Source organism: Streptococcus sp. E17BB (assembly GCF_041807725.1).
Classification (GTDB): domain Bacteria; phylum Bacillota; class Bacilli; order Lactobacillales; family Streptococcaceae; genus Streptococcus; species Streptococcus entericus.
On the sequence record NZ_JBGTZC010000012.1, the window covers coordinates 1 to 51,073 of the forward strand.

The 51,073-nt window shown below is 42.0% G+C and carries 51 protein-coding genes, 3 tRNA genes and 1 pseudogene; 30 read left to right on the forward strand and 25 right to left on the reverse strand.

Translation table 11 applies throughout. The annotated features are described in order from the left end of the window. The first annotated feature begins 319 nt into the window (after positions 1-319). Positions 320-874, forward strand: coding sequence for a hypothetical protein (locus tag ACERC7_RS04205; RefSeq protein WP_373666215.1), 555 nt, complete (start codon positions 320-322; stop codon positions 872-874). A 130-nt stretch (positions 875-1,004) separates the two neighbouring features. On the opposite strand, the gene ACERC7_RS04210 is transcribed toward ACERC7_RS04205, so the two are convergent. The 12 genes from ACERC7_RS04210 to ACERC7_RS04265 form a co-directional block, all read right to left on the reverse strand. Beyond that, the gene (locus ACERC7_RS04210; RefSeq protein WP_373666216.1) at positions 1,005-1,409 is read right to left on the reverse strand and encodes a hypothetical protein; all 405 of its coding nucleotides are present in this window, start codon (positions 1,407-1,409) and stop codon (positions 1,005-1,007) included. Positions 1,410-1,546: 137 nt separating this feature from the next. Next, on the reverse strand, positions 1,547-5,056 hold the full coding sequence (mfd, locus tag ACERC7_RS04215) for a transcription-repair coupling factor (RefSeq protein WP_373666217.1): 3,510 nt from the start codon (positions 5,054-5,056) through the stop codon (positions 1,547-1,549). Further along, complete coding sequence (pth, locus tag ACERC7_RS04220) at positions 5,049-5,618, reverse strand: aminoacyl-tRNA hydrolase (protein WP_373658723.1); 570 nt, start codon at positions 5,616-5,618, stop codon at positions 5,049-5,051. Before pth ends, mfd begins: the two co-directional genes overlap by 8 nt. A 1-nt stretch (position 5,619) precedes the next feature. Then, positions 5,620-6,159, reverse strand: a complete 540-nt coding sequence (locus ACERC7_RS04225) for a histidine phosphatase family protein (protein WP_373658722.1) — start codon at positions 6,157-6,159, stop codon at positions 5,620-5,622. Positions 6,160-6,323: 164 nt separating this feature from the next. Beyond that, positions 6,324-7,439: a redox-regulated ATPase YchF gene (gene ychF, locus ACERC7_RS04230; RefSeq protein WP_373666219.1), complete on the reverse strand. Its 1,116-nt coding sequence runs from the start codon at positions 7,437-7,439 to the stop codon at positions 6,324-6,326. Positions 7,440-7,516: 77 nt separating this feature from the next. Further along, positions 7,517-7,894: a helix-turn-helix domain-containing protein gene (locus ACERC7_RS04235; RefSeq protein WP_373666221.1), complete on the reverse strand. Its 378-nt coding sequence runs from the start codon at positions 7,892-7,894 to the stop codon at positions 7,517-7,519. Positions 7,895-7,989: 95 nt separating this feature from the next. Continuing rightward, positions 7,990-8,187, reverse strand: a complete 198-nt coding sequence (locus tag ACERC7_RS04240; protein WP_373666222.1) for a DUF951 domain-containing protein — start codon at positions 8,185-8,187, stop codon at positions 7,990-7,992. A gap of 11 nt (positions 8,188-8,198) precedes the next feature. Next, positions 8,199-9,080 carry a diacylglycerol kinase family protein gene (locus ACERC7_RS04245; RefSeq protein WP_373666223.1) on the reverse strand — a complete coding sequence of 294 codons (882 nt, stop codon included), beginning with the start codon at positions 9,078-9,080 and terminating at the stop codon, positions 8,199-8,201. Positions 9,081-9,114: 34 nt separating this feature from the next. Next, a complete protein-coding gene (gene dnaN / locus ACERC7_RS04250) occupies positions 9,115-10,251 on the reverse strand; it encodes a DNA polymerase III subunit beta (protein WP_373666224.1) in 1,137 nt (378 codons plus the stop codon). Between the two features lie 154 nt (positions 10,252-10,405). After that, positions 10,406-11,755 carry a chromosomal replication initiator protein DnaA gene (gene dnaA / locus ACERC7_RS04255; protein ID WP_373658710.1) on the reverse strand — a complete coding sequence of 450 codons (1,350 nt, stop codon included), beginning with the start codon at positions 11,753-11,755 and terminating at the stop codon, positions 10,406-10,408. 184 nt (positions 11,756-11,939) lie between these two features. Further along, a complete protein-coding gene (locus ACERC7_RS04260; RefSeq protein ID WP_373666225.1) occupies positions 11,940-12,719 on the reverse strand; it encodes a ParB/RepB/Spo0J family partition protein in 780 nt (259 codons plus the stop codon). Between the two features lie 65 nt (positions 12,720-12,784). Next, positions 12,785-14,005 (reverse strand): S1C family serine protease, encoded by a 1,221-nt coding sequence (locus ACERC7_RS04265; protein ID WP_373658708.1) that lies wholly within the window; start codon positions 14,003-14,005, stop codon positions 12,785-12,787. 138 nt (positions 14,006-14,143) lie between these two features. On the opposite strand from ACERC7_RS04265, the gene rlmH reads away from it, so the two are divergent. Further along, positions 14,144-14,623, forward strand: a complete 480-nt coding sequence (gene rlmH, locus ACERC7_RS04270) for a 23S rRNA (pseudouridine(1915)-N(3))-methyltransferase RlmH (protein WP_026216570.1) — start codon at positions 14,144-14,146, stop codon at positions 14,621-14,623. 9 nt (positions 14,624-14,632) lie between these two features. Next, positions 14,633-15,286 (forward strand): YoaK family protein, encoded by a 654-nt coding sequence (locus tag ACERC7_RS04275; protein WP_373666226.1) that lies wholly within the window; start codon positions 14,633-14,635, stop codon positions 15,284-15,286. Positions 15,287-15,318: 32 nt separating this feature from the next. Here ACERC7_RS04275 and ACERC7_RS04280 read toward each other — a convergent pair. Then, positions 15,319-15,392 (reverse strand) — tRNA-Arg (locus ACERC7_RS04280). 124 nt (positions 15,393-15,516) lie between these two features. On the opposite strand from ACERC7_RS04280, the gene ACERC7_RS04285 reads away from it, so the two are divergent. Then, positions 15,517-15,588: transfer RNA gene (locus ACERC7_RS04285), tRNA-Glu, on the forward strand. A gap of 5 nt (positions 15,589-15,593) precedes the next feature. After that, positions 15,594-15,666 (forward strand) — tRNA-Asn (locus ACERC7_RS04290). 312 nt (positions 15,667-15,978) lie between these two features. Here ACERC7_RS04290 and ACERC7_RS04295 read toward each other — a convergent pair. The 3 genes from ACERC7_RS04295 to ACERC7_RS04305 all read right to left on the reverse strand — a co-directional run bounded on the left by ACERC7_RS04295 (position 15,979) and on the right by ACERC7_RS04305 (position 21,015). After that, complete coding sequence (locus ACERC7_RS04295; RefSeq protein ID WP_373666227.1) at positions 15,979-18,522, reverse strand: YfhO family protein; 2,544 nt, start codon at positions 18,520-18,522, stop codon at positions 15,979-15,981. 90 nt (positions 18,523-18,612) lie between these two features. Next, entirely contained in the window at positions 18,613-20,235 is a 1,623-nt protein-coding gene (locus tag ACERC7_RS04300) for an ABC-F family ATP-binding cassette domain-containing protein (RefSeq protein ID WP_373660195.1), read from the reverse strand. 156 nt (positions 20,236-20,391) lie between these two features. Then, positions 20,392-21,015, reverse strand: a complete 624-nt coding sequence (locus ACERC7_RS04305; RefSeq protein ID WP_373658704.1) for a hypothetical protein — start codon at positions 21,013-21,015, stop codon at positions 20,392-20,394. Between the two features lie 79 nt (positions 21,016-21,094). Between ACERC7_RS04305 and ACERC7_RS04310 the strand changes: the two genes are divergently transcribed. Then, entirely contained in the window at positions 21,095-21,403 is a 309-nt protein-coding gene (locus tag ACERC7_RS04310) for a hypothetical protein (protein ID WP_373666228.1), read from the forward strand. Between the two features lie 199 nt (positions 21,404-21,602). Here ACERC7_RS04310 and ACERC7_RS04315 read toward each other — a convergent pair whose 3' ends face one another. Then, entirely contained in the window at positions 21,603-22,478 is an 876-nt protein-coding gene (locus ACERC7_RS04315) for a YitT family protein (RefSeq protein ID WP_373658702.1), read from the reverse strand. A 388-nt stretch (positions 22,479-22,866) separates the two neighbouring features. Between ACERC7_RS04315 and ACERC7_RS04320 the strand changes: the two are divergent. The 4 genes and pseudogenes from ACERC7_RS04320 to ACERC7_RS04335 all read left to right on the forward strand — a co-directional run bounded on the left by ACERC7_RS04320 (position 22,867) and on the right by ACERC7_RS04335 (position 26,817). Next, positions 22,867-23,451: pseudogene (locus ACERC7_RS04320) on the forward strand (GNAT family N-acetyltransferase). Between the two features lie 17 nt (positions 23,452-23,468). Continuing rightward, on the forward strand, positions 23,469-24,491 hold the full coding sequence (gene trpS, locus ACERC7_RS04325) for a tryptophan--tRNA ligase (RefSeq protein WP_373658701.1): 1,023 nt from the start codon (positions 23,469-23,471) through the stop codon (positions 24,489-24,491). Positions 24,492-24,715: 224 nt separating this feature from the next. After that, a complete protein-coding gene (locus tag ACERC7_RS04330; RefSeq protein ID WP_373658700.1) occupies positions 24,716-25,267 on the forward strand; it encodes a lanthionine synthetase LanC family protein in 552 nt (183 codons plus the stop codon). Beyond that, positions 25,267-26,817: an ATP-binding cassette domain-containing protein gene (locus tag ACERC7_RS04335; RefSeq protein WP_373666229.1), complete on the forward strand. Its 1,551-nt coding sequence runs from the start codon at positions 25,267-25,269 to the stop codon at positions 26,815-26,817. The genes ACERC7_RS04330 and ACERC7_RS04335 overlap by 1 nt, the downstream gene beginning before the upstream one ends. Before the next feature lie 160 nt (positions 26,818-26,977). On the opposite strand, the gene ACERC7_RS04340 is transcribed toward ACERC7_RS04335, so the two are convergent. Further along, complete coding sequence (locus ACERC7_RS04340) at positions 26,978-27,118, reverse strand: hypothetical protein (RefSeq protein ID WP_373658698.1); 141 nt, start codon at positions 27,116-27,118, stop codon at positions 26,978-26,980. Positions 27,119-27,133: 15 nt separating this feature from the next. Beyond that, a complete protein-coding gene (locus tag ACERC7_RS04345; protein ID WP_373658697.1) occupies positions 27,134-27,328 on the reverse strand; it encodes a hypothetical protein in 195 nt (64 codons plus the stop codon). 129 nt (positions 27,329-27,457) lie between these two features. On the opposite strand from ACERC7_RS04345, the gene guaB reads away from it, so the two are divergent. Together guaB and ACERC7_RS04355 are read left to right on the forward strand one after the other, a co-directional pair. Next, positions 27,458-28,942 carry an IMP dehydrogenase gene (guaB, locus tag ACERC7_RS04350; RefSeq protein ID WP_373666230.1) on the forward strand — a complete coding sequence of 495 codons (1,485 nt, stop codon included), beginning with the start codon at positions 27,458-27,460 and terminating at the stop codon, positions 28,940-28,942. A 147-nt stretch (positions 28,943-29,089) separates the two neighbouring features. Next, positions 29,090-29,956 (forward strand): GRP family sugar transporter, encoded by an 867-nt coding sequence (locus ACERC7_RS04355; protein ID WP_373666231.1) that lies wholly within the window; start codon positions 29,090-29,092, stop codon positions 29,954-29,956. Positions 29,957-30,001: 45 nt separating this feature from the next. On the opposite strand, the gene recF is transcribed toward ACERC7_RS04355, so the two are convergent. Further along, a complete protein-coding gene (gene recF, locus ACERC7_RS04360) occupies positions 30,002-31,093 on the reverse strand; it encodes a DNA replication/repair protein RecF (protein ID WP_373658694.1) in 1,092 nt (363 codons plus the stop codon). Then, positions 31,069-31,542 (reverse strand): S4 domain-containing protein YaaA, encoded by a 474-nt coding sequence (gene yaaA, locus ACERC7_RS04365; protein ID WP_373658693.1) that lies wholly within the window; start codon positions 31,540-31,542, stop codon positions 31,069-31,071. The genes recF and yaaA overlap by 25 nt, the downstream gene beginning before the upstream one ends. A 122-nt stretch (positions 31,543-31,664) precedes the next feature. Between yaaA and yfmF the strand changes: the two genes are divergently transcribed. From yfmF to ACERC7_RS04410, 9 genes are all read left to right on the forward strand, one after another. Further along, positions 31,665-32,915 (forward strand): EF-P 5-aminopentanol modification-associated protein YfmF, encoded by a 1,251-nt coding sequence (gene yfmF / locus ACERC7_RS04370; protein WP_373658730.1) that lies wholly within the window; start codon positions 31,665-31,667, stop codon positions 32,913-32,915. Then, positions 32,915-34,189, forward strand: coding sequence for an EF-P 5-aminopentanol modification-associated protein YfmH (yfmH, locus tag ACERC7_RS04375; RefSeq protein ID WP_373658692.1), 1,275 nt, complete (start codon positions 32,915-32,917; stop codon positions 34,187-34,189). The genes yfmF and yfmH overlap by 1 nt, the downstream gene beginning before the upstream one ends. Before the next feature lie 62 nt (positions 34,190-34,251). Continuing rightward, positions 34,252-35,175: a helix-turn-helix domain-containing protein gene (locus ACERC7_RS04380; RefSeq protein WP_373658691.1), complete on the forward strand. Its 924-nt coding sequence runs from the start codon at positions 34,252-34,254 to the stop codon at positions 35,173-35,175. Between the two features lie 9 nt (positions 35,176-35,184). Next, positions 35,185-35,724, forward strand: a complete 540-nt coding sequence (gene pgsA, locus ACERC7_RS04385; RefSeq protein WP_373666232.1) for a CDP-diacylglycerol--glycerol-3-phosphate 3-phosphatidyltransferase — start codon at positions 35,185-35,187, stop codon at positions 35,722-35,724. Then, a complete protein-coding gene (locus tag ACERC7_RS04390) occupies positions 35,724-36,545 on the forward strand; it encodes an energy-coupling factor transporter ATPase (RefSeq protein WP_373658689.1) in 822 nt (273 codons plus the stop codon). Before pgsA ends, ACERC7_RS04390 begins: the two co-directional genes overlap by 1 nt. Further along, positions 36,521-37,369 (forward strand): energy-coupling factor transporter ATPase, encoded by an 849-nt coding sequence (locus ACERC7_RS04395; RefSeq protein WP_373658688.1) that lies wholly within the window; start codon positions 36,521-36,523, stop codon positions 37,367-37,369. The genes ACERC7_RS04390 and ACERC7_RS04395 overlap by 25 nt, the downstream gene beginning before the upstream one ends. Further along, positions 37,357-38,154 carry an energy-coupling factor transporter transmembrane protein EcfT gene (locus ACERC7_RS04400; protein WP_373666233.1) on the forward strand — a complete coding sequence of 266 codons (798 nt, stop codon included), beginning with the start codon at positions 37,357-37,359 and terminating at the stop codon, positions 38,152-38,154. The genes ACERC7_RS04395 and ACERC7_RS04400 overlap by 13 nt, the downstream gene beginning before the upstream one ends. 158 nt (positions 38,155-38,312) lie before the next feature. Beyond that, positions 38,313-38,819 (forward strand): LysM peptidoglycan-binding domain-containing protein, encoded by a 507-nt coding sequence (locus tag ACERC7_RS04405; protein WP_373666236.1) that lies wholly within the window; start codon positions 38,313-38,315, stop codon positions 38,817-38,819. A 296-nt stretch (positions 38,820-39,115) separates the two neighbouring features. Then, positions 39,116-39,658, forward strand: a complete 543-nt coding sequence (locus ACERC7_RS04410; protein WP_373658684.1) for a transglycosylase SLT domain-containing protein — start codon at positions 39,116-39,118, stop codon at positions 39,656-39,658. Between the two features lie 33 nt (positions 39,659-39,691). Here ACERC7_RS04410 and ACERC7_RS04415 read toward each other — a convergent pair whose 3' ends face one another. The 4 genes from ACERC7_RS04415 to sdaAB are packed head-to-tail and all read right to left on the reverse strand — an operon-like array spanning position 39,692 to position 42,477. Then, positions 39,692-40,327, reverse strand: coding sequence for an HAD-IA family hydrolase (locus ACERC7_RS04415; RefSeq protein ID WP_373658682.1), 636 nt, complete (start codon positions 40,325-40,327; stop codon positions 39,692-39,694). Then, on the reverse strand, positions 40,308-40,907 hold the full coding sequence (locus ACERC7_RS04420) for a histidine phosphatase family protein (RefSeq protein WP_373658681.1): 600 nt from the start codon (positions 40,905-40,907) through the stop codon (positions 40,308-40,310). The genes ACERC7_RS04415 and ACERC7_RS04420 overlap by 20 nt, the downstream gene beginning before the upstream one ends. Next, positions 40,904-41,776 carry an L-serine ammonia-lyase, iron-sulfur-dependent, subunit alpha gene (gene sdaAA, locus ACERC7_RS04425; RefSeq protein WP_373658680.1) on the reverse strand — a complete coding sequence of 291 codons (873 nt, stop codon included), beginning with the start codon at positions 41,774-41,776 and terminating at the stop codon, positions 40,904-40,906. Before sdaAA ends, ACERC7_RS04420 begins: the two co-directional genes overlap by 4 nt. A gap of 29 nt (positions 41,777-41,805) precedes the next feature. Beyond that, the gene (sdaAB, locus tag ACERC7_RS04430) at positions 41,806-42,477 is read right to left on the reverse strand and encodes an L-serine ammonia-lyase, iron-sulfur-dependent subunit beta (protein WP_373658679.1); all 672 of its coding nucleotides are present in this window, start codon (positions 42,475-42,477) and stop codon (positions 41,806-41,808) included. A gap of 120 nt (positions 42,478-42,597) precedes the next feature. On the opposite strand from sdaAB, the gene nth reads away from it, so the two are divergent. The 9 genes from nth (at position 42,598) to mnmA (ending at position 50,946) form a co-directional block, all read left to right on the forward strand. Beyond that, positions 42,598-43,227 carry an endonuclease III gene (nth, locus tag ACERC7_RS04435; RefSeq protein WP_373658728.1) on the forward strand — a complete coding sequence of 210 codons (630 nt, stop codon included), beginning with the start codon at positions 42,598-42,600 and terminating at the stop codon, positions 43,225-43,227. A 218-nt stretch (positions 43,228-43,445) separates the two neighbouring features. Beyond that, positions 43,446-44,138 (forward strand): response regulator transcription factor, encoded by a 693-nt coding sequence (locus ACERC7_RS04440; protein ID WP_373658678.1) that lies wholly within the window; start codon positions 43,446-43,448, stop codon positions 44,136-44,138. After that, complete coding sequence (gene pnpS / locus ACERC7_RS04445) at positions 44,135-45,523, forward strand: two-component system histidine kinase PnpS (RefSeq protein WP_373658677.1); 1,389 nt, start codon at positions 44,135-44,137, stop codon at positions 45,521-45,523. The genes ACERC7_RS04440 and pnpS overlap by 4 nt, the downstream gene beginning before the upstream one ends. Before the next feature lie 124 nt (positions 45,524-45,647). Continuing rightward, positions 45,648-46,523: a substrate-binding domain-containing protein gene (locus ACERC7_RS04450; protein ID WP_373658727.1), complete on the forward strand. Its 876-nt coding sequence runs from the start codon at positions 45,648-45,650 to the stop codon at positions 46,521-46,523. A gap of 62 nt (positions 46,524-46,585) precedes the next feature. Further along, positions 46,586-47,458, forward strand: a complete 873-nt coding sequence (gene pstC / locus ACERC7_RS04455) for a phosphate ABC transporter permease subunit PstC (protein WP_373658676.1) — start codon at positions 46,586-46,588, stop codon at positions 47,456-47,458. After that, positions 47,455-48,267 (forward strand): phosphate ABC transporter permease PstA, encoded by an 813-nt coding sequence (gene pstA / locus ACERC7_RS04460; protein ID WP_373666234.1) that lies wholly within the window; start codon positions 47,455-47,457, stop codon positions 48,265-48,267. Before pstC ends, pstA begins: the two co-directional genes overlap by 4 nt. A gap of 1 nt (position 48,268) precedes the next feature. Next, positions 48,269-49,021: a phosphate ABC transporter ATP-binding protein PstB gene (pstB, locus tag ACERC7_RS04465; RefSeq protein ID WP_373658674.1), complete on the forward strand. Its 753-nt coding sequence runs from the start codon at positions 48,269-48,271 to the stop codon at positions 49,019-49,021. Between the two features lie 10 nt (positions 49,022-49,031). Further along, the gene (gene phoU / locus ACERC7_RS04470) at positions 49,032-49,685 is read left to right on the forward strand and encodes a phosphate signaling complex protein PhoU (protein ID WP_373666235.1); all 654 of its coding nucleotides are present in this window, start codon (positions 49,032-49,034) and stop codon (positions 49,683-49,685) included. A gap of 139 nt (positions 49,686-49,824) precedes the next feature. Then, positions 49,825-50,946, forward strand: a complete 1,122-nt coding sequence (mnmA, locus tag ACERC7_RS04475; RefSeq protein WP_373660211.1) for a tRNA 2-thiouridine(34) synthase MnmA — start codon at positions 49,825-49,827, stop codon at positions 50,944-50,946. The last annotated feature ends 127 nt before the right edge of the window (positions 50,947-51,073 follow it).

Here is a 51,073-nt window from a genome sequence, read left to right on the forward strand (position 1 = left end):
AAAATTACTTACTAACGAAGAGTGGAATCTTGTCCAAAAACTCGCTTCCGGAAATGCTTTTAAAGGGAAAAAGAATATCATTACAAAAGTGAAAAAATTAATCAAACAACTTGAAGGTGAGTGATGATCGATTTTCTATGCCAACTCTTGCTGTAGTAACCCCATTTCTTTTTTGAGTCATCCAAGTTTGCTATAAAAACTCCCAGGTTTGTCAACTTTACTTCGATATTGATGTCCGGACACTTTTTAAAAAAGTGTCCTACACAATCTCCTCTAAAAAGATTAAACTAAGTCCATCAAAACGAAATGAGGATACACGATGTATTTGGGACACTATGCTCTAGCAACTGCTGTTAAGGCTAAAAAACCTGAATTGCCTGTTATGCCGATTTTTTTGGCAACAGGAGCCATTGATATTGTTAATGGGATTAACATCATGTTAGGTATCTCAAGGGTAGATCCTAATTTGGAAACAAAACCTTACCTATACTTTGATTTAACCCAAATTGACCGGGATCACTCGCTCTTAATGGGAATCGTTTGTTCCTTAGTCGCAGGTAGCTTAGCCTATTTTTTCTATCGAAAAGATAATACTATTGGCCTGTCAACTACTTTAGTAGCTTTTTCTCACTGGCTACTGGATTTTCCTTTCCATAATGCTGATTTAGTGCTCTATCCTGGCTCTTCACTCAAATTTGGTTGGGGATTATGGAGAGTGATGGGTGAATACGCCTGGCATCTTGAAGTTATCTTTTCTCTTTTCTTATTGATTTACGCCTATCAAACCAGTAAAAAAGAGGCGAAACCATCTGGCCTCAGATCCTCTTTATGGGTCTTCTTATGTGCAATATGTCCCCTTGGTTATCGCCGATGAAAATGGTCGCTAGCTTACCAGAACCTTACACTCACTTACTTCATGGTTTCCTCGTTTTCCTTAGCTTTATTCTGCCTACTTTTATCTTTAAATGGCTCTATCAGCAAACAGGTAAACCCATCAAAACAATTTAATCAATCACTTTAAAAATTAGCTGACCAAGTTCCTCAATACTGAGAGGCGTGGTCGGCTTTTTTAGGAGATAAGTCAAGGTTGACACAACAGCAGATGCTAGTATTTCCAAGGTGATGTCAACTGTTTTGGGGTGGCTGATGGCTAATTTCGGATAAAAATGGTATTTGATAGCTTGTTTCCACTTGTCAATAAAGGCTGGGTTGGGTCTTTTGATCAAGAAAGATTCAAAAAACTCACGGTGTTTGGTCACAAAATCAATCGTCACTGCAACAAATGCCAAATCATCTAGCTTAATCAAGGAACCCGTTCCCTGCATCAACTCAAGCACTATCCTATCTTCAACTTCAACCTTCAGCTGCTCAACATGGTCACAATAGTTATAGAAACTAGACCGTGACAAGGGAGTTGCTTGACAAATAGTAGATACGGTTAGTTTTTACTGGGAATCAGCATAGAGCCCTAAAAATGTCCGATGAAGTGCTAGTTGGGTGTTATTCAGTTCAAATGAAGTAAATGATGGGGTATAGGGATTTATCATCAGTTCGTTTTCTCAGCTTTCCTTGCCCGAATCAATACTAGCTGGTCACCAAAAGCGACTAATTCGCCGAGGATTTGGTGATCCTTGAGTTGTCTGATGTTAAAGACAATCTCGATTTTGCCATCATGCTCACCAATGGTTGCCTTAAGTGTTGTGACTGACAGGGCTTCAAAATAATCTTGAGTGAGGAAGTATTTGAGTGAGGCTTTTTCAAAGACAACCTTGAGCTGGTCCCCCTGTCGATCAACCCTTTCAACAAAGGCAGCATCCAGACAAGCCTTGACCAGACCAATCTCAATCAGATAGGCTACCTGGTCTGGGTACTCTCCAAAGCGGTCAATCAGCTCATCTTGCAAGTCCTGATAATCTGCTCGGCTATTGATTTCACGAATCCGCTTATAAATAGCAATTTTCTGTCGCTCATCAGTGATGTAATCAGATGGCAAGTAGGCATCCATTTGGAGGTTGAGCTCAGCATTGCCCTTCTCTCTGGCAGTTGACTTGCCTTGCTTTTTGGCAATGGCTTCCTCAAGCAATTGACTGTAAAGCTCAAAGCCAACTGAGTCAATAAAGCCAGACTGTGACGCCCCAAGGATATTACCCGCCCCACGAATGGACAAATCCCTCATGGCAATCTTAAAACCAGACCCTAGTTCTGTAAAGCCCTTAATCGCCTCCAAACGCTTCTCTGAGACCTCTGTCAAGACCTTGTCAGGTCGGTACATGAGGTAGGCGTAGGCGATGCGATTGCTACGGCCAACCCGACCTCGAAGTTGATACAAGGTTGACAGACCCATCTTGTCAGCATCCTCGATAAAGAGGGTATTGACGTTAGAAATATCAACCCCTGTTTCAATGATAGTCGTAGCCACTAAAACATCATAAGTCCCAGCGATAAAGTCCAGCAGGGTATTTTCCAGTTGTATCTCCGTCATCTGACCATGGACAAAGCCAATACTTGCCTCTGGCACCAGGTCTTTGAGGTCTGACACTTTCTTGTCAATCGTGTCAACTCGATTGTAAACGTAGAAGACCTGACCACCCCTGTCCATTTCCCGAAGAATCGCTTCGCGGATCATGCCAGGATTAGTCTCCATCACATAGGTTTGAACAGGGTAGCGATTGGTTGGTGGCGTCTCAATCACCGATAAATCACGGATACCAAGCATGGACATGTGAAGGGTTCTAGGAATCGGTGTCGCTGTCAAGGTCAACACATCAACCTTGCTTTTCAACTCCTTTAACCGTTCCTTATGCTTGACACCAAAGCGCTGCTCTTCATCAATGACCAAAAGACCCAAGTCTAGGAAGTCAACGTCTTTTGATAGGAGACGATGGGTGCCGATGATAATGTCAATTTGACCTTTACGCAACTTGTCAAGAGTGTCAACTTGTTCAGCCTTACTTCTGAAGCGACTCAAAACATCCACATTAACAGCAAAATTATCGAACCGCTCACGGAAGTTGTCATAGTGCTGTTGGGCAAGGACAGTTGTCGGCACGAGAACAGCTACCTGCTTGCCACTGTTAACAGCCTTAAAGGCTGCTCGCATGGCAACTTCAGTCTTACCAAAGCCGACATCACCGACCAAAAGACGATCCATAGGCCTATCTTTTTCCATATCAGCCTTGATTTCCTTGATGGAGCGTAACTGATCATCTGTTTCTGCATGAGAAAAATCATCATCAAACTCCCGCTGCTGGTCATCATCTGGAGCAAAGGCAAAGCCCTTGAGCTGGCTACGTTCGGCATACAGTTTCAGCAAGTCATCAGCAATGTCTTCCACCTGCTTAGACACTTTTTGCTTAGCCTTTTGGAAACGACCATCATTGAGTTTATTGATTTTAGGAACTTTGCCATCACTAGCGACGTACTTGGACAAGCTGTCAATCTGATCAATTGGAATGGAAATCCGGTCAGCATGTTGATACTCAATGGTCAAATAATCGCGATGAATTCCCGATACCTTGATGGTCTCAATCCCTAAAAAACGACCGACACCATGAACCTGGTGCACCACATAATCACCTGTTGACAACTCACTGTAATCTTTGATTCGTTCAGCATTAGAGATGTTCTGACGACGCGGACGACGCTTGATTTTTTTATGAAAAATTTCTCGTTCAGTGATGACCACTAAACGCTCATCTGCAAAATAGAAGCCGCTGTTTAGTTGACCAATAGTGGCTTGCACCTGACCTTTTAAAAGCTTGGCAGATTGACAGTATTGTAAATCAAATTGATAATCTTGTAAACTTTTTATTAACTTTTCTAGGCTAGATTCTGTTGTTGCTTGCAAGACAACCGTAGACCCTTGTTTTTGATAACGCGCAATTTCGTCAATCAAGAGAGGGAACTGATTGAAAAATTCCTGCATGGGGTACTGGGTAAAATTGTACAACTGATCGAATTTGATATTGCCCAAGCCCTTATGAAAGGTTGAAAAGAAGGTAGCAGGTTCGTATTTTCTCAACTGTGCGTAGCTATCGGCAAAGTAAGATAAGGTTGACAGAGATTTACCATGTTGTAAATCATCTGTCAAGAGATTGGCGGCTTCTAATTCAAAGCGAGCATGTCGGTCAACTATTTTTTGAAAATTATCAAAGAAAACGGGTGTTCCAGTCGGCAAGTAATCCAGCAAGGTATGAGGATGTTCGTAGAGCAGCGACAGCCATTTTCCAAGATCACGATGGCGATAACCAGCCTCTGTCGTTGACAAGACGTCACTGAAGTAGGGTAGCGCTTCATCAGAAGCCTTCTGGACAGCTGACTGCAAAACCTCCACCAATCGCAAGCGATCCTGCTCATCAAAGAGTAGAGTATCTGCTGGAGTGATAACAACTTGCTCGAGATTATCTAAAGATTTCTGACTGTCAATATCCAAGTATCTAATCCCATCCAGCTCATCGCCAAAGAACTCTAGACGATAGGCCTGATCATCTGTCAACCCATAAATGTCTAAAATATCTCCACGTTTAGCAAACTCTCCTTGGTTGGAGACTTGTGACACCTTGGTATAACCCATAGTTGACAATTTCTTGACAAACGTGTCAAGGTCTACCTCCTGACCAAGCGTTAGCGACAACTGAGCTGACTCATACTGTTGAGGGCTTGGCAGATGAAGTCTGGTGCCAATCAGAGTTGTCACTAAAATACCTGTCGCTGACGGATTTAACAAAAAGTTCAAACTCGTCAAGCGAGACTGGGTCCGGTCTTTTGAGGCAAAGATAAACTCAGCTGCTGGCATATCATCTGCAAAAAAGGTGAAGACATGCTCCTCACCAATAAGGCTGGCTAACTCGTCTGCTATTTTTTCAGCGTCATTCTGACTAGAGGTCACCAGAACCAATTTACCTCTTGTCTGTTCATAGGCAAAGGCAATAGCCAAGCTCTTACTTGACCCTGATAAGCCCATGACAAGCTGACGATTTCTGCTAGAAAGGCTGGATGCCCACTCTTTTAAGGGTTTACTTTGACCAATCAGGTCAATTAAAGTCATCTTATCCATTGTACTGCTGCATTGTCTTTTCAAAGTCCTTGGTTTGCAAATAGAATTTGACAGCACTGTCAACCTTATCCAAGGTATTTAGAATGGTGATGTAATCGTCTTGGTCAAATCTTGTCAAAACATGATTGACCACTGCGACATTCGGTTTTGGACGGCCGATACCAATTTTGATACGGTCAAATTCTTGACTACCGATATGAGCAATGATTGACTTGATACCATTGTGACCGCCAGCTGATCCTTTTTGGCGGAAGCGAATCTTGCCCACTTCCATGTCAAGGTCGTCATAGATGACAATCAAATCCTTGAGGTCAATGTTGTAGAAGGCCAGAATGGCTCGAACGGCAAGGCCACTGTTGTTCATATAAGTGGTCGGCTTGACAAAGTAGACCTTTTGACCATTGATAACACTTTTAGCGATATAGGCTTTGAAGGTTTTATCTTCTGTAAAGGTGGCGTCAAGGTCCTTGACAAGTCTGTCAATGGCCATAAAGCCGACATTGTGGCGGGTCTGGTCATACTTGCTGCCGACATTACCCAACCCAACGATGAGTTTTACCATGCTAGTCTCCTATTTCTATAATTAAGTATTCACCATGTTCCAAGCTAATCTCTTGGTACTTATTGGTGTGTGGAATTTGTTTATTGAAGCAGTAAAGGGCATTGATAACCCCACCATGAGTAATAATTAGAACTGTTTGATCCATTGTTTTTAGTTTATCGTAAAAACGAGAAACTCTCTTGAAAAAATCTGCTGGGCTTTCCCCATTTGGATAGGCTTCTTGATAGGAAAGGGTATTGTAATAGAGACCTGGGTACCATTTTTCTGCCAGCTGATTGTCTAATCCTGATAGGTCACCATTATTGATTTCTCTCAAGTCACTATCAACTGAAAATGATAGTTGGCACTTTTTTGCAATGATGTCAGCAGTCTCTAGGGCACGTAGCAAATCACTAGAAATCATCTGGTCAATCATCAACTGAGTGAGAGATTCAGCAGTTTTAGCAACCTGCTCTCTTCCTAGTGCTGTCAATCCTTGCGAACTCCAGCCACCACGATAGCCTTGCTCATCTTGTCCGTGCCTCATAAGAATAACTGTCATCTTTTTTACCTCAATATCTAAACACCAAAAGGGCTGGAAAAAGGTTCCAGCCGATTTAAGCATCAAATGTCTATCTTTTTCTTGAGAGATAAGTAGGCAAGCCTTAGTCATTAAACGCGTGGTTTATCAAAACAACTTAACACCTAATAGCTCTAAGAAAAATGCTAGACGTTAAATCTAAACTCCATGATGTCACCATCTTGGACAATGTATTCCTTGCCTTCTTCACGCAGGCGACCAGCTTCTTTGACTGCCTTCTCGCTACCATAGTGCATGAGATCGTCGTAACTCATGGTCACCGCACGGATAAAGCCTTTTTCAAAGTCGGAGTGAATGATACCAGCTGCTTGTGGCGCCTTAATCCCCCGCTTGAAAGTCCAAGCACGCACCTCTTTTTCACCAGCAGTAAAGTAGGTGCCAAGCCCTAATAAGTGATAGGCAGCACGGGTCAACTTATCTACACCTGACTCAGTCAAGCCGATGGCTTCTAAGAACTCTGTCTTATCTTCATCTTCCAGTTCAGAAATTTCTTCTTCGGCACGTGCTGAAATGACCACCACTTCTGCATTTTCGGTCGCTGCAAAGTCACGAATTTGCTGGACATAGCCGATATTGTCAGGGTCTGCGACCTTGTCCTCATCGACATTGGCCACATAGAGGATAGGCTTGGTGGTCAAGAGGAAGAGCTGCTTGACAATCTTTTGCTCGTCATCAGTGAAATCAACCGTCCGAGCTGACTTCCCGTCTTCAAGGACAGGCTTGATTTTTTGCAAGATAGTGAACTCCGCAACGGAATCCTTGTCTTTTTGGGTACGCGCCATCTTCTCTACACGCGCATAGCGTTTATTGACACTTTCAAGGTCAGCCAAAATAAGCTCCAAATTGATGGTTTCAATATCCGCAATCGGATCGACAAAGGCGTCTTCACGGCCTTGCTCGCGCATGACATTTTCATCATCAAAAGCACGCACCACATGGACAATAGCGTCCACTTCACGGATGTTGGCCAGGAATTTATTGCCCAGCCCCTCCCCACGAGAAGCGCCTTTCACGATACCGGCGATGTCGGTAAACTCGAAGGTCGTCGGTACTGTCTTTTTCGGTGTGATCAGGTCGGTCAACTTTTGCAGACGATCATCTGGCACCTCCACCATGCCGACGTTTGGATCAATGGTCGCAAAGGGGTAGTTAGCCGCCTCCGCACCAGCTTTGGTAATTGCGTTAAAAAGAGTGGATTTGCCGACATTTGGAAGACCGACAATACCTGCTGTTAAAGCCATAATTTTTTTCTCCATCTAAAAATTCAATCATGATTATTATAGCAGAAAATCAACAAAAAAGCTTGCTCGGTGCAAGCTTATTTTTTTAGCATATTGATAATTGTCACTAACCAAGGGAAAAGCATCAAAAGAACATACCAATGCTCAGATAAGAAATCCCAAAATGTTCGACCTGGACCATCAGATATCGGCCACCAATCTTCCTCATCCTCTTCATCTGAATTAATCACTTTTTCGATGATGACTGGCTCAGGTTTGATTCCTGTCACCAGCTCGTCAAGGGTTACCTCAAAGATTGACGATAGCTTGACAAGGGTGTCAAGGTCAGGTGCCGTTTCACCGTTTTCCCACCGTGAGATGGCTTGACGTGAAAGATGGAGTTGATTAGCTAAGTCATCTTGCGATAGACCTTTTTGATGACGGAAATCTTTTAATTGCTCTGCAAATTTGTTCATACTAGAACCTCGCTTTCTTTTCTCTAGTATAGCTCAAGTCCCATGAGCAAGCAAGAAACAAGAAAAGGAAGTTCGCAACAAAAGGTGGCGAATACTTAAAATTGTAGCACTTTCTTCATCTTCCGCTCAAAATCATGGCGGCTCATCATAACGATGTGCTCGCAGTTGGTGCATTTAATTTTGATGTCAGCTCCTACACGCACAACCTCCCAGCTGTTGGCTTTTTTACCAGTTGATTTGACGGTGCAGGCGTGGGGCTTTTTCATTTCCACAAGGGATCCTAATTGATACATCTGATTCTCCTTTAACTATAAATCCACCTGGTCTGACAGATCAAATTAATACTTGACAACTCTGTCAAGTCACCGTCAATCTGAACAAGCTCAGGCTTTTCAAATTCTATCTCCACCTCTTGCACTACTAAGTGAGAGAGGTGTTTGCTTTTCTCATGACCTTTCAAAAGAATGGTGACTAAGGTCAATAAATTGCCAAAAATCCCTCTATCCTTTGCCCAAACACAGACCATTTCCTTTCTTGTCACATGACTGCTCGTCCAGATGGTCACCCCACCACCGAAAAAGGTGTTATTAGACACAGAGAAGAAAAAGAGATTATCAAGGTCAACAAGTTGACCGTTAACCCTCAGACGGACAGACACAGGGCGAGTGACAAAGAGGGCTTTAATTCCTAGTAAGATATAGACTAACTTGCCCATAGAAAAACGGTTCAAGCCCTTTTTAAGTCCTGATTGCTCAGATAAAGCCACAGTCTGAGCAGCATAGGTAGCGTCTAGGCTGTTCACCACCACTTGCTGGTCATTGGCTAGAACAGTGGTGGCTTTGGGAGCATGGTTGAGCAGTGACCTCATGACCTGTGCCATCGTGAGACCACCTAGCGAACGAGCAAAATCATTACCAGAACCTGCTGGTAAGTAGGCAAAGGGAAGATCAGCTGGCCAGTAACTCAAAGACTTGGACAAGGTTCCATCTCCACCGATGATGAGGAAACGGTCCCTAGACGGCTCAAATTGGCTCAGAATAGTCTTGATATGTCTTTTCTCATCAGTTGCCTTATCTGTGGCAAATAAAGCGTAGGAGAGCTCTGGATAGGCCTTCTTGAGGGTAGCAACCAGCTGAGTAGCTCTGCCATTGCCAGAAGAGGGATTGTAAAGAATATATACTGTCATCTATCTACCAAAAAAGCCCACGAGGAGCTTTTGTTTAATTGGTGCGCACAGGCGTCACGAGTTGGATAAAGTTCTCACTATCATCAGCAGGAGTGAGGGTAAAGGGACGAACAGGAGAGATAAAGCGAATAGTGACCTGTTCACTCTTGATGGCTTTGAGGGCATCAATCAAATAAGTCGGGTTGAAACTGATGGTCAACTTACTGCCTGAGATACTCTCGGTATCAAGTTCCTCGTGAACCTGACCAACCTCTGGCGAATTAGCATGGGCAGCGACAGCCTTACCTGTGATTTCAAGTTTTACTGTCCCATTTTGAGTCGCATTAGACATGAGGTGAGCACGCTCCATAGCCTGACGAAGTTTGCTAGTGGTGAAGACCACTTCTGTGTCGAAAGTCTTTGTCAAGAGGCGGTCGGTATCGGGATAATTCCCCTCAAGCAGGCGCGTGTAAAAAGAAATAGTTTCTGTTCTAAAAAGCATCTGGCTGCTAGAGAAGAAGACTTCAACTGTCTCAACCTCATCATTAAAGACTGCTGAGAATTCTCTTAAGGAACGACTAGGAACAACCACATCAAAGTTATCGCTGGCTTTTTCCAAGTTGATTTGACGTTGGCTCAAGCGGTGAGAATCTGTTGCGACAGCCTTGAACTCTTGATGATGAGATAACACCAGATGCACACCAGTCAAAATCGGACGACTTTCTTGAGTGCTAGCTGCGAAGGCTGTTTCTGCAATCAACTGACGTAACACTTTGGTTTCAAAAACGAGAGGGTTGCTGGTTGAAATTTCTTGCAGACGAGGGTAGAGGTCAACATCCTTACCTTTTAGAATAATTTCAGACTTACCGCTACGAATAACAACTTGTTTTTGTTCAATTTCAGTGACCTCGAGGCTGACATCAGGCAGACTTGACACAACATTGATGAAAAAGTTAGCTTCAAGTAAGATGGCACCTGGTGTCGTAATTAAAAGTCCTGCATCTTCTTGAGAACTTGCAATGGTATGCTCAATTGAAATTTGACCATTTGACCCTGTCAGGGTCAAATAATCTTTCTTAACCTCAATTTTAATTGTAGACAAAATAGGGATAGCATTTTTACTTGAAATAGCTCGCTTGGTGGCATTTAAGGCTTGTAGGAAAAAAGCTTTATTGATGGAAAATTGTAGCATGGCATCTCCTTTATTTTATAAGTATTAGAATTAGTAATAGTAGTAGGTCTTGTTGATAATGGGGAAAAGACAATTATTTATTGAATTAACTAAGCAAAAGCACTGTGGATAACTTGTGGAAAAAGGGTAACTTAGAAAGAAAGTTTTACACAGCCTAGGTCAGTTTACTTTTGATGGTATTGATTTCGATTTCCAGATTGACATCTTGTTCAATCATGTCTTTGATTTTATTATAGGAATGTAGGACTGTTGAATGGTCTCGTCCACCGAATTCTTTTCCGATTTTTGGTAAGCTGTAGTCTGTCATGACACGGGTCAGATAAATGGCAATTTGACGAGCTAAGACAATATTTTGTTGTCGTTTAGTTCCTTTTATATCTTTAACAGCAATGTCATAGAATTTCCCAACTTGTTCTTGAATATCACCAATAGCGATGACTGTTTTTTTGATTTTGTCCGGCTTAATGGCACGAAGAGCCTCAGCAATCAAATCTACGGTAATGATTGTTGCACCTTTAGCATTAGCCACAAGGCTAATATTTTTTAAAGCCCCTTCTAGCTCACGCACGTTAGAATCAAATTGATTAGCGAGATATTCAATAGCTTCTGTCGGGAAATCAAAGGCATAATCTTGTATTTTATCAAGGAGGATAGCCACACGTGTTTCGTAGTCAGGAGGTGTAATGTCCTGTGTTAACCCCCAACTGAAGCGCGTCACAAGACGTTCTTCCAAGTCATTTAGCTGGTCAGGCGCACGGTCACTGGTCAGCACAATTTGCTTGTTATTAGCGTGAAGGGCATTGAAGGTATTAAAAAATTCTTCCTGCGTCCCTGTTTTTTTGGCCAAGGATTGAATATCATCGATGAGAAGGACATCCAGCTCTCGAAATTGATTTTTCAATTCTTCCATGCTGGATAATTTGATGTGGTTGACAAATTCATTGACAAAATCTTCAGTGGTGATGTATTTCACCTTTGCTCTCGGGTTGTCTTCCGATACCTGATTGCCGATGGCATTCAGAAGGTGTGTTTTTCCAAGTCCAGGACCGCCCCAGATAAAGAGGGGGTTATAAACTGTTCCTGGGTTACTGGAAACAGCTAGAGCAGCCGCAAAAGCCCAAGCACTGCCTTTTCCTTGGATGAAATTATTAAAGCGGTATTTTGGATTGAGATTGGCTTGTTGAGGTGAGTGATAGACCTCCTCAACAACTGTTGGTTGAGCTAAGCTAACCTGTCTAAACTCATCGTTTGTGATGTCCTCATCAGTGAGGTAGTTAATCTTAATTTCATCATCATAAACCTCAAAACCAGCTGTTAAAATAATTGATTCAATATTGGTTTGCCAGAAATTTTGTTTGACTTTTGGGACAAGAATTTGGGCAGTCTTATCCTGAACCTTTATCAATTTAGAATCAAGTATAAAATATTCAAAGGTTTTTTCAGTGAATTCTTTTTTTGATAAGTCTAGTATCTTATTCCAAAAGAGATGTTCTTGTTCAGTCATTAGTGTCTCCTTGGTTGCTTGTTCTTCTATTTTAGCATATTTTAATAAAGTTTTCCACAAGTATATTAGTTTCCTTCCACATTGTTAAAACAACTTTTCCACAAGATGTGGAAAAGTTGTGAATTCATTTGATAAGCTGGTTATTTAAGATGAATGACTTGTGGAAAAAGGCTGTTTTTAAGATTTACTTATCAACAGCAATCGTCAACCTGTTGATAAAATTGTCGATATCATCAAAAGAAGAAAATTCAATTTTGAGATGGCCTTTGCCTGCTTGATTGAGAGTGAACTGACAATTTAATCCCAGTTGTTGTTTTAAAAGCATTTCTTGTTCTTTGATAAAACGATCTGATTTTTTTGATGCTTTAACAGGTCTTGTTTTTAATTGCCTTTCGAGTTGGCGCACGGTCCAATCCTTTGCAATGATCGTCTCAAGCCAATTATTTTGGTTTTGTTTAGGGAGGCTTAGTAGCAGTCTAGCATGCCCAGAACTGATACGCTTAGTGATGAGAGCTTTTTTTGCCTGTTCGGTTAAGTTAAGCAGTCTCAGGCTATTTGAGACATAAGGACGAGATTTTCCTAATGTGTTAGCAATCTCGTCATGGGTAACACCTAGTTTATCAATCAATTGCTGATAGGACAGGGCTTCTTCAATGGGATTAAGATCATAGCGCTGAAGATTTTCAATGATAGCTTGCTTCATGCTTTCTTCATCAGTTAGCTCTTTCACAATAGCTTGAATATGCGTTAACTCAGCTAACTGACAGGCCTTAAAACGACGTTCACCAGCAATCAATTCATAGCCAGCAAGAGGTGATTTTCGGACAATAATAGGCTGAATTAAGCCATTTTCTCTGATGGATTGGGCTAGTTCTTCCAATTCTTGTTCTGAAAAGTTCAAGCGTGGTTGATAGGGATTTTTTGAAATGCTATTGATAGGAAGATTGACCAGTTGCTCTGCCATATGACCTGCTTTCTATGATAAAACTCACTTTACTTTATTGTAAAGTGAGTTTTTAATCTTGTCAATTATTGCGTTGAAGAGAGATCTTGAGTTGTTTTTGTCAAGGTGATGTTGACTGTTTTCTTTTCATTTTTTCGATAGAAGGTTACAGTAATTGTATCACCGAGTTTATTTTTATAAAGAACGCTCTGAAGGTCACTGATAGAATGAATCGGCTCATCGTTGATGGCTGTGATGACATCATAAGGTTCAAGTTTGCCCTCTGCAGGCATGCCTTCTTGAGCGCTAGCAACGACAATGCCACTTGTAACGTCATTTGGAAGATTCAACTGACCGTAGAGATTGGCAGCGACGTCGGTGAGATTTGCCATAGTAATCCCGATAACTGGTCGAATGACCTGACCGTTGGTTTCAAGTTGGCTGATAATGGACACAACGTCATTTGATGGAATGGCAAAGCCCATACCTTCGACAGCAACGTTGGTGCGTGATGAGGTGATTTTGACCGAGTTAATCCCGATAATCTGTCCTTTGATGTTTACAAGAGGACCACCAGAGTTACCTTGGTTAATAGCGGCATCTGTTTGGATGGCATTGATTGATACGGTCTGTCCTTTATTGTTGGTTGAGGTCACTGTTCGGCTCAATCCTGAAATGATGCCTTCTGTGACAGAATTGGCATATTCACTGCCAAGTGGACTACCGATAGCGATAGCAGGTTCTCCTAGGGTAAGTGTGGAAGAGTCCGCAAACTGTGCGACAGTTTGGATGGTGTCAGATGAGATTTTGATGACGGCTAAATCGGAATAAGTATCAGCTCCGACCAATTCTCCCTCCAGTCGAGTGCCGTTTGAGAGGATAATTTCGAGTTTTTCAGCTCCTTCAACCACATGGTTGTTTGTCACCACGTAGGCAAATTTGCCATCTTTTTTGTAGATAGCTCCGGACCCTTCACTGTGAACGGCCAATTCTCCAGATTGAGTTGTGGCACTGCTATTGCCAAAAATCCGACTGTATAAATCCTCTTGGCTAACTTGTGTTTGGTAGTTAACCACAGAAACAACAGCATCTTGGATTGTTTTGACCGCTTCAGTGGTGGCTGTTTTGACTTCTGTCTGGTTAATGGTTACCTTACTTTCACTACTATTTGTGGTGGTCGTTGTTTGCGAGATAATGTTATGATTAGGTAAATAGCCGATTAGGGCGTAGGTTGATAGCCCGCCGATGATTCCTGATAAAACCATCAGCACTAAGATAATTAATCGTTTAAAAAACTTAGATGTCATAGTTTATTCTCCTTTTGATGTTGTGGATAATATAATCCCCTTGACTTAATTATATCTTAAAACAGTTAAAAAATAAAGTTTCCACAGTCTGTGGAAAACCTTGTGAATAACAACAATATTTTGTGGTATAATACTATTATGAACATCAAATTAATCAGTGTTGGAAAATTAAAAGAGCACTATCTCAAAGATGGTATTGCAGAATATAAAAAGCGTCTTGGCCGTTTTGCTAAGGTTGATTTGATTGAAGTTGCTGACGAAAAAACACCTGACCGCGCTAGCTTTCTTGAAAATCAACAGATTATGACGAAAGAAGCAGAACGTATTTTAGGTAAGATTGGTGACCGTGATTTTGTCGTTGTTCTAGCTATTGAGGGGAAACAGCTGTCGTCAGAGGATTTTAGCCAGCTTATTCAGGAAAAGATGACGGCAGGTTATTCCACCTTGACCTTTGTCATTGGAGGGAGTTTAGGGCTTTCTGATGCTATAAAAAAGCGAGCTAATGTTAACTTGAGTTTTGGTCACTTGACACTGCCACATCAGCTGATGAGGTTAGTCCTTATCGAACAAATTTACCGTGCTTTTATGATTGCTGAAGGTAGCCCTTATCACAAATAGGAGAATAGTGTGAGGAAACATCGTGTGTTTGATGCCTTTTGGGTAGCCTTTACCATGGCTGCTATCAGCGGGTTTATCAATGCTTATACTTACAACACTCAAGGTGGGCGTTTTGCAGGTGCTCAGACAGGAAATTTAATTTTTCTTGGTCTTCGTTTAGCTGAATTCAAATGGCTTGAGGCCTGGTCTTATTGTTTGCCTATCTTGGTATTTGGTATAGGGCAATTGCTGATTTATGTGATGAAAGACTGGGCGTTATCAGCTGGTTGTCCTTACCATTTGTTAGCGATACGCGTGATGATGGCTCTGCTATTTCTCGCAGCTGTTAGCGCTCCAATGGTCGATAGTGATATCACCATATCGATGCTAGCCCTTTTTTCATCATTTCAAGTTGAAGTGTTTAAGCGAATCGGATCTATCCAGTATGCCAATGTCATGATGACGGGAAATGTTAAGGCAGGTGCTTATCTTTTGTCAGAAGGCTTTTTATCGGGCAATCAGGTGAAAATCAAACAAGGTATGCAAAGATGTGCTGTGTTAATCAGCTTTATTCTTGGCATTATCCTTTCCCATTACCTGTCTGCCTTTTTGGAGGAATTCGATTTATTTTTACTGTTTCCTCCTCTGTTGGTTATTCATAAAGTTATTCGTCAGGAAAAATAAAACAGCCAAGGAAAACCTTAGCTGTTTAACTCTGATTCCAGCAGGATTCGAACCTGCGACCGTTCGCTTAGAAGGCGAATGCTCTATCCAGCTGAGCTATGGAACCATAACAGAACCATTTTACCAAAAACCTTCTCTAGTTGTCAACGGCTAAAAAGTTCAAAAAAGTTGAGCAGTAGACTAGACAAAACAAAAAATATCTGCTAAACTAATAAAGTATTAAACGACACGCTCCGTTGGTCAAGGGGTTAAGACACCGCCTTTTCACGGCGGTAACACGGGTTCGAATCCCGTACGGAGTGTTCTATCCGCCATAGCTCAGTTGGTAGAGCGCATGACTGTTAATCATGATGTCACAGGTTCAAGCCCTGTTGGCGGAGTATAAAGTACATAGAAACGTTGAAAAATCAACGTTTTTTTCATTTTTCAAATATGAGATGCTTATATTTGAAAAATGAAAAGTTAGGAAGTTAGTAAAATCATTTTTATAGATATTAACGTAGAAATAGTAAATCAAAAAAGTTACTATTTTTTAGACAAAAAGAAATAACCCGTCCCTACTTTTGAGCGAGTAGGACGGGTTATATCTGAAATACGAGCCACCGTCTTAAACGGTTCTGCGTTGAGCTGAGTTCCCGCTCAGCTCTTTTCTATTTCCATTATATCATTTCTAAAATAAAGAGCAAGTTTCATCACATTTGATGGTGGCAATTTTGGACATTTGATTGCTTGATGAGTTGCCGTTTTCGATGAGAATAAAATAAAACAAAAGAAATTATTCCGATGCTGGAGAGTATAGTTGCTGCTTTTAGCCCATTTGGGACAAAGGTCAATACAATTTCTCCATGCCCTTTTTTGGCATCTAGGAGGATTAAACCACCGTTAGCAGATTTGACAGGAAGTGGTTGCCCATCTTGTTTAGCTGTCCATCCCTTATCATAGGGGAGGGTGACCAAAAGCGAGGCGTCAGCCGGGCTATCATAGGTAATCGAGACTTGATTGCCGGCAGATGTCACATTCACTGCTCGGCTATTGACCTGATCGATCGCTTGCTGATAAGCTAAGGTATCCAGAGCATAGATATTGGGTTTATGGAAGCTGACATCAGTTGTCTCAGGAAAAATCAGCTCAATCTCAAGGTTTTGAGCAGAGGCATAATACCCTAAATCAAATAATGAAAAAGCATTGTCACGGGTAAAACTCATCAACTGCCCATTGATAAGAATTTTTGTTTCTTTATTATCTGGATTTGACGAGGTGGTATGAGGCAAACTCAGATAAACTTGACTATTTGAGGTGACCTCAATGCTAAAATTAGCACTAGATGAACCATCGTCTTTTTTGACAGTTGTGACAAGTTGCTTGTCAACATCTGTTAGGTTATCTGTAAAGCTTGACAATTTATAAAAATACGTATGATTAAGACCTGATAACTGATTGAGTAGCTTGGTTTGGTTGTCAAGTGTATTGACAGTGAGGTCAAAATCAGTAAATGGTTCCTTAGTCAGAATAGCTAATTGGCTAGCATTACGATTTTCATAAAGAAACATCTCACCAATTTGGTTTCCAAACTCAAAGCCATATTTATTAAGGGGGTTATGATGCAGATTGAAAGTGATGTTGAACAGACTGTCAGCAATTAAGGTATTGTTTTGGTAACGCAGATTGAGATTTGTGCCGTCAGATCGGAAACCAAATTTATCCAATAATTGGCTAGATTGACGGTTACGAACAGATGAAAATTGAGAAATCCCGTTATAACCAAACTTCATGCTATCATTACCTGTTTGTGGTAGCAACCTTTCCATGCGAAAGAAAGTTGCATGCTTATCCTTTGCAGACTTGACAAGGTTGTCAATATCTGACAACTGTCTCTCATAGCTATCACGTGATGGAAAATGCCATTCTTGGCTTAAAGCGTTTAACTGATAGTAACTGTTGACACTTATTTCAAAAACTGTAAAGAAAAGTGTCAAGACAATGTAAAGTTTATATGGAATTTGTTTAGCGTGAAAACTAACAAATATAATGAGATAAGCCAACAGGAACAAGGCTGTTATCCCAAATTGCTCAATGTGTAAAAAAGGGTAGTGAGAGCGGAAGTAGACTATTGCTGAAAAACCAACTAGTAGGAAAGCAAACACGGTGATAAGGTGTGCCCATTTGACCTTTTCAAGATGCTCTAAAGTTTTCCCAGCTAGATAAATAATGCTAATGGAAAAGACCCATGAGTAGCGATGAAGAAACATATTTGGCGCATGCATCCCCTGCCAGAACAAGTCTAATGGCTCCAAATAAAAGCTAGCTATAATTGTCATCAAAAGCAGTGCATAGGCGAGTTTAACGGGCCATTTGATAGATTTTATTGTGAAAAATAGCAGAGCGAGAATCAGGGGCAACAAGCCAACATAAATCATCGGAATGGCTCCGAATTTAGTGGTATCATAGCTACCGACAAAATTTTTAGCAAATAAATCCAGATACCAAGATTTTTCTGTCAAGATTTTTGACAACTTTGTCAAGGTTTCACCATGTGTTCTCAAATCCAGATAGGTTGGAAGGAGCATGACGGCACTGATTAAACCAGATAAAACAGAACAAATGATAAAATCAATGATTGAGCGCAAGCGGTTCTTGACAGACTCTGTCAACTGAACTAAAAACCATAGACTGATAAAAATGGCTGTCATATACCCAAAGTAGTAATTTTGGATAAAGAGTGTGGTTAAAGCAGTGACATACAACCAGTAACTTTTCTGATGAATCAACCGATGCAAACCAATTATAATCAGAGGAACTATGATAAAGACATCCAGCCACATGTTGATTTCAATTTGGCTTATGCTAAAACTCATCAAGGCAAATGATGTTGATAGACTGATAAGTAACCAATGATTGGCTTTTTTATAAATAGTTGACAGACTTGTAAAGGTTGACAAACCTATCAAACCTACCTTGACAAGTGTAAATAAGTAGAGCGCATCAGGCATCGACTTGACATCAAAAAAGTAAACCAAAGGAGACAAGAAACTGCCTAAATAGTAGCTCATTAACGCATAAAAATTAAGCCCTAAACCACTTGTAAAGCTGTAGAAAAGACTATCTTGACCGTGCAGGATATTTCTCAGTGTTGTTGCAAAAATGGCATACTGATGAAAACCGTCACTGGCTAGGATAGTGGTATCGCTTCCCCACCAGATATTTTGGATTGACAAACTAATTGACAGTATTGTCAAGGGAATAAAAAAGCTAGCAAGAAAAAAGAAATATTTTTGTTTCATGGATTATTTTTAAGAAAGAGAGCTGGTTACCCAACTCTCCATAGATTATTGTGCCCAAAGAGCCTTAACCTTGGCTTGCACTTCAGCATTTTCAAGGAATTCATCATAAGTCTCGTCAATACGGTCGATTACCCCATTTTTAGAAATGACCAAGATGTGGTTAGCGAGTGTCTGGATAAACTCATGGTCATGGCTGGCAAAGATAATGGATTCTTTGAATGCTTTGAGACCGTCGTTGAGAGCCGAAATAGATTCCAAATCCAAGTGGTTGGTTGGGTCATCAAGGATGAGAACATTAGACTTGAGGAGCATGAGTTTGGATAGCATAACACGCACTTTTTCGCCCCCTGACAAGACGTTGACAGGCTTGAGAGGCTCATCACCTGAGAAGAGCATGCGGCCTAAGAAACCACGCAAGAAGGTGTTATCATCCTCTTCCTTGTTGGCAAATTGGCGGAGCCAGTCAAGGATAGACTCGCTGCCAGCGAAGTCTTTGGTGTTGTCTTTTGGCAGGTAGCTGCGAGAGGTAGTCACGCCCCACTTGATTGTTCCCTCGTAATCAATTTCTCCCATCAAGGCACGGATGAGAGCAGTTGTTTGAATATCATTTTGCCCGATAAGAGCAGTCTTATCGCCCGGACGTAGGATAAAACTGATATTGTCCAAGATAACCTCACCGTCGATGGTTACTTTCAGGTTTTCAACGGTCAAGAGGTCGTTACCAATCTCGCGTTCAGACTTGAAGTTGACAAAGGGGTATTTACGGCTGGACGGGACAATTTCTTCCAGCTCAATCTTATCCAACATCTTCTTACGAGAGGTGGCTTGTTTAGATTTAGAAGCGTTCGCTGAGAAACGAGCAACAAATTCTTGGAGTTGCTTGATTTTCTCTTCTGCCTTAGCATTGCGGTCAGCTTGCAGGCGAGCAGCCAATTCAGAAGATTCTTTCCAGAAGTCGTAGTTACCAACGAAAATCTTGATTTTACCGAAGTCCAAGTCAGCCATGTGGGTGCAGACCTTGTTTAGGAAGTGACGGTCGTGAGACACCACGATAACGGTATTGTCAAAATCAATCAAGAAGTTCTCCAACCAAGTGATGGACTGGATGTCCAGACCGTTGGTTGGCTCGTCTAAGAGGAGTACATCAGGCTTACCAAAGAGGGCTTTGGCAAGGAGCACCTTGACCTTATCGCCGTTAGCAAGTTCGCTCATATTTTGGTAGTGGAGGTCCTCAGAGATATTGAGGTTTTGGAGCAATTGAGATGCTTCGCTCTCTGCTTCCCAACCCCCAAGCTCGGCAAAAGCACCCTCTAGCTCAGCCGCACGGACACCATCTTCCTCAGAAAAATCTTCTTTCATGTAGATGGCGTCTTTTTCTTTCATAATGCTGTAAAGCTCATCATTGCCCATGATAACCACGTCAATGACACGCTCGTCCTCATAGTCAAAGTGATTTTGACGCAGGACAGAGAGACGCTCATTTGGACCTAGTGACACGTGACCAGTTGTTGGCTCAATATCGCCAGCCAGGATTTTCAAGAACGTTGACTTACCAGCACCATTAGCACCAATCAGACCATAGGTGTTGCCCTCAGTGAATTTAATGTTGACATCGTCAAAAAGTTTTCGGTCGCTAAAGCGAAGCGACACATCAGAAACTGTTAACAAACGTATTACCTCATTTTTTCTATAATCCCCTTTATTTTACGATAAAGTCGCTGTTTTTTCAAGGGAAATAGCAGAGCAGAAAGAGGATTTTGGCAAAAAATAACTTGACAGGATTGTCAATCTTGTCAAGTTCTTTTGATGAAACACAAGGTACGATTAGAAATTATAGAAATTTGTCTCAGTGCTAGCATATCCTGTGTAGTTTGAATTTCTATAATAGCGTGTAACAATTTTCCATTGTCTGTTTCCAAGGTGAAGGTAAATATCTGAAATATAGTAAGGATATGGAGCACGTGAATCTTGCCAAGCACCATAGAGGTTAATTGCTGTGTAAGCTGCCCCTACTAACCAACCGTAGGGTCCTATCGCAGCGCCTAGTTTACCAATCAAATAGCCTATACCTAAATCAGCAATACTATTAGAAAAGCTGTTAGCAAGTTTATTACCGTAAACGGTCTTAACGTGGTTCCATCTATTAGCATCGTATGACCTGAAAGAAGTGACATTAGTGTTCGTATAGGTGGAAAAAAATTCACCGTTTAAATAAACACCATCTAAACGAAGTTCTACTGTTTCAATTGTCCCATTCGGGTAATGGACTTGTACGGTTTGTTTATTGATTTCTACAATTTTTATGTCATCAATATTGATAGAACTAGTTTGTGTCATTCTAGGTTCTTCAGTTAGTTCATCTGCGACCACAGCGACGCTTGGTAAAAAAGTGGAGAATAGTGTCAGTGCTAGGAAGCTAGTAGCAGTAGATTTGAGTAATCGTCTCATAACGACCACCTCATTTTATTTGATTTTTTTATAATTATATTATACAATATATTTATCAAAAAAGAAAGCAGAAACAGTTATGGATAGAAAAAAAGATTCAAAATCATTTTTTATCAACTTAGTTGGTATCTTCCTTTACGTGGTACTATCAGAGGTCAGTCTAATTTTTGTGTTTAGAAATGACATCCTCAACGGTTTTTACCAGCCTTGGAAATTTTATGCCATCGTCATAGCGATTGTCCTGATCAACTTGTTGACTGGACATAGTCTCTACAAGCACTATAAGAAGGAACTTGAAAAAACTAAAAAAAAAGTTGACAGACCAGTAAAGATCGTCAACTCTGTCAAGCTGTTGTCAATCTTAAATAAAAAGAAACATGTGATGTAAACGTTCAGACTTACTTTACTGATAAAGTGGCAGTGTCATCGGTTATACTCATTCCGCTTCCACCACTATAATAGCTCTTTTATTCTATAGTATTGAACTAACTATACCAAACATTATACTCGATCAAAAGGTTTTGGTAACCCTTAGGGTAAAAAAACAGGTTTACAGAGGCATCAAATTCTGTAAACCTTCTGTTAATCTAAACTGGTGGCAGGACATCTTCTTCACTAATTTCAAAAGATTTGTGTAGACTGAAGCCGCGTCCCATGACTTGAGTAGCAGGCATGATAATGATAAAAGCTGCAGGGTCAATTTTTTGGGCAAGGTGTTCAATGGTCGGCACTTCGACTGTTAAAACAGTGATCATCAGCATACGTTTTTCACGACCTGTATAGCCACCAAAAATAGGAATTTCAGTGACACCACGGTTGGCTGCTTCCGCCACTTTTTCCTTGATTATGGCTGATTTTTCTGAAATAATCATGATATTTTTCGATGACTGGAATCCTGCTATCATTAGATTGACGACATAGCCTATAATCAGTAGGGCAATAATAGAATAGAGGACAGTGTCAATATTTTTAAAAGCGATGAGACCGGTTAAAACAACAATACCATCGACAATTGTCATAGCTACACCCAGAGATAAGGGTGTGTATTTGTGCAATATCCAGATGGGAATACTGGTCCCCCCTGTTGAGGAATTGCCCATAAAGACTAATCCCATACCAACTCCAAGGATAATAGCACCGAAAACAGCTCCTAAAAGCTGATTTTGCGTCAAGCTAGGCATTTTAGCAGTCAGATTGATAAAAATTGGAAAAACAAAAGAACCATAGAGTGTCGAGATAAAGGTCGATTTTCCTAAAAAGAAATAGCAGAGCACAAGTAACGGAATATTGATAGCGAGCGCAACTGTTCCAGCTTCCCAACCAAACATGGCTTGTAAACTCAAGGAGAGTCCTCCGATACCACCAGAAACGATGTTATTTCCAGCCATAAACCCATTTATACCAACAGCAGCAATGAAGCAACCAATGGTTACTAGGGCATAGTCTTTTATTTTTTTTACCATGTTTTTCTCCTTATCTATAGTTTCACGTGAAACGTTGATAATTCTATTATGACTGATAAGAGGTTAATCGTCAAGGGTGCGAATGATTTTATCACCTTGACAAGCACCATAAAATTAGCTAAAATAAGCCTATCAGATAGAGTAATAAGAATACTGTCTCTAGAGAGTTGGCGGTGCTGTGAGCCAATGGCAGAGCTTGTGAAATGGGCTGATGGGTGAAAACCATACAGAGAATGCAAATCCATAAGCATCGGGTGCACTCCTTATCGTGTTAATAGAGATGACAGAGTTGTCAATATGCTGTCAAGTAGAGGTGGTACCGTGTCAACCCAGACGCCCTCACGCTAGTTTTTTAGCGTGGGGATTTTTTGTTAGAAAGGAGTTTAGGATGAAAAACATCTATCAATTGTTAGCTGAACATCAGGTTTTAGAAACAGAACGTCTCTTGCTCCGTCCAGTGACCCTAGCAGATGCCGAAGAGATGTTTGCTTAAGCTTGTGATCCTGACAATGTCCGCTGGTCTTTCATGCCGAACCAATCCTTAGATGAAACCAAACATATTATTGCGTCAATCTATTTAGCCAGCCCATTTGGTCGCTGGGGAATTGAACTAAAAGAGACAGGGCAATTTATCGGAACCTTAGACATGCACAACTTAGTTGAAGCTGTCGGACGAGCAGAGTTTGGGTACACACTGAACAAAGCCTTTTGGAATCAAGGGTACATGACAGAGGCGGCTCAAGCCTTTCTTAACTTGTTTTTTGAAGATCTTGGCATGAACTGCCTGATTTCTCGTCATGATCAGGAAAACCCTGCTTCAGGTCGAGTTATGGCAAAAATCGGGATGCAGTTTAGTCACGAGGAACCCTATGCCAAACGAGACGAAAATGACCCTGACCGCATTGTCACTGTGATTCATTACCGACTGACCAAAGAAGCCTATTTTAATCAGGTTGACAAGCCTGTCAATTAACTGTAAAGGAGAACATCATGACCAAACCCATTATTTTGACGGGAGACCGTCCTACTGGAAAATTGCATATCGGGCACTATGTTGGCTCGCTGAAAAACCGTGTCTTGTTGCAAAATGAAGGCAAGCACGACCTCTTTGTCTTTCTGGCCGACCAGCAGGCGCTGACGGACCATGCCAAGGAACCACAGACCATCGTGGAATCTATTGGGAACGTTGCCCTGGATTACTTGGCAGCCGGTCTTGACCCAGAGAAGTCAACCATTTTTATCCAGAGCCAGATTCCAGAGCTGGCCGAGCTGACTATGTACTACATGAACTTCGTCTCTCTTGGTCGTTTGGAGCGCAATCCAACTGTTAAGACAGAGATTGCTCAAAAAGGGTTTGGAGAGAGTATTCCGACGGGCTTCTTTGTCTACCCCATTGCCCAAGCGGCAGACATCACAGCCTTTAAAGCCAATCTCGTTCCTGTTGGCACTGACCAAAAGCCGATGATTGAGCAAACCCGTGAGATTGTCCGTAGCTTTAACCACACCTACAACTGCGAAGTGCTGGTCGAGCCAGAAGGCATGTACCCTGACAATGAAGCAGCAGGTCGCCTGCCAGGCCTTGATGGCAATGCTAAAATGTCCAAATCCCTCAATAATGGTATCTATCTGGCAGACGATGCTGATACGGTCAAGAAAAAAGTCATGTCCATGTACACCGATCCCAACCATATCCGTATCGAAGACCCAGGCAAGATTGAGGGCAATATGGTCTTCCATTACCTTGATGTCTTTGGCCATGAGGAGGATAAGGCAGAGATTGCAGCCATGAAAGAGCACTACCAGCGTGGCGGACTTGGCGATGTCAAGACCAAACGCTATCTCCTTGACATCATGGAGCGTGAGCTGGCGCCCATTCGCGAACGCCGCTTGGAATTTGCCAAGGATATGGGCGAGGTTTACCGCATGCTGGAAATGGGCAGTGAAAAAGCCCGTCAAGCAGCGGCTCAAACCTTGTCAGAGGTCAAAGCTGCTATGGGGATTAATTATTTTTAAAGAAAACATAACATCAAGTAGGAAATCATTTGTTTTCCTGCTTTTTATGTTGTGCTTGATTAAAAATTAAAAAATTTTTGATGTTAAACTGTTTTTTTTTTTTTTTTTTTTAGAAGTGATAACGAATAAATAAGTGAGGCAGCTGATAGATGTCATTAAATAACAGTTTCAGATGCTAATACGATTCTAATGTTTTAATAAAAGCGTAGAAATTTTATTCGAATTTGCTGAGCACTTTCATAAGTGTTCAGAATTATCGCTTTTATAAAATTTTCTATAAATATATCAAAGGTATTAATTCTTCTTTTAAAGTTTTTTCTCCATATTTATATGATGGCATTGCTGGTGTAGGTTATACTTGTTTAAGGCTTTATCAAACGACAAAGAAAGAATTTTATTATACTCAATTAATAAATATTATAAGCGCTTCTTTGTTTGAATTGACATCATTTGTTACTTATATGAGAGGTATGGCTGGTATAGTTGATTTTTTATTGGATTGTCTATTTGTTATTAAAGATAGTAATTTGAAAAATAAAATATTATATAAAATTGAAAAGTTAATAGATAGTATGTCTTTATATTTTGATGATGAACAAGGACTTTTCTTAGGGGAACAATTGTTCAAATTGTCTGCTGATTTAGTATCAGGAACATCAGGGATTTTATTAGTAATGAAACGTTACATGAATTATAAAAATGATGGCGTTTTAACAGTTAGTCATTTTATCAATCTTGATGAGGAAACTAAATTATTTGAAGGGGAAATTTATTAATGGTTTTGCGTCAATTTATCAGTAAGAGATATTTTTTATTGTCCCTAATGTTTGCTATTTTGAGTGGTATGGGAACTTTAGTTGTTCCTGTTATTATATCTAGTGTGACTGATGCTGTTCAGAAATCAGATTTAAACTTATTGATTACAGGTATTATTTTTGGAGCAGTTGCTTTTTCAGTCAATCAACTATTTTCTTTCTGTTTTGACTATTATAAAGCCAAACTTAGTCAATTTTTTTTACAGACAGCAAAAAATGCTATATTTCAACAGTCTTTTAGTGAAAAAGAAAGTTATGATGTTGTTCAAAATATGATGTTCAATGATTTGAGTTTACTGGAAGAGAATTATCTGCAAGCTTGGAATCAACTAATTTATTCACTTAGTTTTTCAACTGTTTCAGCGGTATATATTTTTATGATCAATTGGGAATTAGCTATCATTTTTATGGTATTCGCTATTTTTCCCATTGTTTTCCCAAAATTATTTGAAATACAATTACAAAGGGCAGTTGATATCTGGTCAAATGAAAATAAAAAGTTCATCAAAGATTTTACTGAATCGTTTAAGGGAATTAGTGTTATAAAACACTCTCGTCAAATGTCTTATTTTTTTCATCGGTTGATGTCTCAGTTGATACGTTCAGAGAAGGCAAATTTTGATAAAAAATTAGCACCTGTAGTGATGAACTTCTATCTGGGATTGACGGTAGGTGTCTGCCTTCTGCTTCCGTTTGGGATAGGTGGTTATTTTGCTGTACAGGGAAAATTATCAGCGGGTTCCCTTTTAGCTGTTTTTCTAGCTTCTGATCGCGTGATTGCTCCACTTGAACGTGCAATGGGACAGTGGAGTGCTATCAAATCAACAAGACCAATTTTGGAGAAAGTGACGACTTTTTTTGAAGATAGCTTTGAATTAGATAGTAGCAAGGGAGCTGGTTTTGCTGTTGAATCATTAGATTTTGTGACAGCAACAATTGGTTATGATAATCCGCTTTATGAATTGACGAGATCCCTTAGACCTAACGATAAAGTGTTATTGACAGGTAAATCAGGTTCAGGTAAATCAACTTTATTTAAAGTATTGTTTCGTCAGCATCATCTTTTATCTGGGCAGATTATGATAAATGGTCACCTTCTTGAAACGATTCCAAGAGCAGATCTCTATTCTAGTATTGGCTATGTGCCACAGGATGTGATTTTATTTGATGACACGATTGGCTTCAATGTCACCTTGGGACGAGATATTCCTCAAGACGAGGTTAGCAATGTGTTGGATAAAGTTGGTTTAGGAGATAAGGACTGCCATACTGTTGTTGGAACAGACGGTTGTCTACTATCGGGAGGGGAAAAAGCCCGAGTCATATTGGCTCGAGCTTTGGTAGGCAAATATTCGCTAATTTTGATTGATGAATTTTCAGCGTCTTTAGATAGAGAAGTTGCTAGGAGTATTCGCCAATTGCTTTTTGATATGGATGTGACCATAATTGAAATTGCTCATCATGTTGAAGAGTCTGATAAGGTCCGCTATAGTCAGATTTGGGAACTCTAAGTTAGTAAAAACCGAGCTTGTCTGGTAAAAAAGTCACCTTCCGTTCTTGCTGGTGGCTATGGTTTCTTTTTTGATAATAGCTGATAAGGACTGTAGTATCAACCAGTCATCTCAGATGAAACCTGCCAGCTCTGCTATTTCCCTAAAAAATACTTAACGATTAAGGCTTCATCTTGTTAATCATCAGCCAAAGGAGAGTCATGTAGGATAGGACAAAAATAGCAAAGCCTGACCAGCCGAAGTGCTTGATAATAGCTCCACTAATGGCTAGCGGGAGAACCTTAGTTGCAAGGTTATCCAATCTTTTTTAGTCATGCTAGTCCTTCTTTCTCACCTTAACCCAAAGGTAAATGTGCAGCCCGATGTGGTAGAGGATATAGCCGATAATCAGGGCGATGGTTAAAAACTCAAGAAAACCATAGAGAGGACCTAAGACAGGTATCTTTAGCAGATAAGGCCTTAGAATGGCTAATATGAGGATAACTACTAAAGAAAGCAACTGTTTTTTCATGGTAAACCCTCCTTTTCATCTCTTATGATAGCATATTCCGAAACATTTATCAAAACTTTGCCTTAGCGGTTGACAAATGATTTTAGCGTGATATGATAGTAACAATAAACACAGAAAGAGGTTATGTTAATGTCAAATTGGCAGACAAAATTTTTGAAAAAAGGGTTTACTTTTGATGATGTGCTCCTGATTCCAGCGGAGAGTCATGTGCTTCCTAACGAAGTAGATATGAGTGTCCAGTTGGCGCCTAATTTGACCTTGAATATCCCAATTATCACCGCAGCGATGGATACTGTAACCGAAAGTGCAATGGCCATTGCGATGGCGCGTGCGGGTGGTTTAGGTGTTGTCCATAAAAACATGTCCATCGAGGCTCAAGCTGAGGAAGTGCGCAAGGTAAAACGCTCTGAAAATGGTGTGATTATCGATCCGTTTTTCTTGACACCAAACCATACGATTGCTGAGGCTAATGAGTTAATGGGCCGTTATCGCATCAGCGGTGTGCCTGTGGTTGAAACCATGGAGAACCGTAAATTGGTTGGCATTTTGACCAATCGAGATTTGCGTTTTATTTCTGACTATAATCAGCCGATTTCAGACCATATGACCAGCAAGAATTTGGTGACTGCACCTGTTGGAACTGACTTGAAAACAGCCGAGCAGATTCTCCAGGAACACCGTATCGAAAAGCTCCCCCTAGTGGATGGAGACGGTCGTTTATCTGGTCTCATCACCATCAAAGATATCGAGAAGGTTATCGAGTTTCCAAATGCTGCTAAAGATCAGTTCGGTCGTCTCTTGGTTGCAGGAGCTGTTGGTGTGACATCTGATACCTTTGAGCGAGCGACTGCACTTTTTGAGGCAGGAGCGGATGCGATTGTCATTGATACAGCACACGGACATTCAGCAGGTGTCTTGCGCAAGATTGCTGAAATTCGTGCGACCTTCCCTGATAAAATCTTGATTGCAGGTAATATTGCGACAGCTGAAGGCGCTCGTGCCCTTTATGATGCAGGGGTTGATGTGGTTAAGGTTGGTATTGGTCCGGGTTCGATTTGTACCACTCGTGTTGTCGCAGGTGTTGGTGTGCCTCAGATTACAGCCATTTACGATGCGGCTGGTGTGGCGCGTGAGTACGGCAAAACCCTCATTGCTGACGGAGGCATTAAGTATTCTGGAGATATTGTTAAAGCCTTAGCAGCTGGTGGTCATGCGGTCATGCTTGGTTCAATGCTGGCGGGAACTGATGAAGCCCCAGGAGAAACAGAGATTTTCCAAGGACGCAAGTTCAAGACCTACCGTGGCATGGGTAGCCTCGGTGCCATGAAAAAAGGCTCAGGAGATCGCTATTTCCAAGGTTCTGTCAATGAAGCCAATAAGCTTGTGCCAGAAGGGATTGAGGGACGTGTCGCCTATAAAGGAGCTGCTGCGGATATCGTCTTCCAAATGGTTGGTGGTATCAAGGCTGGTATGGGCTATACGGGTGCTGCGACCATTCAAGACCTGCATGATAAGGCACAGTTTGTAGAAATGAGCGGAGCAGGTCTGATTGAGAGCCATCCGCACGATGTTCACATCACCAACGAAGCACCAAACTATTCCATCAGCCGCTAAGAGGCTTGACAAAAACCGAACATTTTTGTAAAATAAATAAAGGAGTGGGAAAAGACTTGTCTTGACCTACTTTTTTATCTTAACTGTATTGTTTACAAACTTGTCAACAATGTTGATAGAGTTGTAAATATCGTGTAAAGGAGTATCATGCAAGGAATTTTATATGCTCTAGTCCCTATGATTGCTTGGGGGAGTCTTGGTTTAGCGAGTAACAAGATTGGGGGAAATGCTAATCAGCAGACCTTTGGTGTGACTTTGGGAGCTCTGCTATTTGCCACAGTGACTTATCTGATTGTTCAGCCGAACCTAACTCTTAACTACTGGATTTTTGGGATTTTAGGTGGATTGCTCTGGGCAATGGGTCAGAACGGTCAATTCTCCGCCATGCAGTATATGGGAGTGTCAGTGGCTAACGCCTTGTCAGGTGGTAGCCAACTGGTTGTCGGTAGCTTGATTGGTGCCTTTGTTTTTGGAGAATGGGCAAAGCCAATTCAGTTTATTCTCGGTAGCATAGCCCTGGTTAGTTTGGTTGTTGGGTTCTATTTTTCTAGTAAAACTGACCCTGACAAGTCAGTTGACACTTCTGTCAATTACGACATGAAAAAAGGCTTTATCGCCTTGGCTTATTCGACCTTCGGTTATGTCGCTTATACTGTTTTGTTCAATAATATCATGCACTTTGAACCGCTGGCAGCTATTTTTCCAATGTCAATCGGTATGGTACTAGGAGCTGCTGCCTTTATGAGATTTAAGCTATCTTTTGAACCTGTTGTGCTTAAAAATGCCTTGGTTGGTCTTCAATGGAGCTTGGGAAATATCTTCATGCTTTTTGCGGCTTCCACAGCTGGTTTGGCAATTGCCTTTAGCTTTTCACAATTAGGGGCTATTATTGGGATTATCGGTGGTATTATCTTTCTCGGTGAGAAAAAGACCGCTAATGAAATGCGCTGGGTTTACATCGGTATTGCTTGTTTCTTGGTCGGTGCCATCTTGTTAGGTGTTGTTAAGTCTTAATAGATTGACAGATTTGTCAATGTAATATTAAAAAACGGACGATGTTCAGTCCGTTTTTATCGTGCCGTTTTCCACATGGAAAATTTTCAAATCCTCAGGCAAGCCTTTTAGATGGTCAAGGCTGGTTGTAGTGATGAAAGTTTGAACATTCTCTTTGATACCTTCTAGTAGTTTCATTTGGCGCTTATTGTCCAGTTCACTCATGACATCGTCAAGGAGTAAAATCGGGTAATCTCCTGTCTGTTGCTTGAAGAGTTCAATTTCTGCCATTTTTAGTGATAGAATCAAACTGCGATGCTGTCCTTGACTACAAAAGTCAGCAGAGATGCCATTGATGGCAAAGGTGAGGTCGTCCCGATGAGGACCGATAGAGGTATTACGTTTGAAGATATCTCGTTGATGATTGCTTTCGAGTTGCTTGACAAAATTATCTTTTAAAGTTGACAAGTCTGTAAATTTGATACTTGACTGATAAGTCAAACTGATATGTTCCAGTTGATTTGAAATCGCGTAGTGGTTTTTGTCTGCTTCGATAGTTAGTTGGTCAACGAAGTCAAGTCTATGTTGAATGACACGGCTACCATAATCCGCTAATTGGTCATCAAGAACAGATAAAAAGACAGTGTCAACCTTATCTGTTGACTTGAGGTAGCTGTTTCGCTGTTTAAGGACATGATTATAGTTTGATAGGTCTGACAAGTAGAGTGGCTTAATCTGACCGAGGTCAATATCCATAAACTTACGCCTTAAATTTGGCGACCCTTTAATCAGTTGTAAATCTTCAGGCGCAAAGAGGACAACTGTCATCTTGCCGATATAATCAGATAGCTTGTTTTGTTTGAGGTGGTTTAGTTTACAGACTCTGCCTTTATCTGTCAAGGTAATGTCAAGTGGAAGTTTACCACTGGTGCGGTGGACTAGGCCGCTAATCGTAAATGATTTTTCGTCGAAGTTAATTAGTTCTTTATCAAAGCGTATTCGATGGCTTCGGGTCAAGGCTAAGAAATAGATAGCCTCTATCACATTAGTTTTACCCTGAGCGTTTTGACCGATAAAGATGTTAAGTTTAGCAGAGAAATCAGTCGATAGTTCTTTGTAATTGCGGTAATTGGTTAGCTCAATGCGTTCAAGCCACATAAGTCTACTCCAGGGAATCGCACTGCTGGCTTGACAGGGTTGTCAACTTTGCGGTAAGTTTGCGTACGATTAACAGCAGTATTTTTATTTTTTTCAGGGTAATGTTTTTTGCTTTGAGCTGACTTTTTCGGCCGAGCTTGTTGCTTTTTAGTTGCCTGATTCATTTTTTTTACCAATTCTGCGATTCGTTTTTTCTCTGCAATATCGAGTTCGTGCTCTGCTATTTCAAAAGCAGTTGGTGCGACAATTACAATAGTCTGTTCAAGATCAGTAAGATCAATTTTATCACCGATACGGAGTTTTTTGCCGCGTCGTTTCTCATCCTCACCGTTAACCAGAACGGTGTTTTCGGCTAAAAATGCCTTGATAGCACCGCCACTTTTAATGATACCTGTGTCTTTCAGTAGAGCTTGCAGGGTGATGAAATCCGTGAAAAGTTTGTAGTCCATAATCGTATCCTCCAGATGTTACCAGACTATTATAGCATAATTGTCTCAATCGACGTCTTTTTTGGTCATGTCTTAAATAAAATGTTATAATGAAGGGACTATCATCTAAGGAAAAGGAAGCTATGCAGATTGTTGACGGTGTTTACCTACACGTTGTTCAGACAGAAAAATTTAAGACCAACCATCTGACTTGCCGATTTTCAGCAGATGTGAGTAAGGTGAATAAGGCCAGACGAGCTCTGGTAGCACAGATGCTAGCAACAGCGACTTCTGATTACCCCAGCCCACGATTACTTCGTCAAAAATTAGCTGAGCTCTATGGGGCAGGCTTATCCACTAAAGTGACTACGAAAGGCTTGGTTCATCTGGTGGACCTCGACCTCAGTGCTGTGGGAAGTGAATTTGCTCTGGGTGGTGAGGACACGGTCAATGAATTGATGGCTCTCTTACGCAGTATTTTGTTCAATCCTTTACGGACGGTCGAGCAGTATCAAACAAGTATCTTTGACATGGAAAAGGCTAATCTGATTAACTACCTTGAAGCAGATAAGGAAGATATTTTTTACTACAGCGATTTGGAACTAGACCAGCTTTATTTTACGCATAATAGCCTCAAACAATCTAGCTATTCAACACCTGAACAGGTTGCCAAGGAGAATTCCTACACTGCTTTTCAGGAATTTCAGCGCATGTTGAGGGAAGACCGTATTGATATTTTTTTAGTGGGTAAGATTGATGAGTATAAAATATTACAAGGGCTTCATCAGTTGCCTTTTTCTCCTCGTCAGGTCTCTTTGAACTACCAGTACCAACAAGATCTAACCAATATTACACGAGAAAAATTAGAAACGAAGCAGGCCAATCAGTCTGTGTTGGACCTGGCTTACCATGTGCCCTCGGTCTATGGTGGAGAAGATTACGCTTCGCTCCTCGTCGCCAATGGTTTATTGGGACTATTTCCGCACTCTCTTTTATTTACAGAGTTACGGGAAAAAGCAGGGCTGGCCTACACAATTTCGAGTCATTTAGAACCTTTTCAGTCTGTTTTGAAGATTCAGACAGGAATTGATCGAGACCAGCGTCAGCGTGTGATGCAGCTCGTGACCAAACAACTCCATGCCTTGAAATCAGGGCGTTTTACCAGTGATTTAGTGAAGAAAACCAAGAAAATGCTGGTCAATAGCGCAGCCTTGTCCGAAGATTATGCCAAATCTCTGATTGAGTTAGCCTATAATCGGTCTGTTTTTGGAGAGAAAGCGAAGACTTTGTCAGAATTTCAGCAAGAGGTTCAGGCAGTGAGCAAGCAAGATATTGTTCGCTTGGCGAATAAGATAAAGTTGCAAGCAGTTTATTTTATGGAGGGGGAGCAATAATGGCATTAGAGCAGATAGCCTTTCCACACTTAAATGAGACCATTTATCAAGGGATTCTACCTTCTGGGCTACGCCTAATCGTTATTCCTAAGTCGGGTTTTAAAGAAAACATAGGGATGTTATCTGTTAGGTTTGGTGGGATTGACACTGAGTTTACAGTAAATGATCAAAAGATAGCCACAGGCGCTGGACTAGCTCATTTTTTAGAGCATCAGGTATTTGAGAATAATGGGAAGCAGGATTTTTCTCAGAAGTTTACAGGACTTGGTTCTGATTCAAATGCTTTTACAAGCTTTACAACCACTAATTATTTTTTCTCAAGCGTTGATCAGCTGAATGAAAATTTAGAGCTGCTGATTGATTTGGTAAGTCAACCAAGGTTTACAGAAAATTCTATCAAAAAAGAACAATCAATCATTAGTCAAGAGATTGACATGTATCAGGATGATCCTGATTACAGGCTTTACAGCAGTTTGTTAGCAGGTCTTTTTCCTGAGACACCTTTAGCGGTTGATTTGGCTGGAAAAGTTGACAGCATAGCCAAGATAACGTTGACAGATTTGTCAAATGCCTTTGAGACCTTTTATCGACCAGAAGGGATGACCCTTGTTGTTATTGGGGATGTGGATGAAAATGTCGTTTATAAAAGATTGACAGACTTGACAAGCCAGATGATACAACAGACACCGGTTAGGGTATCACGCTCTGCTATTTCTTATCAACCTGTTGTCAAAAAGCAGTCACTGCAATTAGATGTCAATATGCCGAAATTGGGAATTGGTTTTCGCCACGAACCTATTCAGGACAGTAGCCTCTTTTATAAGACCGCTTTAAAATTATATCTAAATATGCTAATCGGTTGGACATCAAAGACTTATCAACAATGGTATGATGACGGAAAAATTAATGATTCGTTTGATGTGGTGATAGAAGTTGATGAGCGATTCCAATTTGTTATGGTTTTACTTGATACTAACGAGCCGATTGCTATGTCAGCCAAAATCAAACAGGCGCTCAAAAAAGGGAAATCAAGTAAGGATGTCTCTGAAGAACGGTTATTCAGTCTAAAAAAAGAACTTTATGGTGAATTTCTAATGTCACTGGATCGCCCAGATGAATTGGCAAGTGCATTTTTAGAACATTCTACACAGGAGCTTTTCTATCTTGACGTGCCTGATATTTTAGACCAATTGACTCTTGAGAACGTCTTGTTAATCGGAGAGACTTTCTTTCATTCGGCAGATATTGCAGAAGTGACGATTTTTCCTCTCTAGGGGCTGGATAAGTTAGAAAAATTTGCTATAATAGAATTAATCACAACAAAGGAAGACGACAAATGAATAAAACGACTGGAGATTTGCTTCGCGAAGCAAGAACTAAAAAAGGATTAGCTCTCCAAACCATTGAGCGCTCAACAGGAATTGCGACCCACAATTTACTAGCTATCGAGTTGGATCAATTTTCATTGATTGATGCAGATAAATTAGAGCAGTACTTGAGAACCTACGCTGAGGCTGTTGATTTAGACTTTGCAAATCTAGGGTTTGAAACAACGGAAGAACCTGTAGCGGAGGTGGCAAGTCAGGTTGAACAGGTTGAGGAACCATTTAAGGTCTCTAGTTTTGATGAGTTGGTCAAATCAGAGGACCCAGAGTATGTTCCATCCTCTGTGACCTCAACAACGCTTCGCCGTAGCGGGCGTAACAGCCATTCTCAAAAATCAAGCTCAGGCAAGGGGAACAGATTTCTCGGTCCAATATTGACCTTATTGGGTCTTGCAACCTTGATTTTTGCTGGCTTTATGCTTTATAAAAACTATTTAGCAGACTTTCTGACTGCCAAAACGAATACGGCCAATGAGACGGTAGCATCAGTATCAACAACACCATCAAGTTCAGAAGTATCAACAACTCCTAGTGAGTCAACTCCTCCTACTCCAGCAACTCAATTGGCAGTCACAGGTGGCGGTGAAGCAATTACAGTTGCGGTGACAACTGCTCAAAAACCGATTAAGGTTGAGTTATCATTATCAGGAGCAGAGCGTAGCTGGGTCGCTTTGAGTAAATCTGATATTGCAGGAGGTGTTACCCTATCCAGTGAGCAACCAACCTATACCGCAACCTTGACAGAAGGTGCAACTCAAGCTGTTCTTGAGATGGGCATTACTGAAGGGGTAACCATCAAAGTTAACGGTCAAGAACTTGACAAGACTGCTCTCACCGCGACTGCTTACAGCATTGTGACCTTTAATATTCAGTAGGGTTAGTTCATGTTAAAAAAAGAAAATATACCTAACCTTCTAACGGTGATGAGAATCGTGATGATTCCTCTCTTTCTCATCTTCGGTTCAGTAAATGGTTTGGTCTGGTATCGTGTTGCTGCTGTGATTTTTGCTCTGGCAAGCTTGACCGATTATTTAGATGGTTATCTGGCCAGAAAATGGCAAGTTGTCACAAATTTTGGTAAATTTGCTGACCCTTTAGCAGATAAAATGCTGGTCATGAGTGCCTTTATCATGCTAGTTGGAGCAGACTTAGCCCCAGCTTGGGTGTCTGCTATCATCATCTGTCGAGAACTAGCGGTGATGGGTCTGCGGTTACTTTTGGTTGAAACTGGAGGCGAAGTGCTTGCGGCAGCCATGCCTGGTAAGATTAAGACTGTTACTCAAATGCTATCAGTCATTTTCCTGCTATGGCATTGGACGATGATTGGTCAGTTAACGTTATATGTTGCCTTGTTCTTTACGATTTACTCTGGCTACGATTATTTTAAGGGAGCGAGTTTCCTGCTCAAGGATACTTTTCAGTGATGATAGATCTTAAACAAGTTTATTTTAAGTATGATGCCCAACGAGAGGATTATGCGCTAGCTAACCTCTCATTTCACGTGAAACAAGGTGAATGGGTATCCATTATCGGACATAATGGCAGTGGCAAATCGACTGCTGTTCGATTGATTGATGGGTTATTAGAAGCTCATTCGGGAGAAATTAGAGTTGCTGGTCAGGTCTTGTCCGAGGAAACGATATGGGCGATTCGTCGAAAAATCGCCTTTGTTTTTCAGAATCCTGACAATCAATTTGTTGGGTCAACAGTAGAAGATGACGTGGCATTTGGTCTGGAAAATCAAGGCTTATCGCATGAGGAAATGGAAAAACGTGTGACGGAGGCTCTTGACTTGGTTGGAATGTCTGCTTATCGAACCAAGGAGCCTGCGCGTTTGTCAGGAGGACAAAAGCAACGTGTTGCCATCGCTGGAGCACTTGCCTTGCAACCTGAGATTATTATCTTGGATGAAGCGACCAGTATGCTAGACCCAAAAGGTCGGCTGGACTTAATCACCCTGATGAAGCAGTTGCGAATACGGTCAAATCTAACGGTCTTATCGATTACCCATGACTTGGACGAAGTAGCGCTGAGTGATCGGGTGTTGGTGATGAAAAAAGGCCAGTTGGTTCTGGATACGACACCACGCGAACTATTTGCCAAAGGTGATGAATTGCTTGACTTAGGTCTTGACAAACCGTTCTCTAGTCAGCTGGCTGAGGCGTTAGCACTCGATGAACAGCTCGGCTATTTATCAGAAAAGGAGTTAGAAGACTACCTATGGGGATTACACTTAGGGGAGTAAATTACACCTATCAAGAAGGGACGCCTTTTGAAGGGCGCGCTCTTTTTAATATTGACTTGGGGATTCTGGATGGGTCCTATACGGCGGTTATTGGACATACGGGTAGCGGTAAGTCAACGATGATGCAGCTTCTGAATGGGCTTAATATACCGACCAAAGGAGACGTTCAGGTTAATGGGGTGACCATTTCAGCCAAGAGTAAACCAAAATCAATCAAGCAGTTACGCCAACAGGTTGGAGTGGTCTTTCAATTTCCAGAGAGTCAATTATTTGAAGAAACGGTTTTAAAAGATGTTGCCTTTGGTCCGAAAAATTTTGGTAAGACTACTGAGGAAGCTGAGAGCATTGCTCGGGAAAAGTTGGCTCTGGTTGGGATTTCAGATGATCTATTTGAAAAAAATCCCTTTGAGTTATCTGGTGGGCAGATGCGTCGAGTGGCGATTGCTGGGATTTTAGCAATGGAACCAACAGTTCTCGTTCTAGATGAACCAACTGCTGGTCTTGATCCTAAAGGACGTAGGGACTTGATGGCTTTATTTAGTCAGTTACACGCATCAGGAATGACAATCGTTTTAGTCACTCATTTGATGGATGATGTCGCTAACTACGCGGATCAGGTTTATGTTCTAGAGGCAGGTCGATTAGTCCTGTCAGGTTCTCCCCAAGAGATTTTCCAAAAGGTTGACCTGTTAACTGAAAAACAACTTGGCCTACCAAAAGTAACGACCTTTGCTCAGCGCCTAAGGGAGCGTGGTGTAGCGATGGACCGTTTACCAATTACCATCGATGAGTTTAAGGAGGTGATGCGGTCATGGACAAACTGATTTTAGGGCGCTATGTTCCAGGGCAGTCTGTTCTTCATCGTCTTGACCCTCGAAGTAAGTTGCTGGCGATGATGATGTTTATTCTCATCATTTTTTGGGCAAATACTCTTGTCACAAATGTCTTAGCTCTAGCACTTGTCCTTGGTTTGGTTTTCCTGTCTCGGATAAGCCTATCTTACTTTATCCAAGGCATTCTGCCGCTGCTTGGGCTTATTGCCTTTACAACCATGTTTCAGCTCTTTTTCACCTCTGCTGGTCATCCAATCGCTAATATTTGGTTTTTAACTATCACAGATAAGGGCTTTGAGATGTCGTTGTTGATTTTTTCGCGGTTTTTGCTGATTATCCTATTTTCAACCTTATTGACCCTTACGACAACTCCTTTGAGTTTATCAGATGCGGTCGAAAGTCTGTTAAAACCCTTGAAACCACTGAAAGTACCTGCTCATGAGATTGGGCTCATGCTGTCGTTAAGCTTGCGCTTTGTTCCAACCTTGATGGATGATACTGTACGTATCATGAATGCCCAGAGGGCAAGGGGGGTGGATTTTGGAGAAGGAAACCTGATTCAAAAAGTCAAATCAGTCATTCCAATTTTGGTTCCTTTATTTGCTTCAAGTTTTAAGCGGGCTGAGAGTTTAGCTCTTGCGATGGAAGCCAGAGGCTATCAGGGGGGTGATGGTCGGACAAAATACCGACAATTATCTTGGCAACACCGAGACACCCTTACTATTTTTGGGATGATGTTATTTGCTGTCGCTCTTTTTTACCTTAAAAATTCTTAACATCAACTCATCGAGCAAGAAAATATGATCTTTTTGTTATATTTGTCATTGCAACTCAATCCTGTTGTAAAAAACTTTCGTTAAGATAGGGGTATTCATCAGAAAGGAGTTACATGATGACAGTATTAACAATAACGAAAAAACAACTGATTAAAGGCATGTTTGCGGCATTTGCTTTTACAATGATAACCTATGGATGTCATGTTTCGGCAGAGACTTACACCGTAAAGGCAGGTGATACCCTGTCTCAGCTAGCTCAAACATATAAGACAACCGTATCAGATTTGGTCAAGTTGAACCAATTAGACAATGCAGATGTAATCTACGTTGGTCAGTCATTGGAATTAGGTGCTGCTGAGAAACAAGAAAATTCATCTGTCACAGCTGTTTCAGAAATAGTGCAAAATCAGCCATCAACCTCTTATGTGTCTCAACTCAGTGTAGCAGATGCTGCTACCAAAGAAACCATCGCCTTTAAAGAGTCAGGCGGCAGTTACACTGCTCAGAACGGCCAGTATTATGGTCGCTATCAATTGACCTTGTCTTATTTGAATGGGGATCTGTCTCCAGAAAATCAAGAGCGTGTGGCTGACACATATGTTAAAAATCGTTATGGATTATGGTCGGCAGCCCTTGCCTTTTGGCAGGCTAATGGCTGGTATTAAATGACCAAAAAAGTTTTTAACACAAGATATTGTGAAGAAATAAATGATAAGAACTACATCTTGTGTCTCATAATAGATAAAAAGAACAGGTAAAATATATCATTTTACCTGTTCTTCACTTTATTGATATAGTTAGACACTGTTTTTTAATCATTTTGTAATATATAGACCGTAGAATAGTCTTGTTACCTAAAATAAAAAAGGATATAAGGTATATGTCTCAATTAAACCATAAAAATCTGAAAACAAGATTGCTATCAGTTCTAAGTGCTTTTTCAATTTTGGCGTTTGGCCTATTGCTAACAAAATTATTTGTTCAAGACTTACCACGTACTATTGCTTTGGCGGATACTCAGAAAGTACCCTCTAGCCAGTCAGAAAAAAACGTATTCTTAACAACCTTGCCTCCTCAGCTAAAATTAGCTGAGCCTAAGGTTTCTATCAAGATAAAGCCTACTGAACCTGAGGTGATAGCTGAGGAGCCAGTCGTTGAATCAGTTGAAGTCGTTTCAGAATCGGCTGTTCAATTTACCCCTGTCGTGTCAACTTATACAGCAGGTAGTTATCCAACAGTTTTGTCAAATGGAAATACAGCAGGTGCTGTGGGAACGGAAGCAGCAGCTCGTATGGCTGCAGCAACAGGTGTTCCGCAAGCAACATGGGAATACATCATTGCACGTGAGTCCAATGGCAACCCAAACGTTGCAAATGCTTCGGGTGCATCTGGTCTCTTCCAGACCATGCCTGGCTGGGGTTCAACGGCAACTGTTGATGACCAAATCAACTCTGCCCTCAACGCCTATAACAATCAAGGACTTGCTGCTTGGGGCATGCAATAAGTCATAAAGAAAAGGAGCGATAAAAGCTCCTTTTTATGATGATTGAAAATAGCTGAGCAGGTCAGCAGGCTTATCCATCATCGCCTCTGCACCGTGGTCTAATAGCTCCTGTCTATTCCCAAACCCCCAAGCTACACCAATTGGGTGAACACCTGTTTCACGTCCGCCAATCATATCGTACTTGGTGTCGCCTATGATATAGCAGTTTTCTGGCTGAAGTTGATAGTCTTGTAAACAACTTCTAATCACATCTGATTTATGATGATGGCTTGCAGTTGCACCATAAATGCCAGTAAAGTAATGTGATAGTCCTAACTTGCCTAAAACATTTTTAGCAGCTTCTTCTTGCTTGCTGGTAGTGACAAAAAGCTGATAGCCCATGCTTTTCAGTGCAATCAACAGCTCAGTTATTCCAGCATAAACTGTATCATGATATATTTCCTGATGTTCGTAATAGTTTCGGAAATAGTTGACTGCCTTGTCAACTTCAGTATCATGGTTGAAGAACTGTGAGAAGGTAAATCGTAAGGGAGGTCCGATAAAGGTCATCAGCTGATCTTGGGCAGGACAGACGAGCCCCATTTGCTCAAAACTATGTTGAAAGCTATCAATAATATCCAGACTAGAGTCAACTAAGGTGCCATCCAAATCAAAGAGCAGTGTAGTCATAGGATTCTCCTGTAAAGAGGTTGTAAAGGGTGATTGACAATGGTGTCAAGTTGTCAAAAACTAACTCAACCACAAAGGGCATCAGGGTCTTAATTCGTTCAAAATCAGCTAGACCAAATTTAGGATTGTAGTAATTGAGCATGGTTGAGATGGCTGTGCCATGCGACGAGACAATCAGCTGTTCTGCTCGGCTATTTTCCAACAAAACCGTCAAGGCAGCAATAGTTCGGTGCTGAACCTCAGCTAGTGACTCGCCGCTGTCGCTGTGCTTGTAAGCAAAGTCCTGCCACTGGTTAGCCGTAAAGGTTTTGAAGTCCTCAATCCAGACGTCGTCAATCTTACGCTCACGAAAATCAGCCATTAGCTCAATGGACAGTCCCAGCTGATCAGCCACGGGTTGAATGGTCTTCACAGCTCGCTTGTAAGGGCTGGAAACAATCTGATTTATCGGTCTTTGCTTAAAGAAGTCAACCAGCAGTTGGCAATCCTGTTTGCCTTTGGCGGTCAGCTCTCTGGTTGCATCGTCATGATTGTCATAGTTAGGCTCGGCATGCCGAACCAGATAGACGGTTTGTCTCATTCGCCAAAAATCTCCTTGCTGTAGAATTTTCCTGTCGGGGTGGCGGCTAGACCGCCCTCGGCAGTTTCTTTGAAAGCGGTTGGCATAGCCTTACCAACCTGATACATGGCATCGACTACCTCATCCACAGGAATTTGTGAGCAGATACCAGCCAATGCCATATCTGCTGCAATGAGGGCAAAGGAAGCCCCGAGGGCATTTCGTTTGACGCAAGGGACTTCGACAAGACCAGCCACAGGATCGCAGATCAGTCCTAGCATGTTTTTGATGACAAAGGCAACGGCTTGACTGGCTTGAAAGGCTGTACCGCCAGCAGCCATGACCAGGGCAGCCGCTGACATGGCAGAAGCTGATCCCACCTCAGCCTGACAGCCTCCTTCAGCCCCAGAGATGGAGGAGTTATTGGCAATGACCAGACCAAAAGCCCCTGCGGTGAAAAGAAAATCCAACTGCTGGTCAGTGGTCAGCTGCAATTTGTCAATGGCAACGTTGAGCACTGCAGGCAAGCAACCTGCTGAGCCAGCTGTCGGTGTTGCACAAATCAAGCCCATCTTAGCATTGAGCTCATTGACCGCCATAGCGTTTCGGACCGCATATAAAACCGTGCTATCAGACAGGGTCTTTCCTGCTTGGATGTACTTGTCCATACGAACGGCATCGCCGCCTGTCAGACCGCTTAGAGACTTACTTTCGGTCAAGCCGTTGACCACCGAAGACTTGAGGACTTCGAGGTTTCTGGTCATCATCACTCGGCTTTCATCAGCTGTCCGCCCTGTCAGCTCAGTCTCGGTTGCTAGCATGAGTTGGGCCACAGAGCCCTTGAAATCATGATCTGCCTGTTCAACTAATTCTTTAATGGTGTAAAACATAGGAATCCTTTCTTGACAAGGTTGTCAACTTAATCAAAGAAATTGACATTATGTAGGTGAGGTATGTTGATAATCTGATTGACAGCTTGTTGACAGTTTCTGGAGTCAACCTCAATAATCATGATGGCCTTCTCTCCTGCTGCCTCACGGGTCACCGTCATCTGGGCAATGTTGATGTCATGCTGGGACAAAATCTCAGCCACCTGAGCAATCATCCCAGGAATATCCTGATGAACGATAATAATGGTTGGGATATTCATCTTGAGCGACACTGAAAAACCGTTCAATTCAGTCACCTCGATATTGCCACCGCCGATGGAAATACCTGTAATGCTCATGGACTTGTCACCCTTTTTCACCGTGATTTTTGCCGTGTTGGGGTGAGAGGCATTGCTGTCTTTGATGATGTCCCAGTAGATACGAACACCTTTTTGGTGGGCGATTTCGAGAGAATTTTTGATGTCTGGATTGTCTGTTTCCATGCCTAAAATACCAGCGACTAGAGCCAAGTCAGTCCCGTGTCCTTTATAGGTTTTGGCAAAGGAGTTATAGAGATGAAAGGTGACCTCCTCAGGGATGTCACCGAAGATAGAATGAACAATTTTTCCAATACGAACAGCACCTGCTGTGTGGCTCGATGACGGTCCAATCATGACCGGACTGATAATGTCAAAAACTGACTGGAAACGTAGGGTTTTCATAAGGCACTCCTTGAATTGTAACTGCTTCAATTATACCACATTTGGGCAGGTCAGAAGACTTTCTCAGTAATTTTTGATATGATAGATAGGAACATAATTTATATGGAAAGGTCATGTAATATGCCCCTCTTATCCAAGAAAAACGCTCGTCATGTTATCGAGGAGATTATCGCGCTTTTCCCAGACGCTAAGCCCAGTCTGGACTTTCGAAACCATTACGAGCTACTGGTTGCTGTCATGCTGTCTGCCCAGACAACCGATGCAGCGGTAAACAAGGCGACCCCTGCTTTATTTGAGCGCTTTCCAAGTCCTCAAGAGGCTGCTGTTGCCAGTCCTGATGAGATTGCGCCCTATATTGCCAGACTAGGGCTTTATCGCAACAAAGCCAAGTTCATGCACGAGCTCTCTGTTCAACTCTTAGAACGATTTGATGGGCAAGTTCCTCAAACTCGCGAAGAGTTGGAGAGTCTGTCTGGTATCGGACGAAAGACAGCTAATGTCGTGCTGTCTGTTGGTTTTGGTATTCCAGCATTTGCTGTTGACACTCATGTGTCAAGGATTTGTAAACATCACAAGATTGTCAAGTCGACAGCAACTCCCTTAGAAATCGAAAAACGGGTCATGGCTATTTTACCTCCAGAGCTCTGGTTGCCAGCTCATCAAGCCATGATTTACTTTGGTCGAGCCATCTGTCACCCTAAACATCCAGAGTGTGATCATTATCCCCAGCTTTACATGTTTGACAAATAAGTTGACAAAAGTATCAATTAAATTGACAATAAAAATAAGCGTTTGAAAGGCCTGATAAAGCTTGATGTTCACTAACATGAACTAACTGCTAGATTAAAGGTTGAACTTTTTGTTGCATTATCACAAAAAATAGGAGAACAGCCTGACTTTACAGCCTTTTTAGCAAGCCATGATACAGTAAAAAGGTAAAGTTTACGGGTTAGAAAGAGAAAATGGTGATGAAAAAGATTTTGGTGGTGGAAGACGAACCCAGTATTGTAACCCTTTTGGTTTATACGCTAGAGCAAGATGGATTTTCTGTTACCAGTGCGGATAATGGTCGTAAGGGGATGGAATTAGCTCTTTCTGGTCAGTTTGATTTTATCATTCTGGATTTGATGCTGCCTCAGCTGCACGGTATGGAAGTCTGCAAAAAACTCCGTCAGGCTGGTGTGGACACTCCTATTCTCATGTTGACCGCTAGAGATGATGAGTTGGATAAAATCATCGGGCTGGAGTTGGGAGCAGATGACTACATGACAAAACCCTTTAGTCCAAGGGAAGTCATCGCAAGAGTGAAGGCTATTTTGCGGCGAAGCCATCGCAGCACTCAAGAAACAGAGCGAGTGCTACAGGTTCAGGATTTGACCTTATTTGAAGAACGTCACGAGGTGTATCAGTCGGGTCAATTGTTGAGCTTGACACCAAAGGAATTTGAGCTCCTTCGTTTTTTGATGAAGCGAGCAAACCGTACGCACAGTCGAGAGCATCTCCTAGACAAAATCTGGGGCTATGACTATACAGGAGAGACGCGTATGGTGGATGTGCATATCGGTAAGCTTCGGGAAAAATTGGAACTAGATACCAAAAATCCGCGCTATATCCAAACAGTTCGAGGATTTGGTTATAAATTTGTGGGAGATAAGGAATGAGAGATTTTTTACCCTCAAGCTATCGCAGATTCTTGGTATGGTTGGGCGGCGTGCTTCTCTTAATCAGTATTTGCCATCTATTCTTCGTCAAGCTTCCCTTTGCGGATGGGAATATCTGGCTATCTCTAGCCTGGGCATTTTATAGTTGCCATCTTTTGAGCCTCTTTTTGGTGGTCAGCTATCTGCGTCATCCGATTAAGCAAGTCGAGCGTCAGCTTTATCGATTGCAGCAAAATATTTACGACAAAGACTACGTGCAACAGTCTGTGCCTGTTTACAATGAGTTGGGAAAAAATCTGACCTTATTGGGTCAAAAGTTAGCCGTGTTTGAGCAGAAATACAGTCATCAGAAAAGTCAGCTTGACCTCTTGCTCCGTCATCTATCTGTGGGTGTATTGGTCTTGGACGCTAGAGGACAGGTGACCTTGGCCAGCCAGTCCATGCAGCTCTATTTTCCTGATAGTCAACTGACAGGAGAGACCTTTGTCCAAATCAATAAAACAGCTGAACTCAATCTATTGATTCAAGAAGTTTCGGACAGGAAAGTCATGCTGAATCAGGAAATTGATATTTACTTTCCTGAAGAACGTACGGTGGATGTCATTGTGTCGCCGGTCTTGCAGGGCGCTAAACTGACCCAACTGTTACTTCTTTTTTATGATGTGACGCATTTACGGCGCTTGGAGCAGGTACGTCAAGATTTTGTCAGCAATGTTTCTCATGAGTTGAAGACTCCGGTGACGTCTATCAAAGGCTTTGCAGAGACTTTACTGTCAGGTGCCAAGGATGATGAAGCAGTTCGGGATCAGTTCTTGACCATTATTTACCAAGAAAGTCAACGTTTGCAGCAGATTGTTCAGGATATTCTGGACTTGTCACGATTGGAGCAATCTCCATCGGCTATCTTAGAAGAGGAGTTTACGATAGGTGAACTGGTCTCTGACTTGTCCGCCAGTTTATCAGGGCAACTGTTCGCCAAAGAGCTTGAGTTTACCTGTGTGGACAATCTGTCATTGCCCTATCTCGGAGATAGGGGAAAACTGTCGCAGGTTTTACTCAATCTCTTAACCAATGCTATTCGCTATACGGATAGAGGTGGTCAGATAAGGGTCATTTTGTCACAAGAAAAAACTGACGTTAAGATAGAAGTTGCTGATACAGGTATTGGTATTCCAGAAGAGGAGTTGGACCGGATATTCGAACGATTTTATCGCGTTAACAAGGGTCGAAGTCGACAAACAGGAGGAACAGGTCTGGGTCTGTCGATTGTTCAAAGCCTTTTGCTGGCGATGGATGGTCGGATAGAGGTAGCAAGCCAAGTTGGGCATGGCAGCCAATTTACTGTTTACCTACCGATGACAAAAAGAAATGAAAGCAATACATGAGCTTGGATTCCATGCATTTTCTTTACACAATCTTTACAAAAAACTGCATATCATCCTTACAAAACCTTGATAGACTAGATTTATAGCTGACAACAAAAAAATTTCAGCTATGAGAAAGAGGTCAATCATGTTGAAACAACTTATTAAAGCAGGCTTTGTCTTGCTGGTAGGCGCTAGTCTGGCTGCTTGTGGCAATCAGGGAAGTGATGGAACTTCCAATCTCGGAGATATCATGGTCGTCTCTCGTGAGGACGGTTCAGGTACGCGAGGTGCTTTTGTTGACATCACAGGTGTACTGGAAAAGTCTGGCGATATAGAAGTCGACCAGACCACAAAAGCAGCAACTATTCAAAACAATACCGAGGGGGTTGTGGGAACGGTATCTGGCAATCCGAGTGCCATCGGCTATGTGTCATTAGGGTCACTGACAGATGTTGTCAAGGCTGTCAAGATTGATGGTGTCGCACCGAGCAACGAAACTGTCTTGGACGGGACTTATCCGATTCAACGTCCCTTTAACATTGTTTGGAAGGAGAGTTTGTCTAAACAAGCACAAGACTTTATCACCTTTATCCACTCAAGCGATGGACAAGCTATCGTGACAGATAAGAAATACGTGGCAGCAAAAACAGATAGCCAAGCTTATCAGGCTACACCTCAATCTGGCACAATTTCAATCGTTGGGTCGACATCGGTAACACCCCTGATGGAACAGTTGGCAGAGGCTTATCAAGTCCTTCAACCAGATGTCAAAATTGACATCACCTCAAATGGGTCATCAGCTGGCGTAACTGCTGTTCATGAAGGAGTTGCAGATATCGGCATGGTATCTCGTGAACTCAAAGACAAGGAAAAGCCAGGATTGACAGCGGATGTGATTGCTCTGGATGGCATCGCAGTCGTAATCAATAAGGATAACCCGCTAGAATCTCTAACGGCTCAAGAAGTTAAGGAAATTTATACTGGAAAACTCCTGACTTGGAATGAGATTGGCGAATAAGATGTATACAATTAGGTTGACAAAACTGTCAAGGTCTTGTCAACTTTTCAAGGAGGAGGTTTATGCGTTTAACGCTTAAAGGACAAGAAAGGCGAGAGTCTCTTTTCAAGGGTGTTTTCTTTTTATCGGCTTTATTGTCTGTACTGGCCATTGTGGTGATTTCAATCTTTATTTTTGGGAATGCTCTGCCATTTTTGCTGAAGCAAGGACTAGGGGATTTCCTCTTTGGGACGGATTGGTCACCGTCTAACCTACCGCCAACTTATGGCATTCTCCCGATGATTGTCGGTTCCTTATTGGTCACAGCAGGTGCGATTGTGCTGGGTGTCCCTGTCGGGGTCTTAACAGCTGTTTTTATGGTCTATTTTTGTCCTAAAGCCCTGTACAGTCTCTTGAAACCTTCTGTAAATGTTATGGCAGGTATCCCTTCGATTGTTTACGGCTTCTTTGGTTTGCAGTTTATCGTTCCTTGGATTCGTTCCTACGGCGGGACGGGGTTAAGCGTCTTATCGGCTGTGATTTTGCTTGGTATTATGATTTTGCCAACGATTATCAGTCTATCCGAGACTGCCTTACGGGCTATTTCGAAAGATGATTATGCTGCTAGTCTGGCTCTAGGGGCTTCCCATGAACGAACGGTCTTTAAGGTGATGTTGCCAGCGGCTCGATCAGGTATTTTTTCTGCCGTTATCTTGGGAGTTGGTCGGGCAATCGGTGAGACCATGGCGGTTATCTTAGTCGCGGGCAATCAGCCTGTCATGCCGTCTGGTCTGTTACGAGGAGTTCGCACCATGACGACCAATATTGTGTTAGAAATGGCTTACGCTTCAGGAGAGCATCGAGAAGCCTTAATCACGACCGCAGCAGTTCTCTTTCTCTTTATTTTGCTGATAAATGCTGGCTTTGTCTGGGTGAAAAGGAGGTCAGAACGATGAAAAATAAGCTACTGCGAGGTCTCGTTTACCTATCAGCCTTGATAACGTTTGGGTCACTTTTTTTGGTCATCGGTTTTATTTTGATGAAAGGTCTTCCTCACCTGAGTTTAGAACTTTTTTCTCCGACTTACAGCTCAAGCAACATGTCTCTCTTGCCCTCTATTGTGACCACCCTTGTCTTAGTGCTTGGGTCGCTTCTTTTGGCAATTCCAATAGGTGTTTTTGCAGGGTTTTACTTAGTTGAATACGCCAACCGAGGTAGCAAGGTGGTTGGTTTCATTCGTTTGGCTGCAGATACCCTGCAAGGTGTACCGTCAATTGTCTTTGGTCTCTTTGGCATGCTGTTCTTCGTTATCTTTTGTGGGTTCCAGTATTCACTCTTGTCGGGGATTTTGACGTCAGTATTGATGGTTCTGCCCTTAATTATTCGAGCGACAGAAGAAGGCTTGCTTGCTGTACCAGACAGTGTCCGTCAGGCCAGTTTTGCTGTCGGAGCTGGAAAGCTTCGAACGATTTTTAGGATTGTTCTCCCAGAAGCCATGCCAGGTATTTTAGCAGGTGTGTTACTGGCTGTGGGGCGAATAATCGGAGAGACTGCCGCTTTTATGTACACTTTAGGGACATCAACCAACATGCCCACGAATCTCCTAGACTCAGGGCGTTCCTTGGCTCTTCACATGTATGTGCTTTCTAGCGAAGGGCTATATTTGAAAGAAGCCTATGCGACAGGGGTTATCCTCATCGTCACAGTCTTGGTCATTCAGACCATTTCTAACCAACTCTCCAAGAAATTAACGAAAGGGATTTAGCATGGGACAGATTGTAGTGGAGCAGATGAATCTTTTTTATGGAGATTTTCAAGCTCTGAAAAACATTAACTTACACTTGCCAGAGAAACAAGTAACGGCTTTGATTGGTCCTTCAGGTTGTGGCAAGACGACCTTTCTCAAGACCCTCAATCGAATGAATGATTTGGTACCAGGATGCCGAATTGAAGGGCATATTTCCCTAGATGGTCAGGATATTTTTGACAAATCCCTCAATCTTAATCAACTGCGAAAAAAAGTCGGTATGGTTTTCCAGCAACCAAATCCCTTTGCCATGTCTATCTATGATAACATTGCCTATGGTCCGCGGACACACGGTATTCAGGATAAGGCAGAGCTGGATCGGATTGTCGAGAAAAGTCTACGCGGGGCGGCTATCTGGGATGAGGTTAAGGACAAGTTGAAAAAAAGTGCCAGGTCCTTATCTGGTGGTCAGCAGCAGCGCATTTGCATAGCGAGAGCTCTGGCAGTCGAGCCAGAAGTTTTGCTCATGGATGAGCCAACGTCTGCCCTTGACCCGATTTCTACTTTGAAAATCGAGGATTTGCTCCAAGACTTGAAAAAGGATTATACCATCATCATGGTGACTCACAACATGCAACAGGCGGCTCGAGTAGCAGACACAACAGCCTTTTTCCTTTTGGGTGAGGTTTGTGAGTTTGGTGACACTGCTCAGATTTTTACCAAACCAACAGACGAGCGAACAGAGCAGTATGTGACAGGTCGATTTGGCTAAGGAGGAATTCATGAGACAAGCATTTCAGGAGGAATTAGACCATTTACAACATCAGGTCAATCAGTTGTTTGACCTGACAGAGCAAAGTTTTGTCAAGGTGCATCAAGTGCTTGCCACAGATGATATCGCGCTGGCTGAGCAGATTCTAGCAGAAGATGCTGAGATTAACCAAACCCAGTTGGCTATCGAAGTGGCTGCAGCTCACCTGATTGCTCGACAACAACCTGTTGCGAAAGATTTACGCCAGATTGTGTCATGGATGCAAATCAGCTCAGACTTGGAAAAAATTGGAGACTACAGCGCCTTGATGGCAAAGTGCTTGCTAAACCTTCAAGGGCATGCTCGCTCGACCGATTTGGAGGGTGCTCTGCTTGACTTGGGCCAACAAGCGCATCATCTATGTAGCCTGGTTCGCTCTCTGGTCAATCATCAAAAAGAGCAGGAATTACAGATTGTCACACAGTTAGAAGAAGCCTTGGTTGAGAAGAGAAAATCTCTATCAGCGACCGTTAGGCGGCGGATGGACAGGGAGACTGATTTGGTTTTGAGCGGCACTTATTATTTGTCTATCGCGCTCCACATGGAGCGGATGGCAGATTACTTGACCAATATCTGTGAGCGCTTGGTTTATATCGAGACGGGTCGCTTGCAGGAAAAAGCTTAACAGATTGGAGTAGAGTGAGGAGTTCTACTCCTCTTTTCTTGAAAATAGTGCTATAATAAAGACTCAACATCGACCTTCAAATCGACCGTTGACAGCTCTGCCATTTGGCAGAAGAAAAAATATTTGATGGGAGAAATCTATGACAGACAATAGCAAGATTCGTGTCGTTGTCGGCATGAGCGGGGGTGTTGACTCCTCCGTGACCGCCCTGCTGTTAAAAGAACAGGGCTATGACGTCGTTGGTATTTTCATGAAAAACTGGGACGACACCGATGAAAATGGCTTTTGCACAGCAACCGAAGACTACAAGGATGTCGCTGCTGTGGCGGACCAGCTGGGAATTCCCTACTACTCAGTCAACTTTGAAAAAGAGTACTGGAACCGTGTTTTTGAGTATTTTTTAGCTCAGTACCGTGCGGGTCGCACGCCCAATCCAGATGTTATGTGCAACAAGGAAATCAAGTTCAAGGCCTTTTTGGACTATGCTATGAGCTTGGGGGCGGACTATGTGGCGACAGGTCACTATGCCCAAGTGAGACGCGATAAGGATGGGACTGTTCATATGCTCCGTGGAGTGGACAATGGTAAGGATCAGACCTACTTCCTTAGCCAACTATCTCAAGAACAGCTACAAAAAACCATGTTTCCACTAGGTCATTTGCAGAAGTCCGAGGTAAGGGCAATCGCAGAGCGGGCAGACCTTGCGACCGCTAAAAAGAAAGATTCGACAGGCATCTGCTTTATCGGGGAGAAAAATTTCAAGGAATTTCTCAGCAACTATCTACCAGCGACGCCAGGTCGCATGATGACCGTTGATGGGCGAGATATGGGCGAACATGCAGGTCTCATGTATTATACCATCGGTCAACGTGGAGGCCTTGGTATTGGGGGTCAACATGGTGGTGACAACCAACCTTGGTTTGTTGTTGGAAAAGACTTGTCACAGAATATCCTCTATGTTGGTCAAGGCTTCTACCATGATAGCTTAATGTCAACAAGTTTACAAGCCAGTCAAGTTCACTTTACAAAAAAAATGCCAGAAGAATTCACCTTGGAGTGCACAGCTAAGTTCCGTTACCGTCAGCCTGACAGTAAAGTGACTGTGAAGGTTTCAGGCGACAATGCTGAGGTCATCTTTGATGAGCCACAACGAGCCATTACCCCAGGTCAAGCTGTTGTTTTTTACGATGGTGATGAATGCCTTGGCGGCGGCATGATTGACAACGCCTATAAAGATGGGGAAGTTTGTCAGTATATTTAACTAGATAAATTGCAAGAATAAGTGCAACACTTATCACAATTCCTTCAATAGTGCTTCAAAAGCTGTTCTGTAAGCCAAACATTTTCGTGGTCGGTTATTGATGTCAAATAAGACTTTCGCCAATTGT

What these genes read in the sequence shown, in the direction of transcription:
- dnaN (WP_373666224.1), bottom strand. Translation starts at nt 10,251, where the DNA reads ATGCTACAATTTTCCATCAATAAAGCTTTTTTCCTACAAGCCTTAAAT.
- pstB (WP_373658674.1), top strand. Translation starts at nt 48,269, where the DNA reads ATGGGACAGATTGTAGTGGAGCAGATGAATCTTTTTTATGGAGATTTT.
- ACERC7_RS04260 (WP_373666225.1), bottom strand. Translation starts at nt 12,719, where the DNA reads ATGGCAGAGCAACTGGTCAATCTTCCTATCAATAGCATTTCAAAAAAT.
- ACERC7_RS04415 (WP_373658682.1), bottom strand. Translation starts at nt 40,327, where the DNA reads ATGACTACACTGCTCTTTGATTTGGATGGCACCTTAGTTGACTCTAGT.
- mfd (WP_373666217.1), bottom strand. Translation starts at nt 5,056, where the DNA reads ATGGATAAGATGACTTTAATTGACCTGATTGGTCAAAGTAAACCCTTA.
- yaaA (WP_373658693.1), bottom strand. Translation starts at nt 31,542, where the DNA reads ATGGACTACAAACTTTTCACGGATTTCATCACCCTGCAAGCTCTACTG.
- pgsA (WP_373666232.1), top strand. Translation starts at nt 35,185, where the DNA reads ATGTTAAAAAAAGAAAATATACCTAACCTTCTAACGGTGATGAGAATC.
- guaB (WP_373666230.1), top strand. Translation starts at nt 27,458, where the DNA reads ATGTCAAATTGGCAGACAAAATTTTTGAAAAAAGGGTTTACTTTTGAT.
- ACERC7_RS04240 (WP_373666222.1), bottom strand. Translation starts at nt 8,187, where the DNA reads ATGTATCAATTAGGATCCCTTGTGGAAATGAAAAAGCCCCACGCCTGC.
- ACERC7_RS04225 (WP_373658722.1), bottom strand. Translation starts at nt 6,159, where the DNA reads ATGACAGTTATTCTTATGAGGCACGGACAAGATGAGCAAGGCTATCGT.
- pstA (WP_373666234.1), top strand. Translation starts at nt 47,455, where the DNA reads ATGAAAAATAAGCTACTGCGAGGTCTCGTTTACCTATCAGCCTTGATA.
- ACERC7_RS04345 (WP_373658697.1), bottom strand. Translation starts at nt 27,328, where the DNA reads ATGAAAAAACAGTTGCTTTCTTTAGTAGTTATCCTCATATTAGCCATT.
- pth (WP_373658723.1), bottom strand. Translation starts at nt 5,618, where the DNA reads ATGGTAAAACTCATCGTTGGGTTGGGTAATGTCGGCAGCAAGTATGAC.
- ACERC7_RS04380 (WP_373658691.1), top strand. Translation starts at nt 34,252, where the DNA reads ATGAATAAAACGACTGGAGATTTGCTTCGCGAAGCAAGAACTAAAAAA.
- mnmA (WP_373660211.1), top strand. Translation starts at nt 49,825, where the DNA reads ATGACAGACAATAGCAAGATTCGTGTCGTTGTCGGCATGAGCGGGGGT.
- ACERC7_RS04405 (WP_373666236.1), top strand. Translation starts at nt 38,313, where the DNA reads ATGTTTGCGGCATTTGCTTTTACAATGATAACCTATGGATGTCATGTT.
- ACERC7_RS04245 (WP_373666223.1), bottom strand. Translation starts at nt 9,080, where the DNA reads ATGACAGTATATATTCTTTACAATCCCTCTTCTGGCAATGGCAGAGCT.
- pstC (WP_373658676.1), top strand. Translation starts at nt 46,586, where the DNA reads ATGCGTTTAACGCTTAAAGGACAAGAAAGGCGAGAGTCTCTTTTCAAG.
- phoU (WP_373666235.1), top strand. Translation starts at nt 49,032, where the DNA reads ATGAGACAAGCATTTCAGGAGGAATTAGACCATTTACAACATCAGGTC.
- sdaAB (WP_373658679.1), bottom strand. Translation starts at nt 42,477, where the DNA reads ATGAAAACCCTACGTTTCCAGTCAGTTTTTGACATTATCAGTCCGGTC.
- ACERC7_RS04305 (WP_373658704.1), bottom strand. Translation starts at nt 21,015, where the DNA reads ATGAGACGATTACTCAAATCTACTGCTACTAGCTTCCTAGCACTGACA.
- ACERC7_RS04265 (WP_373658708.1), bottom strand. Translation starts at nt 14,005, where the DNA reads ATGACATCTAAGTTTTTTAAACGATTAATTATCTTAGTGCTGATGGTT.
- ACERC7_RS04400 (WP_373666233.1), top strand. Translation starts at nt 37,357, where the DNA reads ATGGACAAACTGATTTTAGGGCGCTATGTTCCAGGGCAGTCTGTTCTT.
- yfmH (WP_373658692.1), top strand. Translation starts at nt 32,915, where the DNA reads ATGGCATTAGAGCAGATAGCCTTTCCACACTTAAATGAGACCATTTAT.
- ACERC7_RS04395 (WP_373658688.1), top strand. Translation starts at nt 36,521, where the DNA reads ATGGGGATTACACTTAGGGGAGTAAATTACACCTATCAAGAAGGGACG.
- trpS (WP_373658701.1), top strand. Translation starts at nt 23,469, where the DNA reads ATGACCAAACCCATTATTTTGACGGGAGACCGTCCTACTGGAAAATTG.
- ACERC7_RS04310 (WP_373666228.1), top strand. Translation starts at nt 21,095, where the DNA reads ATGGATAGAAAAAAAGATTCAAAATCATTTTTTATCAACTTAGTTGGT.
- recF (WP_373658694.1), bottom strand. Translation starts at nt 31,093, where the DNA reads ATGTGGCTTGAACGCATTGAGCTAACCAATTACCGCAATTACAAAGAA.
- ACERC7_RS04315 (WP_373658702.1), bottom strand. Translation starts at nt 22,478, where the DNA reads ATGGTAAAAAAAATAAAAGACTATGCCCTAGTAACCATTGGTTGCTTC.
- pnpS (WP_373658677.1), top strand. Translation starts at nt 44,135, where the DNA reads ATGAGAGATTTTTTACCCTCAAGCTATCGCAGATTCTTGGTATGGTTG.
- ACERC7_RS04390 (WP_373658689.1), top strand. Translation starts at nt 35,724, where the DNA reads ATGATAGATCTTAAACAAGTTTATTTTAAGTATGATGCCCAACGAGAG.
- nth (WP_373658728.1), top strand. Translation starts at nt 42,598, where the DNA reads ATGCCCCTCTTATCCAAGAAAAACGCTCGTCATGTTATCGAGGAGATT.
- yfmF (WP_373658730.1), top strand. Translation starts at nt 31,665, where the DNA reads ATGCAGATTGTTGACGGTGTTTACCTACACGTTGTTCAGACAGAAAAA.
- ychF (WP_373666219.1), bottom strand. Translation starts at nt 7,439, where the DNA reads ATGGCTTTAACAGCAGGTATTGTCGGTCTTCCAAATGTCGGCAAATCC.
- ACERC7_RS04205 (WP_373666215.1), top strand. Translation starts at nt 320, where the DNA reads ATGTATTTGGGACACTATGCTCTAGCAACTGCTGTTAAGGCTAAAAAA.
- ACERC7_RS04335 (WP_373666229.1), top strand. Translation starts at nt 25,267, where the DNA reads ATGGTTTTGCGTCAATTTATCAGTAAGAGATATTTTTTATTGTCCCTA.
- ACERC7_RS04440 (WP_373658678.1), top strand. Translation starts at nt 43,446, where the DNA reads ATGAAAAAGATTTTGGTGGTGGAAGACGAACCCAGTATTGTAACCCTT.
- dnaA (WP_373658710.1), bottom strand. Translation starts at nt 11,755, where the DNA reads ATGACTGAACAAGAACATCTCTTTTGGAATAAGATACTAGACTTATCA.
- ACERC7_RS04355 (WP_373666231.1), top strand. Translation starts at nt 29,090, where the DNA reads ATGCAAGGAATTTTATATGCTCTAGTCCCTATGATTGCTTGGGGGAGT.
- sdaAA (WP_373658680.1), bottom strand. Translation starts at nt 41,776, where the DNA reads ATGTTTTACACCATTAAAGAATTAGTTGAACAGGCAGATCATGATTTC.
- ACERC7_RS04420 (WP_373658681.1), bottom strand. Translation starts at nt 40,907, where the DNA reads ATGAGACAAACCGTCTATCTGGTTCGGCATGCCGAGCCTAACTATGAC.
- ACERC7_RS04235 (WP_373666221.1), bottom strand. Translation starts at nt 7,894, where the DNA reads ATGAACAAATTTGCAGAGCAATTAAAAGATTTCCGTCATCAAAAAGGT.
- rlmH (WP_026216570.1), top strand. Translation starts at nt 14,144, where the DNA reads ATGAACATCAAATTAATCAGTGTTGGAAAATTAAAAGAGCACTATCTC.